The organism is Rhodococcus sp. B50, from assembly GCF_013602415.1.
Classification (GTDB): domain Bacteria; phylum Actinomycetota; class Actinomycetes; order Mycobacteriales; family Mycobacteriaceae; genus Rhodococcus.
In genome coordinates, this window is the sequence record NZ_WPAG02000002.1 from 402,990 (window position 1) to 460,367 (window position 57,378).

The 57,378-nt window shown below is 68.5% G+C and carries 55 protein-coding genes and 3 tRNA genes (2 of these 58 running past the window's edge); 41 read left to right on the forward strand and 17 right to left on the reverse strand.

The annotated features are described in order from the left end of the window. The 4 genes from gltX to GON09_RS02165 all read left to right on the forward strand — a co-directional run. A protein-coding gene (gene gltX / locus GON09_RS02150) for a glutamate--tRNA ligase (protein ID WP_213930400.1) crosses the window boundary here: on the forward strand, positions 1 to 956 show its 3' portion. It extends 517 nt beyond the left edge of the window; the window shows 956 of its 1,473 coding nt (coding positions 518-1,473); its start codon lies off the left edge, out of view; the stop codon is at positions 954 to 956. Between the two features lie 183 nt (positions 957 to 1,139). Continuing rightward, positions 1,140 to 1,211: transfer RNA gene (locus GON09_RS02155), tRNA-Gln, on the forward strand. Positions 1,212 to 1,297: 86 nt separating this feature from the next. After that, a tRNA-Glu gene (locus GON09_RS02160) sits at positions 1,298 to 1,370 on the forward strand. A gap of 84 nt (positions 1,371 to 1,454) precedes the next feature. Further along, a tRNA-Glu gene (locus GON09_RS02165) sits at positions 1,455 to 1,527 on the forward strand. A 53-nt stretch (positions 1,528 to 1,580) separates the two neighbouring features. Here GON09_RS02165 and GON09_RS02170 read toward each other — a convergent pair. Both GON09_RS02170 and GON09_RS02175 read right to left on the reverse strand, forming a co-directional pair. Beyond that, complete coding sequence (locus tag GON09_RS02170; protein ID WP_213930401.1) at positions 1,581 to 2,093, reverse strand: pyridoxamine 5'-phosphate oxidase family protein; 513 nt, start codon at positions 2,091 to 2,093, stop codon at positions 1,581 to 1,583. Between the two features lie 82 nt (positions 2,094 to 2,175). Further along, a complete protein-coding gene (locus tag GON09_RS02175; protein ID WP_213930402.1) occupies positions 2,176 to 2,877 on the reverse strand; it encodes an IclR family transcriptional regulator in 702 nt (233 codons plus the stop codon). A 115-nt stretch (positions 2,878 to 2,992) separates the two neighbouring features. Here GON09_RS02175 and leuC point away from each other — a divergent pair, with 115 nt between their 5' ends. The 3 genes from leuC (at position 2,993) to GON09_RS02190 (ending at position 5,944) form a co-directional block, all read left to right on the forward strand. Next, positions 2,993 to 4,420 carry a 3-isopropylmalate dehydratase large subunit gene (gene leuC / locus GON09_RS02180; protein ID WP_374195376.1) on the forward strand — a complete coding sequence of 476 codons (1,428 nt, stop codon included), beginning with the start codon at positions 2,993 to 2,995 and terminating at the stop codon, positions 4,418 to 4,420. Between the two features lie 28 nt (positions 4,421 to 4,448). Then, entirely contained in the window at positions 4,449 to 5,045 is a 597-nt protein-coding gene (gene leuD / locus GON09_RS02185; RefSeq protein ID WP_213930404.1) for a 3-isopropylmalate dehydratase small subunit, read from the forward strand. A 170-nt stretch (positions 5,046 to 5,215) separates the two neighbouring features. Continuing rightward, positions 5,216 to 5,944 (forward strand): HU family DNA-binding protein, encoded by a 729-nt coding sequence (locus GON09_RS02190; RefSeq protein ID WP_213930405.1) that lies wholly within the window; start codon positions 5,216 to 5,218, stop codon positions 5,942 to 5,944. Positions 5,945 to 6,039: 95 nt separating this feature from the next. Here the strand turns inward: GON09_RS02190 and GON09_RS02195 are convergent, their stop codons facing one another. The 3 genes from GON09_RS02195 to cofC are packed head-to-tail and all read right to left on the reverse strand — an operon-like array spanning position 6,040 to position 9,903. Further along, positions 6,040 to 6,996, reverse strand: coding sequence for an NUDIX hydrolase (locus tag GON09_RS02195; protein WP_213930406.1), 957 nt, complete (start codon positions 6,994 to 6,996; stop codon positions 6,040 to 6,042). Positions 6,997 to 7,009: 13 nt separating this feature from the next. Further along, a complete protein-coding gene (locus tag GON09_RS02200; protein ID WP_213930407.1) occupies positions 7,010 to 9,205 on the reverse strand; it encodes an RNA degradosome polyphosphate kinase in 2,196 nt (731 codons plus the stop codon). Beyond that, a complete protein-coding gene (gene cofC / locus GON09_RS02205) occupies positions 9,202 to 9,903 on the reverse strand; it encodes a 2-phospho-L-lactate guanylyltransferase (RefSeq protein WP_213930408.1) in 702 nt (233 codons plus the stop codon). Before cofC ends, GON09_RS02200 begins: the two co-directional genes overlap by 4 nt. 225 nt (positions 9,904 to 10,128) lie before the next feature. Here cofC and GON09_RS02210 point away from each other — a divergent pair, with 225 nt between their 5' ends. The 14 genes from GON09_RS02210 to holA all read left to right on the forward strand — a co-directional run bounded on the left by GON09_RS02210 (position 10,129) and on the right by holA (position 24,919). After that, positions 10,129 to 11,127 (forward strand): NAD(P)H-dependent glycerol-3-phosphate dehydrogenase, encoded by a 999-nt coding sequence (locus GON09_RS02210; RefSeq protein WP_213930409.1) that lies wholly within the window; start codon positions 10,129 to 10,131, stop codon positions 11,125 to 11,127. A gap of 5 nt (positions 11,128 to 11,132) precedes the next feature. Continuing rightward, the gene (locus tag GON09_RS02215) at positions 11,133 to 12,257 is read left to right on the forward strand and encodes a cystathionine gamma-lyase (protein WP_213930410.1); all 1,125 of its coding nucleotides are present in this window, start codon (positions 11,133 to 11,135) and stop codon (positions 12,255 to 12,257) included. A gap of 72 nt (positions 12,258 to 12,329) precedes the next feature. Next, positions 12,330 to 13,436 (forward strand): D-alanine--D-alanine ligase family protein, encoded by a 1,107-nt coding sequence (locus GON09_RS02220; RefSeq protein ID WP_213930411.1) that lies wholly within the window; start codon positions 12,330 to 12,332, stop codon positions 13,434 to 13,436. Positions 13,437 to 13,484: 48 nt separating this feature from the next. Then, complete coding sequence (locus GON09_RS02225) at positions 13,485 to 14,768, forward strand: glutamate-5-semialdehyde dehydrogenase (protein WP_213930412.1); 1,284 nt, start codon at positions 13,485 to 13,487, stop codon at positions 14,766 to 14,768. A 29-nt stretch (positions 14,769 to 14,797) separates the two neighbouring features. Next, on the forward strand, positions 14,798 to 15,694 hold the full coding sequence (locus GON09_RS02230) for an AAA family ATPase (protein WP_213930413.1): 897 nt from the start codon (positions 14,798 to 14,800) through the stop codon (positions 15,692 to 15,694). Position 15,695: 1 nt separating this feature from the next. Then, entirely contained in the window at positions 15,696 to 17,141 is a 1,446-nt protein-coding gene (locus GON09_RS02235; protein ID WP_213930414.1) for a vWA domain-containing protein, read from the forward strand. 19 nt (positions 17,142 to 17,160) lie between these two features. Further along, positions 17,161 to 17,874 (forward strand): nicotinate-nucleotide adenylyltransferase, encoded by a 714-nt coding sequence (gene nadD / locus GON09_RS02240; protein WP_307854284.1) that lies wholly within the window; start codon positions 17,161 to 17,163, stop codon positions 17,872 to 17,874. Next, positions 17,871 to 18,281 carry a ribosome silencing factor gene (rsfS, locus tag GON09_RS02245; RefSeq protein WP_213930415.1) on the forward strand — a complete coding sequence of 137 codons (411 nt, stop codon included), beginning with the start codon at positions 17,871 to 17,873 and terminating at the stop codon, positions 18,279 to 18,281. The genes nadD and rsfS overlap by 4 nt, the downstream gene beginning before the upstream one ends. An 89-nt stretch (positions 18,282 to 18,370) precedes the next feature. Continuing rightward, positions 18,371 to 18,949, forward strand: coding sequence for a histidine phosphatase family protein (locus GON09_RS02250; RefSeq protein ID WP_244865721.1), 579 nt, complete (start codon positions 18,371 to 18,373; stop codon positions 18,947 to 18,949). Further along, entirely contained in the window at positions 18,936 to 19,718 is a 783-nt protein-coding gene (gene octT, locus GON09_RS02255; RefSeq protein WP_213930417.1) for a diglucosylglycerate octanoyltransferase, read from the forward strand. Before GON09_RS02250 ends, octT begins: the two co-directional genes overlap by 14 nt. A 5-nt stretch (positions 19,719 to 19,723) precedes the next feature. Next, the gene (locus GON09_RS02260) at positions 19,724 to 20,572 is read left to right on the forward strand and encodes a DegV family protein (protein WP_213930418.1); all 849 of its coding nucleotides are present in this window, start codon (positions 19,724 to 19,726) and stop codon (positions 20,570 to 20,572) included. Between the two features lie 146 nt (positions 20,573 to 20,718). Beyond that, positions 20,719 to 21,597 (forward strand): ComEA family DNA-binding protein, encoded by an 879-nt coding sequence (locus GON09_RS02265; RefSeq protein WP_213930419.1) that lies wholly within the window; start codon positions 20,719 to 20,721, stop codon positions 21,595 to 21,597. Further along, positions 21,594 to 23,951, forward strand: a complete 2,358-nt coding sequence (locus GON09_RS02270; protein ID WP_213930420.1) for a DNA internalization-related competence protein ComEC/Rec2 — start codon at positions 21,594 to 21,596, stop codon at positions 23,949 to 23,951. The genes GON09_RS02265 and GON09_RS02270 overlap by 4 nt, the downstream gene beginning before the upstream one ends. After that, the gene (gene holA, locus GON09_RS02275; RefSeq protein ID WP_213930421.1) at positions 23,948 to 24,919 is read left to right on the forward strand and encodes a DNA polymerase III subunit delta; all 972 of its coding nucleotides are present in this window, start codon (positions 23,948 to 23,950) and stop codon (positions 24,917 to 24,919) included. Before GON09_RS02270 ends, holA begins: the two co-directional genes overlap by 4 nt. A gap of 129 nt (positions 24,920 to 25,048) precedes the next feature. Here holA and rpsT read toward each other — a convergent pair whose 3' ends face one another. Further along, entirely contained in the window at positions 25,049 to 25,309 is a 261-nt protein-coding gene (gene rpsT, locus GON09_RS02280; RefSeq protein WP_213930422.1) for a 30S ribosomal protein S20, read from the reverse strand. 409 nt (positions 25,310 to 25,718) lie between these two features. Here rpsT and GON09_RS02285 point away from each other — a divergent pair, with 409 nt between their 5' ends. Next, positions 25,719 to 26,540, forward strand: a complete 822-nt coding sequence (locus GON09_RS02285; protein WP_244865351.1) for an aquaporin — start codon at positions 25,719 to 25,721, stop codon at positions 26,538 to 26,540. A gap of 25 nt (positions 26,541 to 26,565) precedes the next feature. On the opposite strand, the gene GON09_RS02290 is transcribed toward GON09_RS02285, so the two are convergent. Beyond that, positions 26,566 to 27,192, reverse strand: a complete 627-nt coding sequence (locus GON09_RS02290; RefSeq protein ID WP_213930423.1) for a type II toxin-antitoxin system PemK/MazF family toxin — start codon at positions 27,190 to 27,192, stop codon at positions 26,566 to 26,568. 60 nt (positions 27,193 to 27,252) lie between these two features. Here GON09_RS02290 and lepA point away from each other — a divergent pair, with 60 nt between their 5' ends. The 3 genes from lepA to GON09_RS02305 all read left to right on the forward strand — a co-directional run bounded on the left by lepA (position 27,253) and on the right by GON09_RS02305 (position 31,164). Then, on the forward strand, positions 27,253 to 29,151 hold the full coding sequence (lepA, locus tag GON09_RS02295) for a translation elongation factor 4 (RefSeq protein ID WP_374195377.1): 1,899 nt from the start codon (positions 27,253 to 27,255) through the stop codon (positions 29,149 to 29,151). Positions 29,152 to 29,186: 35 nt separating this feature from the next. Beyond that, positions 29,187 to 30,119 carry an NAD(P)H-dependent flavin oxidoreductase gene (locus tag GON09_RS02300; protein ID WP_213930424.1) on the forward strand — a complete coding sequence of 311 codons (933 nt, stop codon included), beginning with the start codon at positions 29,187 to 29,189 and terminating at the stop codon, positions 30,117 to 30,119. A 67-nt stretch (positions 30,120 to 30,186) separates the two neighbouring features. Next, positions 30,187 to 31,164 carry an ABC transporter substrate-binding protein gene (locus GON09_RS02305; protein ID WP_213930425.1) on the forward strand — a complete coding sequence of 326 codons (978 nt, stop codon included), beginning with the start codon at positions 30,187 to 30,189 and terminating at the stop codon, positions 31,162 to 31,164. 7 nt (positions 31,165 to 31,171) lie between these two features. Here the strand turns inward: GON09_RS02305 and GON09_RS02310 are convergent, their stop codons facing one another. Then, positions 31,172 to 33,121, reverse strand: a complete 1,950-nt coding sequence (locus GON09_RS02310; RefSeq protein ID WP_213930426.1) for a glycoside hydrolase family 15 protein — start codon at positions 33,119 to 33,121, stop codon at positions 31,172 to 31,174. A 66-nt stretch (positions 33,122 to 33,187) separates the two neighbouring features. Here GON09_RS02310 and GON09_RS02315 point away from each other — a divergent pair, with 66 nt between their 5' ends. The 6 genes from GON09_RS02315 to GON09_RS02335 all read left to right on the forward strand — a co-directional run bounded on the left by GON09_RS02315 (position 33,188) and on the right by GON09_RS02335 (position 37,558). After that, positions 33,188 to 33,394 carry a hypothetical protein gene (locus tag GON09_RS02315; protein WP_213930427.1) on the forward strand — a complete coding sequence of 69 codons (207 nt, stop codon included), beginning with the start codon at positions 33,188 to 33,190 and terminating at the stop codon, positions 33,392 to 33,394. Between the two features lie 188 nt (positions 33,395 to 33,582). Continuing rightward, complete coding sequence (locus GON09_RS28955) at positions 33,583 to 33,660, forward strand: Ms4533A family Cys-rich leader peptide (RefSeq protein WP_374195379.1); 78 nt, start codon at positions 33,583 to 33,585, stop codon at positions 33,658 to 33,660. A gap of 156 nt (positions 33,661 to 33,816) precedes the next feature. Further along, positions 33,817 to 34,848 (forward strand): sulfate ABC transporter substrate-binding protein, encoded by a 1,032-nt coding sequence (locus GON09_RS02320; protein ID WP_213930428.1) that lies wholly within the window; start codon positions 33,817 to 33,819, stop codon positions 34,846 to 34,848. Positions 34,849 to 34,962: 114 nt separating this feature from the next. After that, positions 34,963 to 35,760: a sulfate ABC transporter permease subunit CysT gene (gene cysT, locus GON09_RS02325; protein WP_213934232.1), complete on the forward strand. Its 798-nt coding sequence runs from the start codon at positions 34,963 to 34,965 to the stop codon at positions 35,758 to 35,760. Then, positions 35,757 to 36,563, forward strand: coding sequence for a sulfate ABC transporter permease subunit CysW (gene cysW / locus GON09_RS02330; protein WP_213930429.1), 807 nt, complete (start codon positions 35,757 to 35,759; stop codon positions 36,561 to 36,563). The genes cysT and cysW overlap by 4 nt, the downstream gene beginning before the upstream one ends. After that, complete coding sequence (locus GON09_RS02335; RefSeq protein WP_213930430.1) at positions 36,560 to 37,558, forward strand: sulfate/molybdate ABC transporter ATP-binding protein; 999 nt, start codon at positions 36,560 to 36,562, stop codon at positions 37,556 to 37,558. Before cysW ends, GON09_RS02335 begins: the two co-directional genes overlap by 4 nt. A 19-nt stretch (positions 37,559 to 37,577) precedes the next feature. Here the strand turns inward: GON09_RS02335 and GON09_RS02340 are convergent, their stop codons facing one another. From GON09_RS02340 to GON09_RS02370, 7 genes are all read right to left on the reverse strand, one after another. Continuing rightward, a complete protein-coding gene (locus tag GON09_RS02340) occupies positions 37,578 to 38,456 on the reverse strand; it encodes a universal stress protein (RefSeq protein ID WP_213930431.1) in 879 nt (292 codons plus the stop codon). Positions 38,457 to 38,553: 97 nt separating this feature from the next. Continuing rightward, complete coding sequence (ppk2, locus tag GON09_RS02345) at positions 38,554 to 39,444, reverse strand: polyphosphate kinase 2 (protein WP_213930432.1); 891 nt, start codon at positions 39,442 to 39,444, stop codon at positions 38,554 to 38,556. A gap of 105 nt (positions 39,445 to 39,549) precedes the next feature. Then, on the reverse strand, positions 39,550 to 40,296 hold the full coding sequence (locus tag GON09_RS02350) for a sirohydrochlorin chelatase (RefSeq protein ID WP_213930433.1): 747 nt from the start codon (positions 40,294 to 40,296) through the stop codon (positions 39,550 to 39,552). Further along, complete coding sequence (locus GON09_RS02355) at positions 40,293 to 41,627, reverse strand: sulfate adenylyltransferase subunit 1 (protein WP_213930434.1); 1,335 nt, start codon at positions 41,625 to 41,627, stop codon at positions 40,293 to 40,295. The genes GON09_RS02350 and GON09_RS02355 overlap by 4 nt, the downstream gene beginning before the upstream one ends. Before the next feature lie 2 nt (positions 41,628 to 41,629). Then, entirely contained in the window at positions 41,630 to 42,574 is a 945-nt protein-coding gene (gene cysD, locus GON09_RS02360; RefSeq protein WP_213930435.1) for a sulfate adenylyltransferase subunit CysD, read from the reverse strand. Next, positions 42,571 to 43,296, reverse strand: coding sequence for a phosphoadenylyl-sulfate reductase (locus tag GON09_RS02365; RefSeq protein WP_213930436.1), 726 nt, complete (start codon positions 43,294 to 43,296; stop codon positions 42,571 to 42,573). Before GON09_RS02365 ends, cysD begins: the two co-directional genes overlap by 4 nt. A gap of 49 nt (positions 43,297 to 43,345) precedes the next feature. After that, positions 43,346 to 45,064, reverse strand: coding sequence for a nitrite/sulfite reductase (locus tag GON09_RS02370; protein WP_213930437.1), 1,719 nt, complete (start codon positions 45,062 to 45,064; stop codon positions 43,346 to 43,348). Positions 45,065 to 45,457: 393 nt separating this feature from the next. Here GON09_RS02370 and hemW point away from each other — a divergent pair, with 393 nt between their 5' ends. Further along, a complete protein-coding gene (gene hemW, locus GON09_RS02375) occupies positions 45,458 to 46,678 on the forward strand; it encodes a radical SAM family heme chaperone HemW (RefSeq protein WP_307854494.1) in 1,221 nt (406 codons plus the stop codon). Position 46,679: 1 nt separating this feature from the next. On the opposite strand, the gene GON09_RS02380 is transcribed toward hemW, so the two are convergent. Continuing rightward, positions 46,680 to 47,066 (reverse strand): type II toxin-antitoxin system VapB family antitoxin, encoded by a 387-nt coding sequence (locus tag GON09_RS02380; RefSeq protein ID WP_244865352.1) that lies wholly within the window; start codon positions 47,064 to 47,066, stop codon positions 46,680 to 46,682. A 158-nt stretch (positions 47,067 to 47,224) separates the two neighbouring features. Between GON09_RS02380 and hrcA the strand changes: the two genes are divergently transcribed. Genes hrcA through GON09_RS02400 form a run of 4 tightly spaced genes read left to right on the forward strand, consistent with a single transcriptional unit; the run spans position 47,225 to position 51,059 of the window. After that, positions 47,225 to 48,268, forward strand: a complete 1,044-nt coding sequence (gene hrcA, locus GON09_RS02385) for a heat-inducible transcriptional repressor HrcA (RefSeq protein ID WP_213930438.1) — start codon at positions 47,225 to 47,227, stop codon at positions 48,266 to 48,268. 47 nt (positions 48,269 to 48,315) lie between these two features. After that, positions 48,316 to 49,467 carry a molecular chaperone DnaJ gene (dnaJ, locus tag GON09_RS02390; RefSeq protein ID WP_213930439.1) on the forward strand — a complete coding sequence of 384 codons (1,152 nt, stop codon included), beginning with the start codon at positions 48,316 to 48,318 and terminating at the stop codon, positions 49,465 to 49,467. 9 nt (positions 49,468 to 49,476) lie between these two features. Further along, positions 49,477 to 50,235 (forward strand): 16S rRNA (uracil(1498)-N(3))-methyltransferase, encoded by a 759-nt coding sequence (locus tag GON09_RS02395; RefSeq protein ID WP_213930440.1) that lies wholly within the window; start codon positions 49,477 to 49,479, stop codon positions 50,233 to 50,235. A gap of 11 nt (positions 50,236 to 50,246) precedes the next feature. Further along, the gene (locus GON09_RS02400) at positions 50,247 to 51,059 is read left to right on the forward strand and encodes an alpha/beta hydrolase family protein (RefSeq protein WP_213930441.1); all 813 of its coding nucleotides are present in this window, start codon (positions 50,247 to 50,249) and stop codon (positions 51,057 to 51,059) included. Here the strand turns inward: GON09_RS02400 and GON09_RS02405 are convergent. After that, complete coding sequence (locus tag GON09_RS02405) at positions 51,003 to 52,616, reverse strand: MFS transporter (protein ID WP_213930442.1); 1,614 nt, start codon at positions 52,614 to 52,616, stop codon at positions 51,003 to 51,005. The two genes, GON09_RS02400 and GON09_RS02405, sit on opposite strands and share 57 nt — an antisense overlap. A 130-nt stretch (positions 52,617 to 52,746) precedes the next feature. Here GON09_RS02405 and GON09_RS02410 point away from each other — a divergent pair, with 130 nt between their 5' ends. The 5 genes from GON09_RS02410 to era form a co-directional block, all read left to right on the forward strand. Continuing rightward, positions 52,747 to 53,427 (forward strand): TetR/AcrR family transcriptional regulator, encoded by a 681-nt coding sequence (locus GON09_RS02410; protein WP_244865353.1) that lies wholly within the window; start codon positions 52,747 to 52,749, stop codon positions 53,425 to 53,427. Positions 53,428 to 53,529: 102 nt separating this feature from the next. Further along, positions 53,530 to 54,588 (forward strand): PhoH family protein, encoded by a 1,059-nt coding sequence (locus GON09_RS02415; protein ID WP_213930443.1) that lies wholly within the window; start codon positions 53,530 to 53,532, stop codon positions 54,586 to 54,588. Positions 54,589 to 54,637: 49 nt separating this feature from the next. Further along, positions 54,638 to 55,180: an rRNA maturation RNase YbeY gene (gene ybeY / locus GON09_RS02420; protein ID WP_213930444.1), complete on the forward strand. Its 543-nt coding sequence runs from the start codon at positions 54,638 to 54,640 to the stop codon at positions 55,178 to 55,180. A gap of 58 nt (positions 55,181 to 55,238) precedes the next feature. Beyond that, the gene (locus tag GON09_RS02425; protein ID WP_213930445.1) at positions 55,239 to 56,555 is read left to right on the forward strand and encodes a hemolysin family protein; all 1,317 of its coding nucleotides are present in this window, start codon (positions 55,239 to 55,241) and stop codon (positions 56,553 to 56,555) included. Then, positions 56,552 to 57,378 carry the 5' portion of a GTPase Era gene (era, locus tag GON09_RS02430; RefSeq protein WP_213930446.1) on the forward strand. The gene runs 91 nt beyond the window's last position, so the window shows 827 of its 918 coding nt (coding positions 1-827); the start codon lies at positions 56,552 to 56,554; its stop codon lies beyond the right edge, outside the window. The genes GON09_RS02425 and era overlap by 4 nt, the downstream gene beginning before the upstream one ends.

Here is a 57,378-nt window from a genome sequence, read left to right on the forward strand (position 1 = left end):
AGACGACGTTCAAGGCCGGTACGGTGCCCGACTTCGCGCTCACCCGCGGCAACGGCATCCCGCTCTACACGCTCGTCAATCCCGTCGACGACGCGCTGATGAAGATCACGCACGTCCTGCGCGGCGAGGACCTGCTGTCGTCGACGCCGCGTCAGCTCGCGCTCTACGCCGCGCTGCAGCGGATCGGCGTCACCGATTTCACACCCGAGTTCGGCCACCTGCCGTTCGTGATGGGACAGGGCAACAAGAAGCTCTCCAAGCGCGACCCGGAGTCCAATCTCTTCCTGCATCGCGATCGCGGGTTCATCCCCGAGGGACTGCTCAACTACCTCGCGCTGCTCGGCTGGGGGCTCGCCGACGACCGCGACGTGTTCTCCCTCGACGAGATGGTCGCGGCCTTCGAGATCTCCAAGGTCAACTCGAACCCGGCCCGGTTCGATCAGAAGAAGGCCGACGCGATCAACGCCGAGCACATCCGCCTGCTCGAGCCGGCGGAGTTCGCCTCGCGCCTGAAGACCTATCTCGTGGAGCACGGCCGGATCGGTCCCGACGTCGACGACGCGCTCTTCCGCACGGCCGCCGATCTCGTGCAGACCCGCATCGTCGTGCTCGGCGACGCGTGGGATCTGCTGAAGTTCCTGTTCGTGGACGAGGCCGATTTCACGCTCGACGAGGCATCCGCGGCGAAGAACCTCAAGGAGGATGCCGCGCCGGTGCTCGACGCCTCCGTCGCGGCCCTCGAGGGTCTGGCCGAATGGACCACGCCGGCGATCGAGGAGGCGCTGAAGAGCGCGTTGATCGAGGATCTGGAACTCAAGCCGAGGAAGGCCTTCGCGCCCGTGCGGGTCGCGGTGACCGGATCGCACGTCAGCCCGCCGCTCTACGAGTCGATGGAACTGCTCGGCCGTGAGCGCACCCTCGCACGGCTTCGTGCCGGCCGGGCACGCATCGCCTGACCCTTCGCGATCGGTCTCGGCCCGTCGTCGGCGCTGCGCCGGTGACGGGCCGAGCTCGTTCTATGGCCGATTTCAGGCCTCTGACCAGCCGATTTGTAGTTGGTGGCGGGGTTGGTGCTAATCTTCTTCTCGGTTCGGAACGGAGGCCGCAGCGCGAAAGCGCGGGCCGACGGAACAGACCATTGGGGTATGGTGTAATTGGCAACACAGCTGATTCTGGTTCAGCCATTCTAGGTTCGAGTCCTGGTACCCCAGCTGAGGCGCGGTGGTTTGCCCGCAGCGCCTCGGCCAGCTATGCTGGCTGAGCTTCCCTCGGGGAGCGAAGAGAAGAAGTTCCATAGGCCCCCGTCGTCTAGCGGCCTAGGACGCCGCCCTCTCACGGCGGTAGCGTGGGTTCGAATCCCATCGGGGGTACAACGGAATCCCATCGATCTGCGGGTCGGTGGGTGTTTCTTCTCTCCAGAGGTACCGATCCGTCGGTGCCGAGGAAAGTTCCAGGCCCCCGTCGTCTAGCGGCCTAGGACGCCGCCCTCTCACGGCGGTAGCGTGGGTTCGAATCCCATCGGGGGTACAACCACGAAGGCTCTCCGATCCTCGATCGGAGAGCCTTTCGCGTATCCGGGGTCAGTGTGCGGCGGACGGGAGGTGGGCCGCCGTCGTGCCGCCGATCTCCATGGCGGGCATCCCGAGCTTGCGGTGGTCCCACGAGCGCACCCGCACGGGCGCCACGCGCACGGCCACCCTCTTGTTCATCATCTGCTCCACCGCGGGACGCGCCTCGTCCGTGTACGGGGCGGTGTACCGTTCCCACACGTCGCGGCAGACGTCGAACAGCCGGTCGTGGTCGTCGAAGATCTCTGCCCGCCCCTCGATCGACACGCCGCGTAATTGGTCGTAGGTGTCGCCGGCCTCGACGAGGACGGTGACACGGTCGTCGCGGCGAAGGTTGACGACCTTCTGCGACTTCGACTTCGTCTCGAACCAGATCTCGCCGTCCAGCACCGCGTACCACATCGCGACGAGATGCGGGGTGCCCGTCGGTCCGAGGGTCGCCAGGTTCGCGACCCGGCTGCGGTGGAGGAACTCGTCGATCTCCGAGTCCGTCATCGTGATGTCTGCGCGGCGATTCGTTCCCATGCGAAGCACTGTGGCACAGGGTGGGGCCGTACGCCCGGGTTCCTCCCGCTCCCCTCCGTGAGCGCTCGCGCGCGTTCCGGCTTCAGAGGCGCTTCTGGAGCGCCTCCGCGGCGGCAAGGAGGTCGGCGGCCCACCGGGCTCCCGGTCGGCGGCCCATGCGGTCGATGGGACCCGATACGGAGATCGCCGCGATCACGGCGCCGGCGCTGTCGCGGACGGGTGCGGCGACCGAGGCCACACCGGGCTCGCGTTCGGCGGCGCTCTGGGCCCAGCCGCGACGGCGGACCTCGACGAGGACGCGTTCGCCGAACGCCGCCTCGGGGAGGATGGCGCGCTGGGTCGCCGTATCGGCCCACGCGAGCAGAACTTTCGCGCCGGAACCGGCCGTCATCGGAAGCCGCGCCCCGACGAGGACCGTGTCGCGCAGGCCGGTCGGGGGTTCGAGAGCGGCGACGCAGACCCGCTGGGTTCCTTCGCGGCGGTACAACTGCACGCTCTCGCCGGTGATCTCGCGCAGGCGGGGGAGCACGAGAGAAGCGGCCTCGACGAGGGTGTCGCCTGCGCCCGCGGACAATTCGGCCAGTCCGGGACCGGGACGCCACTGCCCGTCGCTGTCGCGCATGAGCAGGCGGTGGACCTCGAGGCCGACTGCGAGACGGTGCGCGGTGGCGCGGGGCAGGCCCGTCCGCGCGCACAACTCGTTGAGGTTGCACGGTTGTTCGGCCACCGCGTGGAGGACTGTCATCGCTTTGTCCAGCACTCCGATCCCGCTATGCTGTCTCATAGGTCGATACCTCCGTCTCGCATAATGGGAAGCATATCGCATGCCGAGAGCGGTGGGGACGACGCCATACGCGGCCGGACAGCCCCCGGGATTCGCGTTCGTCACGTACGACAAGGTGGAGAAGATGGCTGGAAAGACTCTGGCGGAGAAGGTGTGGGACCAGCACGTGGTCGTGCGCGGTGAAGGAGAGGGATCGGCGCGACAGCCGGACCTCATCTACATCGACCTGCACCTCGTACACGAGGTGACCAGCCCGCAGGCCTTCGACGGTCTGCGGCTGGCCGGACGCCCGCTCCGGCGACCCGATCTCACGATCGCCACCGAGGATCACAACGTCCCCACGGTGGACATCGACAAGCCGATCGCCGATCCGGTCTCGCGCACGCAGGTCGAGACCCTGCGCCGCAACTGCGAGGAGTTCGGTGTCCGACTGCATCCCATGGGCGATCTCGATCAGGGCATCGTTCACGTGGTGGGCCCGCAGCTCGGCCTCACCCAGCCCGGTATGACGGTGGTCTGCGGCGACAGTCATACCTCCACGCACGGCGCATTCGGTGCGCTGGCGATGGGTATCGGCACCAGTGAGGTCGAACACGTCATGGCCACACAGACATTGTCGTTGCGGCCGTTCAAGACGATGGCGATCAACGTCGACGGCACGCTGGCGCCCGGAGTGACGAGCAAGGACCTCATCCTCGCGATCATCGCGAAGATCGGCACCGGCGGCGGACAGGGTTACGTCCTCGAATACCGTGGCGAGGCGATCCGCTCGCTGTCGATGGAAGCGCGGATGACCATCTGCAACATGTCGATCGAGGCGGGTGCCCGCGCGGGCATGATCGCACCCGACGAGACCACCTACGAGTTCGTCAAGGGCCGTCCGCACGCACCGAAGGGCGCCGACTGGGACGCTGCCGTCGAGGCGTGGGAACAGCTGAAGACCGACGACGACGCGGTTTTCGACGCCGAGGTCCACATCGACGGCAGCGCTCTGACACCCTTCGTCACGTGGGGCACCAATCCGGGCCAGGGCGCGCCGCTCGGATCCACGGTTCCGGTACCCGAGGAGATCGCGGACGAAACCGAGCGGTCTGCCGCGGAGAAGGCATTGCGCTACATGGATCTCGAGCCGGGGATGCCGCTGCGCGATGTGAAGATCGACACCGTCTTCGTCGGGTCGTGCACCAACGGCCGCATCGAGGATCTGCGGGCGGTGGCGGATGTCCTGAAGGGCCGCAAGGTCGCCGACGGCGTCCGGATGCTCGTCGTGCCGGGCTCGATGCGGGTGCGGGCGCAGGCGGAGGACGAGGGACTCGGCGAGATCTTCACCGCCGCAGGCGCCGAGTGGCGCCAGGCCGGATGTTCGATGTGCCTGGGCATGAACCCCGACCAGCTGGCGCCGGGGGAGCGCTCCGCGTCGACCTCCAATCGCAATTTCGAAGGACGGCAGGGCAAGGGCGGGCGGACCCATCTCGTCTCGCCGGCCGTGGCCGCCGCAACCGCGGTGCGGGGAACGCTTTCCGCACCGGCGGATCTGGACTAGACCACAGGACCGACGAGGAGAATTTTCGATGGAAGCTTTCACCACTCACAAGGGCATCGGCGTCCCGCTGCGCCGGTCCAATGTCGACACGGATCAGATCATCCCGGCCGTCTACCTGAAGCGTGTCACCCGTACGGGATTCGAGGACGGCCTGTTCGCCGCATGGCGCAACGACCCGTCCTTCGTCCTCAACACCCCGCCCTTCGACCGCGGCAGTGTTCTCGTCGCCGGACCGGATTTCGGCACCGGCTCGTCGCGTGAGCATGCGGTGTGGGCGTTGTCGGATTACGGATTCCGGGTCGTCATCTCGTCCCGGTTCGCCGACATCTTCCGCGGCAACGCCGGCAAGGCCGGCCTGCTCGCCGCTCAGGTCTCGCAGGACGACGTGGAACTGCTGTGGAAGCTCATCGAACAGCAGCCCGGGCTCGAACTGGAGGTGGATCTCGAGAGCCGGACCGTGACCGCCGGAACCACCGTGGTGCCGTTCACCATTGACGACTACACCAGGTGGCGTCTGCTCGAGGGTCTCGACGACATCGGACTGACATTGCGGCAGGTAGACGCGATTTCCGAGTACGAAAAGTCAAGGCCGTCATGGAAACCGAGTACCCTTCCGGCGCCCTGAAAACACCCCCGAACACGCCTCTTCCGGGCCCGGTCCGACACTCCCGTCGGGCCGGGCCCGGAAGTTATTTGCATGAGAATCCGCGTGGCACATAGACTCTTGCCCGTTTGCGGGTCTACCGTGGACTGGAGTCGGTCTGACGGTGGACCGTATATGTGCGGAGGAAATCAATGAACAAGGCAGAACTGATCGACGTTCTGACCGAGAAACTCGGTTCGGACAGGCGCACCGCTACCGCGGCCGTCGAGCACATGGTGGACGCCATCGTTCGCGCTGTGCACGAGGGTAGGAGCGTCACCATCACCGGATTCGGTGTCTTCGAGAAGCGTCGCCGGGCCGCTCGTGTCGCCCGGAACCCGCGCACGGGTGAGACGGTCAAGGTCAAGCCGACCTCGGTGCCGGCATTCCGTCCCGGCCAGTCCTTCAAGAACATCATCGCGGGCACCCAGAAGCTTCCCGCTTCGGGTCCGGCCGTGAAGCGTGGTGCGGCTGCAGCAGCCAAGAAGACCGCGGCAGCCAAGAAGGCGGCCAAGAAGACTGCGGCGAAGAAGACCACGGCGACCAAGTCGACCGCGGCGAAGAAGACCACCGCGGCCAAGTCGACGCCGGCGAAGAAGACTACCGCCACCAAGTCGACCGCAGCCAAGTCGACGCCGGCGAAGAAGACCACCGCCACCAAGTCGACTGCAGCCAAGTCGACGCCGGCGAAGAAGACCACGGCGACGAAGTCGACCGCGGCGAAGAAGACCACCACGGCGGCGAAGAAGACCACCGCGGCCAAGTCGGCCCCGGCGAAGAAGACCACCGCCACCAAGTCGACCGCGGCGAAGAAGACCACCACGGCGGCGAAGAAGAGCCCGGCGAAGAAGACCACGGCTCGCAAGAGCGCCAAGAAGTAGAAGTCACCCTCGGTACGGCCCGCACAGGTGCGGGCCGCGCAGGTGCGGCGACGGCGGCCACCGGACATCCGGTGGCCGCCGTCGCGCGTTCCGGGTCAGATGCTCTCGTCGTCCACGGCGGGGCGGCCGGTGGGAAGGGGACTGTCGATGTGGTCTGCCGCGACCAGGCGGTCGCCGCGCAGAGACAACACCCACATACTCGCCTTCCGATTCCGTGCCGGAGGCAGCACGAGACCGTCGCGCTCCGCCCACCACTCCAGCAGTGGCGGGATCACCTTGCCCTGACTGCAGATCACAGGAGTGCCGGGACCGGACGCGATCTCCAGCGCCCGCTTGCGTCCGCGGTCCGGGTCGGAACGGTACTCCTCTTCGGACAGGGACGGTTCGAGCAAGACCTCGAGTTCGTGCCGGGAGGCGAACGGTTCGACTGTCGCGATGCACCGTGTGCGATCGGCCGATACCACCCGATCGCCGCCGAACGCCGTCAGTTGCGGCACGAGAGCGGCGGCCTGCGCCCGTCCGGATGCGTCGAGGGGACGGTAGCGGTCATCGCCCTTGTACTTCTTGCGACTTCCCGCCTTGGCGTGGCGGACGATCAGTGCGGTGGTGGTGTCGAGTGGCACGCGCCGGAATCGGCGCAGGACACTGCGGTCCATCGGGTAGGACAGCAGGTCGAATGCTCCTTCGGGGGTCACCCAACGCAATTCGTCCACCTCGTTGTTGGGCGTGAACTGCCCGTCGACGGTGCGGGCGGCCCAGTAGTCGACCCTCTTGAGCCTGCGGTGCCCCGGCACCGGGTAGACCACTTTTCCGAGACTGCGTCCGAGTGCGGCGCGGAACCCGGTCTCCTCTTCGATCTCCCGCACCGCGGCGACCACGGCGGTCTCACCCTCGTCGAGTTTGCCCTTCGGGAAGGACCAGTCGTCGTAGCGGGGGCGGTGTACGAGGGCGACCTCCGCGTCGTACGGAGCGTTCTCGGCGGCGCCCCGCCACAGGACCGCGCCCGCCGCGAAGATGTTGGCCTTCACGGGCTTGTCGCGTGATTCGGTCAACGTTTCCTCCACCTCAGGACGAGCGGCTACGCATGAGTTCGACCTGGTGGTCGCGGGCAGCTGTGCCCGGCTCGGGCGACGCCGTCCAGGTGCCGTCGCCCTCGAGAATCCAGCAGCGTGTCGCGGGATCCAACGCGGAATCGAAGATGCCGTCCAACTGCGTTGCCAGCCGGGTGTTCTTCACCTGCACCATCACTTCGACCCGCCGGTCGAGATTCCGGTGCATCATGTCGGCGCTGCCGATCCAGTACTCGTCGCTGCCGCGGAAATGGAACAGTCGCGAGTGTTCGAGGAAGCGGCCCAGAATCGATCGCACCGTGATGTTCTCGCTCAAGCCGGGCACTCCGGGCTTGAGCGCGCAGATCCCGCGCACGACCACCTCCACCCGGACCCCCGCGCGGGATGCGCGGTAGAGCGCGTCGATCACCTGCTCGTCGACGAGGGCGTTGGCTTTGAGTCGGATCCCGCTGGGACGACCGGCGTTGTGGTGCTCGATCTCACGCTCCACGCGCTGGACGATCCCCTTGCGGACCCCGTGCGGTGCGACGAGCAGATTGCGGTACTGGGCCTTTCGGGAGTATCCGGTGAGGGTGTTGAACAGGTCGGTGAGGTCGGCGCCGATCTCGGGGGAGGACGTGAGCAGGCCGACGTCCTCGTACAGGCGGGCGGTCTTCGGGTTGTAGTTGCCTGTGCCGATATGGCAGTAGCGCCGGATCGTCGACCCCTCGCGTCGCACGACCAGACAGGTCTTGCAGTGGGTCTTGAGACCGACGAGTCCGTATACGACGTGGACACCTGCCTGTTCGAGCTTGCGGGCCCACTTGATGTTGGCCTGCTCGTCGAAGCGGGCCTTGATCTCCACCAGCGCGACGACTTGTTTGCCGGCCTCGGCGGCAGCGATGAGGGCGTTGACGATGGGGGAGTCACCCGACGTCCGGTACAGCGTCTGCTTGATCGCGAGCACCTGGCTGTCGGCCGCCGCCTGCTCGATGAACCGCTGGACGCTCGTGGAGAACGAGTCGTACGGATGGTGGACGAGGATGTCGCCCTCGCGGAGAGTGGAGAACACGCTCTTCGGGGTCTCGCGCTCACCGAATGCGGGGTGGGTCGCCGGTACGAAGGGTGCATCCTTCAGGTCCGGACGGTCGACGGCGTGCACCTGCCAGAGCGACGACAGGTCGAGCAGACCGGGCAACTGGACGACGTCCACCCGGTCGACGTCGAGTTCGCGCAGCAGGAGTTCGAGCATGTGCTCGGTCATGTCGTCCGACACCTCGAGCCGCACGGGAGAACCGAAGCGCCGTCGGGCGAGTTCGCGTTCGAGGGCCTGGAGGAGATCCTCGTCACGGTCCTCCTCGACCTCGAAGTCGGCGTTGCGAGTGACTCGGAAGGCGTGGTGTTCGACGATCTCCATGCCGGGGAACAGGACGTCGAGGTGAGCGGCGATCAGCTCCTCGAGGGGAAGGAAAGCCGGCAGCCCGTGCGACGAACCCGCACGGTCGACCCGCACGAAGCGATCGACGTTGTCGGGCACCTTCACGCGCGCGAAGTGCTCTCCCGAGGACTGCGAATCCTTGACCGTGACAGCGAGGTTGAGGGACAGGCCGCTGATGTAGGGGAAGGGGTGGGCGGGATCGACCGCGAGCGGCGTCAACACGGGGAAGACCTGCTCGGCGAAATACTGTGTCAGACGGTCGCGTTCGTCCGGTGTCAGATCCGGCCATCGGATGATCGAGATTCCTTCGGCTGCCAGCGCGGGCATGACCGAATCGAGGAAGACCTGTGCCTGGCGCCCGGCGAGTTCGCGCGTGCTCGACGCGATGAGGGCGAGCTGAGCGCGCGGGGACAGTCCGTCCGCGGACCGGACCGACAGCCCCGTCTCGGCGCGACGTTTGAGACCGGCGACCCGCACCATGTAGAACTCGTCGAGATTCGACGCGAAGATCGCGAGGAACTTGGCGCGTTCGAGCAACGGCTGCGAGGTGTCCTCCGCGAGCGCGAGAACGCGAGCGTTGAAATCGAGCCAGCTCTGTTCCCGGTTGAGATAGCGGTCGACGGGAAGCGTGGTGTCGTGATCGGTCGTCGACTGCAGGGCCGTCGCCGCCGGAGGTGCGCTGGTGGCGGTGGCCACACGACCGGAAGGTCGTGCAACCCCGGGCGGGGCCGCGTTCTCGGAACTTGTGGGATCGGGGGAATCGCCGTTGGTCACCAGTTCATTGTGGCAGAGCTACGGCTCCCTGCAGCGCTGTCGCACCGGTGGCGAAGAGGGAACTCGAGTCCCTCCAGCGCGGCCGCGGTGGCCGGTCCGACGCCGAGCTGCACTGCGGCAGCAAGATCGTCCGGGGTGTCCACATCGAGTCGCAGGCCCGGAAGTGCGTCCGGCACCGGGTACGCGCCGGCGTCGACATGACGGCGGGCCGATCCCGGCCCGAACGCCAGCGGCGGCAGGGTTCCGCTCACACAGTGCAGCAACGCCGTCGTACCACCCGAGGTGTGATCGGCGACGACGGCCGTCCCCGTCCTGCGCGCCGTCTCGCGTGCGAGCGCGAACTCGTCGGGTCGCAAGGACGGCAGGTCGGCCTGCAATGCCACGAGTTCGGCATCGGGTGCGCCGTCGCGCACCCGGCGGGCCGCTGCGCGCAGAGCGGAATTGAGCGGATCGGGGGAGCCGGGCGCGACGGGGTCGGGGAGGACGTCCGCGCCGCATTCCCGCGCGACGGCCGCGACGCGGTCGTCGGCCGTGACGACGGTGACCGTCACGTCCCCGGCAGCCAGCGCCGCCGTCACGGTGTCCTGCAGCATCGCCAGAACCAGTGATTCCCGCGCCGCCGGGTCCAGGACATGCGCCAGCCGCGACTTCGCCAGGCCGAGGGCCTTGACGGGGACGAGCACGTGCGTCGCGGACATTGCCCGATTGTGCCATCAGCGGCGAATTCGGCGACCGCACGGTCGACCGACGTGGCCGGCGGCGTGTGCGGTCCGTCCGCCGACCCGGCGCGGCGTCGGCGGTGGCTGCGCGATACTGGGTGCGACCGTGGGTGGTGACCGCCCGGACCGAACCGGTCGCGACCGCCCGATCTCCGGGCCGATCGCGACCGCCCGTGCCGGGCATCGGACGAGAGTGAGGATCGCGTGACCACAGCAGCAGTTCTGGGCGCGGGTTCGTGGGGCACGGCGTACGCCAAGGTGTTGGCCGATGCCGGGACGGACGTGACGATCTGGGCGCGGCGCGAGGAGGTGGCGCGCGGCATCGCGGAACGGCACGAGAACTCCGACTATCTGCCCGGTGTGGAACTGCCGCACTCGCTGAAGGCCACCGCCGATCACCGGGTGGCGGTGGCGGGTGCCGACTTCGTCGTTCTCGCCGTTCCGAGCCAGACCCTGCGTACCAATCTCGAGGCGTGGAAGGCGGACATCGGATCCGACGTCACACTTCTGAGTCTCGCCAAGGGAATCGAGAGCGGCACCCTGATGCGCATGAGTCAGGTGATCGGTCAGGTCACGGGCGCCGAGCAGAATCGGATCGCCGTGCTGTCCGGCCCCAACCTCGCTCGTGAGATCGCCGAGGGGCAACCGGCCGCGACGGTAATCGCGTGCCCTGATTCGACCCGCGCCATGGAGATTCAGAAGTCGTGTGCGACAAGATATTTCCGTCCTTACACCAATTCGGACGTGATCGGCTGCGAGATCGGCGGCGCATGCAAGAACGTCATCGCTCTCGCCTGCGGCATGGCCGCCGGAGTCGGCCTCGGTGAGAACACCGTCGCGAGCATCATCACCCGCGGCCTCGCCGAGATCACCCGTCTCGGAACCGCCCTCGGAGCGAAGCCGGCGACGCTCGCCGGTCTCGCCGGCGTCGGCGATCTCGTCGCCACGTGCACCTCCCCGCTGTCGCGCAACCGTTCGTTCGGCGAACGTCTCGGCCACGGCGAGTCGCTCGAGAGCGCACAGGAGGCCACCCACGGTCAGGTGGCCGAAGGGGTCAAGTCGTGCACCTCGGTCCGCGCCCTCGCCGCGAGCTACGACGTGGAGATGCCGCTCACCGACGCCGTGCATCGCGTGTGCCACGAAGGCATGTCGGTACCGGATGCGATCGGGCAGCTGCTCGGACGCCGGATCAAGCCGGAATGAGACGCATGACGGGCGATTCGACACGCTGTGTGAAGGCGGTTGCACACGAGGGCGTTCCGGGCTCCCCACTGCAGCCGGGACCGGTCTTCGCTGCGCCGTACCTCCTCGGAGAGGACGAACGCGACGACGTCGACACCTATGCGCGGGCCTCGAATCCCGGCTGGCGCGCACTCGAATCGGCGCTCGCGACGCTCGAACACGCCTCGGCGGCGCGTGTCGTCGGCTCGGGCATGTCGGCGATCACAGTCGCATTGCGATCGCTGGTGGCCCCGGGCAGCACGGTTGTCGTCCCCTCCGACGGTTACTACCAGGTGCGGAAGTTCGCCACCGAATATCTCGCACCGCACGGCATGGAGGTGCACGAACTCTCCGTCGCCGAATTCGGGGACGGCTCGCTGCAGCGCGTGCTCGACGGTGCGGGAAGGGGAGCGGTCGTCCTTGCCGAGACACCGTCGAATCCCGGTCTCGACACGGTGGATCTGCGTGCGACTGCGGCGTCGTGCCGTCGCGCCGGTGCGTTGCTGCTCGTCGACAACACGACCGCAACCCCGCTCGGGCAGCGTCCGCTCGACCTCGGGGCCGACGTCGTGGTGGCCAGCGGCACGAAATCGCTCAGCGGGCACAGCGACCTGCTGTTCGGATACATCGCCGTCGCCGATCCCGAGCTGTTGCCCGCGATAGACCGGGAGCGCTTGCTGTCGGGAACCGTCCTGGGACCCTTCGAGACGTGGCTCGCGCACCGCAGCCTCGGCACCGCCGGGCTGCGCTTCGAACGGCAGTGCGCCAACGCGCTCGCCGTCGCCGGGATGTTGCTCGAGCACCCGGCCGTCACGGACGTCCGCTATCCCGGACTCACCACCGATCCGGCGCACGCCGTGGCGGCCGGGCAGATGAGCCGGTTCGGCCCCCTGCTCACCTTCCGATTGCCCGGCCGCGACGAGGTGCACCGCTTCGTCCGCGCTGCCACGCTGGTCGCGCCGGCCACCAGTTTCGGCGGCATCCACACCACCGCGGATCGTCGCGCACGCTGGGGCGATGCGGTGCCGGAAGGGTTCGTCCGGTTGTCGTGCGGAATCGAGGACACCGCCGATCTGCTCGCCGATCTCGACGCGGCGCTGAACGCACGCTGAGCGAGGGTGGATGCCCGGCGGGGCCGGGACTCGGCTGGGTCTCGACGACGCGCTACCGGTACGGTTCGACACGTGAGTACGCCCCGCACCCGGGTGGCCGTCGTCTTCGGTGGTCGCAGCAACGAACATTCCGTGTCCTGCATCTCGGCAGGCAGCATCCTGCGCCATCTCGACCCGGAGAAGTACGAGGTCGTGCCCATCGGCATCACCCCCCAGGGCGCCTGGGTCCTCGGTGACGCCGAGCCCGCTCGCCTCGCCGCGGCCGGTCGCGAGCTGCCCGTCGTCGCCGGCGACGGCTCCGCTGTCGTCCTCACCGCGGATCCCACCCGCGAGGGCGACATCGTCGCCCTCGACGAGGGTTCCTACGGCCGGGTGCTCGCGTCGGTCGACGTGGTGTTCCCGGTCCTGCACGGCGCCTACGGCGAGGACGGCACCATCCAGGGGCTCCTCGAACTTGCGGACATCCCGTACGTGGGTCCCGGTGTCCTCGCCAGCGCCGCCGGTATGGACAAGGAGTTCACCAAGAAGCTGCTCGCGGCCGAAGGGCTCCCCGTCGGCTTCCAGATCGTCATGCGCCCCGGCACCGCGACCCTCTCCGGGGAGCAGAAGGCCCGCCTGGGACTGCCCGTCTTCGTCAAGCCCGCACGGGGCGGGTCGTCGATCGGTATCAGCCGCGTGGCCGACTGGGCGGCCTTCGACGCCGCCGTCGAGAAGGCCCGAGAGCACGATCCGAAGGTCATCGTCGAGTCCGCGATCATCGGCCGCGAGGTCGAGTGCGGTGTCCTCGAATTTCCGGACGGCGACGTGCGGGCGAGTGTGGTCGCGGAGATCCGCATGCCCGACACCTCCGGCGACCACGAGGCGTTCTACGACTTCGACACGAAGTACCTGGACGACGTCTGCGAATTCGACGTGCCGGCGAAGCTCGACGAGGAGACCTCCGACCGGATCCGCGAGCTCGCGGTCCGGGCGTTCCGGGCCCTCGACTGCCACGGCCTGTCCCGCGTCGACTTCTTCGTCACCGAGGACGGACCCGTGATCAACGAGATCAACACGATGCCCGGCTTCACGTCGATCTCGATGTACCCGCGGATGTGGGAGGCCACCGGCGTCGAGTACTCCGAGCTGCTGTCGATCCTGGTGGAGACGGCGCTCGTGCGGGGGACCGGCCTGCGTTAGCGGCACACGGCCTGTCGGCCACTACGAAGACCCGACTAGGCTGGAGCCATGACTGCCGTGACCCCCGACTCAGCTGCGACCGACGCCGGCACGGACATCCGCGAGGCCGTCCACGAGGCCGCGCGTCGCGCCCGCGTGGCCTCGCGCCGTCTCGCGCTGCTCACCACCACCGAGAAGGACGCGGCACTGCACGCCGCGGCCGACGCTCTGCTGGCTGCCGCCGACACCGTCCTCGCCGCGAACGCGGAGGACATCGAGGCCGCTCGCGCCGGTGGCACCGAGGAGGCCATCCTCGACCGGCTGCGCCTGACCTCTGCCCGGATCGACGGGATCGCCGCCGGCCTGCGCCAGGTGGCCGGACTGCCCGACCCCATCGGTGGAGTGGTCCGCGGCTCGACCCTGCCCAACGGTCTCGAGCTGCGTCAGGTTCGTGTCCCGCTGGGCGTGGTGGGAATGGTGTACGAGGCGCGTCCCAACGTCACCGTCGACGCCTTCGGTCTGGCACTGAAGTCCGGCAACGCCGCCCTGCTGCGCGGTTCGTCGTCCGCGGCCCGGTCGAACGCTGCGCTCGTCGACGTGCTGCGCGCCTCGCTCGTGGAGCAGGGTATCCCCGCCGACGCCGTGCAGTTGCTGCCGAGCGCCGACCGCTCGTCGGTCACCCATCTCATCCAGGCCCGGGGCCTGGTCGACGTGGTGATCCCCCGTGGTGGTGCCGGCCTGATCGCGGCCGTGGTCCGCGATGCCACCGTCCCCACGATCGAGACCGGCACGGGCAACTGCCACGTCTACGTCCACTCCGCGGCCGACCTCGCGATGGCCGAGAAGATCGTGATCAACGCGAAGACGCGCCGGCCCAGCGTGTGCAACACCGCGGAGACGATCCTCGTCGACAAGTCCATCGCGGAGACGGCCGTCCCGAAGCTCCTGCAGGCCCTGCAGGAACACAGCGTGACGGTCCACGGCGACCTGCCCGGCCTCGTGCCCGCGACCGAACAGGACTGGTCGGACGAGTACCTCTCGCTCGACGTCGCGCTCGCAGTGGTCGACGACCTCGATGCCGCCGTCGACCACATCGACCGCTACGGCACCGGCCACACCGAAGCGATCGTCACCGCGGACCTCGCCGCCGCTCGGGAGTTCACGACGCGCGTGGACGCCGCAGCCGTTATGGTCAACGCTTCGACGGCGTTCACGGACGGCGAGCAGTTCGGATTCGGCGCGGAGATCGGTATCTCCACCCAGAAGCTGCACGCCCGCGGTCCGATGGGCCTGCCCGAACTGACGTCGACGAAGTGGGTGGTGTGGGGCGACGGCCACACCCGCCCCGCCTGATCGTTACCGGTCCGACGAAAGGAACCAGCGTGGATCGTGCGCTGCCCACCACCCCGCCGATCTTCGCGGACGTCCAGGACGTGATCGACCGTCTGGCCGGCACCGGATATCTCGCCGACAAATCCACAGCCACCGCGGTCTTCCTCGCCGACCGTCTCGGCAAGCCGTTGCTGATCGAGGGACCCGCGGGCGTCGGCAAGACCGAATTGGCCCGGGCCGTCGCTGAGACCTCCGAGGCGGAACTGGTGCGCCTGCAGTGCTACGAGGGGGTCGACGAATCCCGTGCGCTGTACGAGTGGAACCACGCCAAGCAGATTCTGCGCATCCAGTCGGCGGGGGCGACCGCCGCGGCGGGTGAGTCGTGGGACCGCACCAAGGAGGACGTCTTCTCCGAGGAGTTCCTGCTGTCGCGGCCGTTGCTCACCGCGATCCGCCGGGAGGATCCGACGGTGCTGCTCGTCGACGAGGTCGACAAGGCCGACGTCGAGATCGAAGGTCTGCTGCTCGAGGTACTCAGCGACTTCGCGGTCACGGTGCCCGAACTCGGCACGATCCGCGCCACCCGGAAGCCGTTCGTGGTGCTCACCTCGAACGCCACCCGCGAATTGTCGGAGGCGCTCAAGCGGCGGTGCCTGTTCCTGCACCTCGACTTCCCCGACGCCGATCTCGAACGCCGGATCCTCGCGAGCCGGGTGCCCGACCTGCCCGACGCCCTCGCCGAACAACTCGTGCGCACGGTCCGGGTGCTCCGAGGCATGCAGCTCAAGAAGGTGCCGTCGGTGGCGGAGACCATCGACTGGGGCCGCACCCTGCTCGCTCTCGGACTCGACACCCTCGACGACAACGCGGTGCGCAGCACGCTCGGTGTGATCCTCAAACACCAGTCCGATCAGGTCCGCGCGACCGCCGAGCTCCGGTTGAACTGACATGGCCGCAGCGCACCTTCCCGGATCCGCGGCGCCGCCGGCACCCCACGGACTGCCCGGGCACCTGGTCGGGTTCGTGGAGGCGCTGCGTCGCCGCGGCATCGCGGTCGGCCCGTCCGAGACCGTCGACGCCGGACGCGTGATGACGGTGCTCGACCTCCTCGACCGGGACGCCTTCCGCGAAGGTCTCGCCTGCACCCTGCTCCGCCGTGCGACCCACCGCCCGACCTTCGACGCCCTGTTCGACCTGTGGTTTCCGCCCGCGATCGGACGGCGCGAGGCCGCCGGCCCGCACGTGAGCATCCCGCGCACCCCGGCAGGGGAGGTCGACTTCGATGCGTTGCGCGACCTGCTCGCGGAACTGCTGTCCGACGAGTCACCGGAGGCGCTCGAGGCCACGGAGATGCTCGTCTCGGCCGTCGTGGAGGAACTCGGTCAGTACGCATCGTCGAACGGTCCGTCCTTCTCGGCCTACCAGGCGCTCCGGGACGTCTCGCCGGACACCCTGCTGACGAAGATCCTCGAGGGACTCCTCGGGAACAGCGCCCGTGAGGAACGCGACGACGCCGCCTACGAGAGCGAGGTCGCGCGTCGCACCGCGGCCCGGCGGATCGCCGATTTCCGGGCCATGGTCGAGCGCGAGACCCGCCGGCGCACCGCCGAACAGCTCGGCCGCGAACGCGTCGAGAAGTACGGGGTGCCCAAGCTCGCCGAGGAAGTCGACTTCCTGCGTGCCTCCGATGCGGAACTCGTGACCCTGCGCCGCAGCGTCATGCCGCTCGCGAGGCTGCTCGCGAGTCGCCTCGCGGCGCGCCGCCGCCGTGCCCGCGCCGGCGCCATCGACCTGCGCCGCACGTTGCGCAAGTCCATGTCCACCGGCGGTGTGCCCATCGACCTGGTGAACCGCAAGCCCCGTCCGGCGCGCCCGGAACTCGTCGTGCTGTGCGACGTCTCCGGTTCCGTCGCCGGATTCTCCCACTTCACGCTGCTGCTCGTGCACGCACTGCGCGAACAATTCTCCCGTGTACGCGTGTTCGCGTTCATCGACACCGCCGACGAGGTCACCCATTACTTCTCGGCCGGCACCGATCTGGGCGAGTCGATGTCGCGCATGCTGCGGGAAGCGAAGCTGATCACCTACGACGGTCACTCCGATTACGGCAACGCGCTGGGCAGCTTCGCCGAGAACCACGCCCACGCCGTCACCAGCCGCAGCTCGCTGCTGATCCTCGGCGACGGCCGCACCAACTACCGCAATCCGAACCTCGAGGCCCTCGAACATCTCGTGTCCGTCGCGCGCCACGCGCACTGGCTCAACCCCGAGCCGAAGGGACAATGGGGTTCCGGCGACTCGGCCGCCCGCGTCTACAGCGAGGTCGTCACGATGCACGAGTGCCGGTCGGCGCAGCAGCTCGCAACGGTGGTGGCGAGTCTGCTCCCCGTGTGAACCCGTAAGCTGGACAACCGTGCATCAGCCAACGGATCGGCCCTCGGCCCCCAGGCGCCGCCTGGGCGTCATGGGCGGGACGTTCGACCCGATCCATCACGGACACCTCGTGGCGGCCAGTGAGGTCGCCGCGAGCTTCGACCTGGACGAAGTGATCTTCGTGCCCACGGGGCAACCCTGGCAGAAGACCGGACGCGAGGTCAGTGCCGCCGAGGACCGCTACCTGATGACGGTGATCGCGACCGCATCCAACCCGCGGTTCTCCGTCAGCCGCGTCGACATCGATCGGCGCAAACCCACTTACACCGTCGACACGCTGCGAGATCTCAGCACGCAGTATCCCGACGCGGACCTGTACTTCATCACCGGTGCGGACGCCCTGGGATCGATCCTGTCCTGGCAGGACTGGCAAACCCTGTTCGACCTCGCACGTTTCGTCGGGGTGTCCCGACCCGGATACGACCTGCACGCCGAACACCTGGCACCGCATCTGGACGATCTTCCCGCCGAGGCGGTGAGTCTTGTGGAGATCCCGGCCCTGGCGATCTCCTCCACGGACTGCCGCAGGAGAGCCCGGGAGAATCGCCCGGTCTGGTATCTGGTGCCCGACGGAGTGGTGCAGTACATCAGCAAACGCCGGCTCTACCGCACGAATACGCACCGCGACGGAGATCCCGTCCCGGTGTTCGACGGAAACACCCCCGGCCCCATCGAGAGAAAGAGCACGCAGTGAGCGCAACGGCAGAAGCCACGGAGATGGCCCGAATCGCAGCCCTGGCCGCCGACGAGAAACTCGCCACCGATGTCGTGGTGCTCGACGTGTCCGAGCAGCTGGTGATCACCGACTGCTTCGTCATCGCGTCCGCGCCCAACGAGCGTCAGGTCAACGCGATCGTCGACAACGTCGAGGAGAAGCTGCGCCTGGCCGGACACAAGCCGGTCCGCCGCGAGGGCACCCGCGAAGGACGGTGGACGCTGCTCGACTACGTCGACGTCGTGGTGCACATCCAGCACGAGGACGAGCGCAATTTCTACGCCCTCGACCGTCTGTGGAAGGACTGCCCGACCATCGAGGTCGACGGTGTGGGCGGCCCCCGCTCCGCTCTCGACGCCGCTGTCGACTCCCCGGAGGACGTGTGAGTCGTCCGGGGGAGGGCACGCAGAGCCCTCGGGTGCGTCAGCTGGTCCTGCTGCGGCACGGTCAGACCGAGTACAACGCCACCCGCCGGATGCAGGGGCAGATCGACACCGACCTGTCCGAGCTCGGGCGCCGGCAGGCGCTCGCCGTCGCCGACGTGATCGCCCGCTTCGATCCGCTCGCCGTCGTCTCGTCGGATCTGCGCCGCGCCTACGACACGGCCACGGCGCTCGGCGACCGCATCGGATTGCCCGTCGAGATCGACATGCGACTGCGCGAGACGCATCTCGGCGAATGGCAGGGTCTGACCCACACCGAGGTCGATGCCGTCGCCCCGGGGGCGCGCAGCGCGTGGCGCGCGGACGCGACCTGGGCACCGCCGGGAGGCGAGAACCGGGTGGACGTGGCGCGGCGCAGCATCGCCGTCGTCGGTGAACTGCTCGACAAGTACGAGAACTGGAGCGACCGGCCCATCGTGCTGGTCGCGCACGGCGGTCTGATCGCCGCGCTCACCGCGGCGCTGCTCGATCTGCCGGTGGACCGCTGGCCCGTCTTCGGTGGTCTGGGGAACACCGGCTGGGCGCAGCTCAGCGGGTACGGAGAGGCGCCGTCCTGGCGCCTCGACGTGTGGAACGCATCGGCCACGGTGTCGCCCGATGACGTCCTCTGAGTCGACGCCGATCGAGGCCGACGCCGCCCCGCGACGTCCGGTCCTGTTGGTGATCGGCGATTCGTTGAGCTATTACGGCCCGAAGGGCGGCCTGCCCGCCGACCATCCGCAGATCTGGCCCAACCTGGTCGCGGCCGAACTCGGGTGGGACGTCGAACTCGTCGCCCGGATCGGGTGGACCACACGCGACGCGTGGTGGGCGATGACCCAGGATCCGCGCGTGTGGGCCGCGATTCCGCATGCCGGAGCCGTCGTCCTGGCCGTGGGCGGTATGGACACCCTGCCGTCGCCGCTGCCCACCGCCCTGCGGGAAGGCCTGCGCTACATCCGCCCACCGGCTCTGCGCCGGGCGGCACGCACCGCTTACGGGTGGGTGCAGCCGCGACTGTCGCCGCTCGGCCGCCCAGTGGCGCTCCCGCCGCGGGTCAGCGTCGAATATCTCGAAACGATCAGGGACGCACTTGCCTACATGCGTCCCGATCTGCCCGTCATCGGCACCCTGCCGTCGGTGCACCGCAGCGAACAGTACCGGTCGGTCCATGCCGGCCGGCTCCCCGCGGCGCGTGCGATCACCCGCTGGGCGGCCGAGAAGTCGGTTCCCCTCGTCGATCTCGCCGAGGCGGTGCGGGAGAACGTCTTCTCCGACGAGGCGAATCCCGACGGGATCCACTGGGGCTGGGAAGGACACCGGCGCGTCGCCGCCGCAGTCGGCGACGCCGTCCGGATCGTGCATCGGGATGCGGAAGTCCCGGTGGAGGGCCTACGGTAGGCGTCGTGTCCGTCGTCGTCGTCACAGATTCGTCGAGTTGTATCGACCCCGAACTGGTCGGGCGGTACGACATCCGCGTAGTGCCGCTGCATATCATCGCAGCCGGACGCGACCTCCGCGAGGGCGTCGACGAGTTGCCGGATGATCTGTCGAGCGTGACCACCTCCGGGCCGTCGCCCGCCGAACTCACCGATGCCTACACCGAAGCGCTCGAGGCCAGCGGCGGCGACGGTGTGGTCGCCGTGCATCTCTCGCGTGTGCTGTCCGGCACGTGGGACGCCGCCCGGCACGCCGCGGAATCGCTGGGCGACCGTATCCGGCTCGTCGATTCGCGGAACACCGCAATGGGATCCGGATTCGCCGTTCTCGAAGCGGTGCGTGCCGCCCGGGCCGGAGCCGATCTGGCGCGGGTGTACGACCGGGCGGGGGAGGTCGCGGCGTCCGCCCGGACCCTGCTCGTCGTCGACCGGCTCGACCATCTGCGCCGGGGCGGCCGGATCGGCACGGCCACAGCATTGTTGGGTACCGCGCTCGCAATGAAGCCGGTCCTGCACATCGCCGACGGCAAGCTCGTCCTACGGGAGAAGACCCGCACGATGACCAAGGCGATGGCGAAACTCGTCGACGGTGCGGTCACGGACATCGGCGACGAACCGCTCGTCGCGGTGCACCATCGCGACGCGCCGGACCGTGCGCGCACCCTCGCCGATCAGCTCGCACAGCGACTCCCGGACGGCACCGAGATCATCGTGTCCGAACTCGATGCGGTGCTCGGCGCGCACGTCGGACCGGGCGCGGTCGGTGTCGTCGTCGCGTCCGCAGCAACCGGGGCATCCGGCATCTCGGAGGACTGAACCTCTTTACACCACGCCCCTGACCGCATCGCTCCGGCAGGGACCGATCCGAATGTCCGTCCACAGGGGTGCGAGTCATCCACAGCCTCTGCCGGATCGGTGAGGACGCGGGACTCGGTCGACGTGGACCGCGTTAGCGTCGCGGCATGGCGAGCAGTGACCATTGTGACCTCGCGCGTACCCGTCTCGGCGCGATCACACGCTCCTCGACGGGCATGCCCGCGGAACCGCCCTGGACGAACGACGGGTCGGCGAACGACGATCATCCATGGGCGGACCCGGACGGTGACGACGAACCCGGTCGCTCCGACGCCGTCCGGGAGCGGTTCGCCGATCGGCTGAGCGCCGCGCGATGGGATACGGGGCGGCGGGGGACCGCTGCTCTCGCAGGGATCGGAGTGCTCGCTGCCGCTGTGGCCCTCGTCGTCGTATGGCGCGATCGGCCGGTCGCCGAACCGGTGCCACCCCTCCCACGGGTCGAAGTCGTGGAATCGGTGGCGCCCTCGGCTGCGATCCGACCGAGGGCGGCAGAAGCGGCGCAGCCGGGTACGGCAGATGTGACACAGCCGGGCACGGCCGAGATCGTCGTCAGTGTCGTGGGAGCGGTGGCACGCCCCGGACTCGTGCGGCTGCAACCCGGCACGCGCGTCGCGGACGCGCTCGAGGCTGCCGGCGGCGCTGCGGAAGGAGCCGATCTCGTGGCCCTGAATCTGGCCCGGAGGGTGGCAGACGGCGACCAGATCGTCGTGGGAATCGCACCACCCCAACCTGTTCCGCATTCGAGTGGAATAGTGAGCGCGCAGACGTCGAGTGCCGGTCCGCCGGAAGGAGGTGGGCTGCTGAACCTCAACGCCGCCGATGAGGCCGCTCTCGACGCGCTGCCCGGAGTCGGACCGGTGACGGCCGCGGCGATCGTGTCGTGGCGAGAATCGAACGGACCGTTCACGGACGTCGAACAACTCGGCGAGGTCGACGGGATCGGTCCTGCACGGCTGGCGAGGTTGCGTGAATTGGTGACCGCGTGACCACACGCAGCGATACCGCGACCCCGGCAGTTCTCGACGCGCGGCTGGTGCCGTGTGCGCTGGCCGCATGGGCGGTGACTCTGCTGGCCTTGTACACCGGCTGGCGGATCGTGACCGTCGTGGCGATCGTCGCCGTCGTCGGGTGCGCGGTGACGATCCGTCTCGCCGCGACCGGCCACCTCCGGCACGGAGGTACGTGGATCCTCCTCGCGGTACTGGCCGTCGTCGCGGGATTCGGACCGGCCGCCGGACTACGCATGTGGGCCGCCGACCGTCATCCGATCTCCTCCGCAGCGGAGACCGGGTCGTGGGCCACGGTCGTTCTCGTCCCGACCGACGATCCACGGCGGATTCGGGCGGCGGCGTTCGACGACACGCCCCGGGTGCGTATTCCGGCACGGCTCGAGCACGTGACGGTGGGTGGTCGGGCCATCGACACCGGGGGAGCGGTGGTGGTCTTCGCGCCGGTCGACTCGTGGGGCGATCTCCTACCCGGGCAACAGGTCACCGCACGTGTGCGAGCGGCGCCGGACACCGGGCCGGGCACCACGCTGGCGGTACTTCGCTCGGAGACCGCGCCGACGGCGATCGGCGCACCACCACTGTGGCAACGGTGGGCGGGCACGGTGCGAGAGCGCCTCGCGCAGGTGAGTTCCGCGGTGCTTCCCGCCGACCGGGCCGGACTGCTCCCCGGTCTCGTCGTGGGAGACACCGGGGCACTGACCGACGACGTCCGCGAAGACTTCCGGGTGGCCGGGCTGACGCATCTGACGGCCGTGTCCGGCGCCAACGTCAGTATCGTCCTCGGGGCGGTGCTGCTGCTCGTGCGCGCGGCGGGTCTCGGTCCGCGTTCCGGGACCGTCCTCGCCGCAACGGCTCTCGTCGCGTTCGTCGTCGTGGTGCGCCCGTCGGCGAGTGTGGTGCGTGCCGCGGCGATGGGATCGATCGGCCTGCTGGCGTTCGTGACCGGCCGTGAGCGACAGGCGCTTCCCGCCCTGTGCACGGCGGTCGGCGTGCTGCTCGTGCTGATGCCCGATCTCGCCGTCGATGTCGGGTTCGCGTTATCGGTGTCCGCGACGGCGGCGCTGATCGTCGCCGCGCCGCCCGTGGTGGTTCGACTGACGGATCGTGGGTGGCCGCGGCCCGTCGCGGAGGTCACGGCGATGTCGCTGGTCGCTTTCGCGGCGACCTCGCCTCTCGTCGCGGCGGTGAACGGGACGGTGAGCGTCGTGTCGGTCGTGGCCAACGTTCTCGTCGCCCCGGTGCTCGCGCCGCTGACGGTCCTCGGCGCGCTCGTGGCGGTGGCCGCCTGCATCTTCCCGTGGGCGGGTGAAGTACTCGCACGCGGCACGGGCCCGTTCCTGTGGTGGCTGATCGCGGTGGCCGACCGTGCGGCGTCGGTGCCGTCGGCCGAATTCGAGGTGCCCGACGGGCCGGTGGGCGCACTCACCGCGGCTGTGCTGGTCGTCACTGCATGGTCGGTGGTCCGTGACCGGCGGGCGCGGGCGGTGGCTCTCGTGGTCGCGGTGGCGGTCGCGGCGGTGTGGCTGCCCGTGCGTGTGCTGAGGCCCGGCTGGCCCGGGGCCGAATGGGTGCTCGTCGCATGCGATGTCGGCCAAGGCGATGCGCTGGTGCTGGCTACGGGGGACGGACCTGCCGTCGTCGTCGACACCGGGCCGGAGCCGGAGGCGATCGATCGGTGCCTGCGCCGGTTGCGGATTCGTGAGGTCGCGCTGATCGTGTTGTCGCATCTGCACGCCGACCACACGGGTGGGATCCGCGGCGTCCTCGACGGGAGGTCCGTGGGGGCGGTCGTGGTCGGGCCGGGCGCCGGGCGCGACGGCGCAGCGGAGGTCCTCCGCCCGGCCACCGAGATCGGTGTCGTCGTGCGGGAAGTGCGTGCCGGTGCGGTACTGCGCGCGGGCGACCTCGACATCCGGGTACTCGGCCCCGACACGCCGGGGGTCGGCCGTTCCGAGAACGACGACTCCCTCGTGTTGACGGTGGAGACCGTCGTCGGACGGGTCCTGCTACCGGGTGACGCCGAGGAGGCCGCGCTCGATGCGCTCGTGCGATCCGGCACCGACGTGCGAGCGGACGTGTTGAAGGTGCCGCATCACGGATCCCGCACCACACCCGAGCGTTTCCTCACCGCCGTGCGTCCGCGCATCGCCGTCGTCAGCGCCGGACGCGACAACCTCTTCGGGCACCCGCACCCCGAGATCGTCGCGACGCTGGCCGCGATGGGGACGCGCGTACTGCGCACCGACCTGCACGGCGACGTCGCCGTGGTCCGTGCCGGTTCCGGGGCGCTCGCGGTGGTGTCGGACGTGCGTGGCACGATCGAACCGTGAGCGACGCGTCCCTGCATCTGGTCCTCGGTGAGGAAGAACTGCTCGTCGACCGTGCTGTCGCGCAGATCGTGTCCGACGTTCGCACTCGCAGCGACACTCCGGGCGATCTGCCCGTCTCCCGGCTCCGCGCGGGCGACGCGGGTGTGCCGGAACTGGCAGAGCTGCTGAGCCCGTCGCTGTTCGCCGAGGAACGCATCGTGATCCTCGAATCCACCGCCGACGCCGGAAAGGATGCCGCGGCGCTCATCCTCGACGTCGCGGCCGATCCGCCCCCGGGCGTGACGCTGGTGATCCTTCACAGCGGCGGGGGCCGCACCAAGACGATGGTGCCCGCGCTCCGCAAGTACGGCGCCGAGGAGCACATGTGCGCCGCTCCCGCGAAAGCGGGGGAGAAGGCCGCTTGGGTGCGCACGTTCGTCCACAAGGAGTTTCAGGCCGCAGGCGTGCGGGTCTCCGGCGACGTCGAACAGCTCGTCATCGAAGCGGTGGGATCCGACCTCCGCGAACTCGCTGCCGCGTGCAGTCAGCTCGTGGCCGACACGGGCGGCAAGATCGACGCCGCGGCGGTGAGACGCTACTACTCCGGCAAGGCCGAGGTGTCAGGATTCGATGTGGCCGAGAAGGCCGTGGCCGGCGACACCGCCGGTGCGCTCGAAGCGCTGCGATGGGCGATGCACCGCGGCGTCGCCCACGTACTGCTCGCCGATGCCCTCGCCGACGCCGTCCACACCATCGCCCGCGTCGGCTCCGCCGGTCGGGGCGACCCGTTCTCCCTCGCCTCGTCGCTCGGCATGCCGCCGTGGAAGGTCAAGAAGGCCCAGGCCCAAGCGCGGACGTGGGCACCGGCGTCCATCGGCACGGCGCTCACGGTGGTGGCCGCGCTCAACGCCGACGTCAAGGGGGCGGCGGCCGACCCCGACTACGCCCTCGAACACGCCGTGCGCGTCATCGCGCAGCTGGCGGCCTGAGCCGGCCGCCGCTCTTCCCTGCCGAGCGACCGACGATCACTTACCTTTGGGACGCCACGAAGGCCGCCCCCGCGAGGGGACGGCCTTCGTGGAAGCAGAGCCTGCGTCTACTACCTCGGAGCGATGAACTCAGAGCTTGTTGGCAAGCTTCGCGAGAGCAGACTTCTTGTTGGCTGCCTGGTTGGCGTGGATGACACCCTTGCTGACAGCCTTGTCGAGCTGACGGCTGGTGGCGACGAGGAGCTCGTTGGCCTTGTTCTTGTCGCCGGCGGCCGCAGCCTCGCGGAACGAACGGATTGCCGTACGCAGTGACGACTTCACCGACTGATTCCGGAGTCGGTTGCGCTCGTTGGTGCGAATCCGCTTCACCTGGGACTTGATGTTGGCCACGCGTAAAATCCTGTCGTCTTGCTGGTAGCTGGTAGGAAAGCTCTGGGTGCATCTGAGCACCGATGGACAAGGCTACCAAGAACGGATCACAAAGCCCAAACCGGCGGTCGGATCACCCCCGTCAGCCGCCCTGATATTTCGTCCATGAACGAATGTGTTTCGTCCGAGGTCGGCTGCCCGGCATGGAGAACGATTTCGGCATCACCGACATGTCGTCGCTCGAGACATCTCCATGGACGGACACACCACTGCGCACGAAGTCGTTGTCGAGGTCACGCGCCTTGCGTAATCTGCGTCACAGCGCGAACGCGAGTTCGCCGTAGCGGTACATCGACAGCGGTACATCCACTCGAAGTGTTCTACCACCAGGTTCCGCCTGCGTGCGGGGCCGCGAACATCGAGGTGACCCATGGAACCCCCACGCGATCCCGAATCCCGGCTCGACGAAGATCTCGCGCGCGAGACGTCCCTGGAAATCCGTGATCCCGGTGAGTTCTCCGACCTGCGGAAGTACGTGGCGGAGGCCATCGGGACGTTTCTTCTGGTGTTCTCCGCGGTGGGTACCGCGGTGTTCGCCGGAAGCCGTGTCGGCCAGCTCGGCGTCGCACTGGCGTTCGGCCTGACCCTGCTGTTCCTCGTCTACACCATCGGCCCGATCTCGGGGTGCCACGTGAACCCGGCGGTGACGCTCGGGCAGCTCATCGTCGGGCACGTGACCCCGGTGCGTGCCGTGGGCTACTGGATCGCACAGGTCGTCGGCGGTCTGATCGCCGGTCTGACGCTCTACGCGGTGGCGTCGTCACTGCCGAGCTACGACCGTGCCGCCGACGGACTGGGAGCCAACGGTTGGGGTGCACACAGTCCCTCCGCCGTGCGCGGTCCGCTCGGCGGTGTACTCGAGAACGGCTACGGCATCGGCGCGATGATCGTCGTCGAGGTCCTGCTCACGGCGGTACTGGTGTTCGTGGTGCTCGGCGCGACCGATCAGGTCGCCGACGCACCGATCGCCGGCATCGCCATCGGGTTCACCCTCGCCGTGATCCACCTGATCTCGATCCCGATCGACAACACGTCGGTCAATCCCGCGCGCAGTCTGGCCGTCGCGTTCTACCAGGACGGCGCGCTCGGGCAGCTGTGGGCCTTCATCGTGTTCCCGCTCATCGGAGGCGCGCTCGGAGCCCTCGTCTACACCTTCCTGTTCGGACGGCGGTACGGGCTCAGGGCCTCCTGAGCCCCGCGCTCGGGAGCGGCCCGGTTCAGCTCCAGCCGAACTCGGTGCGGAGCCGGGCCGCGACCTGATCGAAGCGTGCGGGGGGAAGGACCGCGCCCTCGCGGCGGATGCCGTCCTCCGGGACGTCGAGCACGCGATCGAGTCGCACCCAGCTCGGGCGGTTCGCCGCGTCCCATGGTCCGGAGCCGATCCCGAGCCAATCGCGGTGACCGTCGCGGTCGGCGTTCGACGACAGCATCAGTCCGAGCAGCGTCGAGTCGTCGCGTCCCACCACGAGAACCGGACGGTCCTTGCCCTGCGTCGGGTCGTCCTCGTAGGCCACCCAGGTCCACACGATCTCGCCCGGATCGGCGCGGCCGTCCAGGTCGGGGGAGTATTCGAGGCGGCGCGCGCGCTGGGCGGTCGGCGTGGTGCGCGAGGCCACCGGTCGGCCGGGGGCCGGGCGCTTCGTGCCGGCGGAGGTCTTCGCGGCACCAGGCCTCGGTGCCGCCGTGGTACCGCTTCCGGAGGTGCCGGCCTGACCGGCCGAGCTCAGCGCGGCGCGTGCCTTGTCGAGCGCTCCGGACTGCTGCAACTGCTGGTAGATCTTCGGCCCCTGCTCGACGGCGAGACGCCCCAGTTGCCTGCCCAACTTCTTCCATGTACCGGCCACGGGAACCGAGCTTAACCGGACCGCACACGGGCGAAGTCCCGCCCGCCGCCCGACTTGGATATTCTGCAGGGTGACCGCGGTCTGCAGGCCGCTGCCAGTCCGAGTCAGGAGCACGACATCAGCACCTTCGCCGACACCACGTTCACGGACCCCGAAAAGATCCGGAACTTCTGCATCATCGCGCACATCGACCACGGAAAGTCGACGCTCGCCGACCGGATGCTGCAGCTCACCGGGGTGGTCGAGGAGAGGCAGATGCGCGCCCAATACCTCGACCGCATGGACATCGAGCGCGAGCGCGGCATCACGATCAAGGCGCAGAACGTGCGCCTGCCGTGGAAGCTCGACGGTGAAGACTATGTGATGCACCTGATCGACACGCCCGGTCACGTCGACTTCACCTACGAGGTCTCCCGTGCACTCGAGGCGTGCGAGGGGGCGGTCCTGCTCGTCGACGCCGCGCAGGGCATCGAGGCGCAGACCCTCGCCAACCTCTACCTCGCGCTCGACAAGGACCTGACGATCATCCCGGTCCTCAACAAGATCGATCTGCCCGCGGCCGACCCCGACCGGTACGCCGGTGAGATCGCGAACATCATCGGCTGCGAGCCGTCCGACGTGCTCCGGGTCTCGGGCAAGACCGGCGAGGGCGTCCCCGAACTCATCGACGCCGTGATCCGGCAGGTGCCGCCACCGGTCGGCAACCCCGACGCTCCCGCCCGCGCCATGATCTTCGACTCCGTCTACGACACCTACCGCGGCGTCGTGACGTACGTGCGTGTGGTGGACGGCAAGATCGTCCCCCGCGAGAAGATCAAGATGATGTCGACGGGCACGACCCACGAACTGCTCGAGGTCGGCATCGTCTCGCCCGAACCCAAGGCCACCGCAGGTCTCGGCGTCGGCGAGGTGGGCTACCTCATCACCGGCGTGAAGGACGTGCGCCAGTCGAAGGTCGGCGATACCGTCACCACCGCCCGCAACGGTGCGGAGGAGCCCCTCACCGGCTACCGCGAACCGCGCCCGATGGTCTACTCCGGCCTGTATCCGGTCGACGGCTCCGACTACCCGGTGCTGCGCGACGCGCTCGACAAGCTCCAGCTCAACGACGCCGCGCTCACCTACGAGCCCGAGACGTCCGTTGCCCTCGGCTTCGGTTTCCGCTGCGGCTTCCTCGGCCTGCTGCACATGGAGATCACCCGCGAACGCCTCGAGCGCGAGTTCGGCCTCGACCTGATCTCGACCGCCCCGAACGTGGTGTACCGCGTGGTGCTCGAGGGCGGGGAGGAAGTCGTCGTGACGAACCCGTCCGTGTGGCCCGAGGGCAAGGCACGCGAGATCTACGAGCCCATCGTCAAGTGCACCATCATCGCTCCCAGCGAGTTCATCGGCTCGATCATGGAACTGTGCCAGTCGCGGCGCGGCGAACTCGGAGGTATGGACTACCTCTCGGAGACCCGCGTCGAGCTGCGCTACACGCTGCCGATGGCCGAGATCATCTTCGACTTCTTCGACTCGCTCAAGTCGCGCACCCGCGGTTACGCCTCGATGGACTACGAGGAGGCCGGCGAGCAGGAAGCCGCCCTGGTCAAGGTCGACATCCTGCTCCAGGGCGAGGCCGTCGACGCGTTCAGCGCCATCGTCCACAAGGATGCGGCCGCCGCGTACGGCAACAAGATGACGACCAAGCTCAAGGAACTCATCCCGCGGCAGCAGTTCGAGGTTCCCGTCCAGGCGGCCATCGGTTCGAAGATCATCGCCCGCGAGAACATCCGGGCGATCCGTAAGGACGTTCTCGCCAAGTGCTACGGCGGCGACATCAGCCGTAAGCGCAAGCTGCTCGAGAAGCAGAAGGAAGGCAAGAAGCGGATGAAGACGATCGGCCGGGTCGACGTGCCGCAGGAAGCGTTCGTCGCCGCACTGTCGTCGGAGGCCTCGTCGGACAAGCCGAAGAAGTAGCCGTCCCTGCGGCGACGCCCATCGGAAGGATTCGCGTGCTCGACACCTGGCTCACCCGTGAACTCGGAATCTCCGTTCCCCTGCTGGGTGCGCCCATGGGTGGACGTGCCGGTGGGCGGCTTGCCGGCGAGGTGACCCGTGCCGGCGGTCTCGGCCTCATCGGTGCCGCTCGGTACAACACCGCGGAGTGGATCGCGGGGGAGGTCCGCACCGCCCGCGAGATCGGGGGCGGACCGGTCGGATTCGGCCTGATGACCTGGGCGCTCGCCGACGACGACAGCCTCCTCACCGCCGTGCTCGAGCACCGGCCGCAGCTGGTCACGCTCTCGTTCGGCGATCCCGCACCCTACGTCGAGCGGGTCCACGAGGCCGGGGCCGTGGTGCTCTCGCAGATCAACACGATCGACGATCTTCGGGTCGTCGAGGCTGCGGGTGTCGACGCGGTGATCGCCCAGGGTCACGAGGCCGGCGGGCACACCGGCAGGATCGGCACCCTGCCTCTGCTGCAGGAGGTGCTCGAGTCGACGTCGCTGCCGGTACTCGCCGCAGGTGGTATCGCTTCCGGTCGCGGTCTGGCGGCGGTGCTCGCGGCAGGTGGACAGGGTGCCCTGGTGGGTACGGCCCTGCTCGCGAGTCCCGAGACCGTCGGCCCCGACTACGCCCGGACCCGGCTCGTCGAGGCGGGCAGCGCCGACACCGTCTACACCGACGTCTTCGACAAGGCCCGCCACCAGCCGTGGCCGGCGCGGTGGGGTGGGCGTGCCTTGCGTAACGCGTTCACCGACGAATGGCACGGCCGGGGCGCCGACGAGGAGGCCATCGCCGCCGCGTACACGGGCGACGATCCCGATATCGGTGTGGTGTATGCGGGGGAGGCCGCCGGGCTGGTGCGGTCCGAGCGACCCGCGGGCGAGGTGATCCGGGAGATCGCCGAGCAGGCGGAGTCGCTGCTGTCCCGGTTCCGCTGAGAGCGGCCTCGGTACACGGACGTCCGCACTCGAGCTAAGGTGAGCCTCACCTGAATGGAGGTCGCCCATGCGCCGAGTCGTTCTCTCCGCGGTAGCGCTCGTATTGTTCGCCGTTCCCACCCTCGTCGCATGTTCCCCGGACACCGACGAACCGGCGACCGCCGGTGGCGACACCGTCACCGTCGAGCACTCCTACGGCACGACGACGATCGAGGGCGCCCCCGAGCGGATCGTCGCGACCTCCAGCCAATGGCTCGATGCCCTCGTCGAACTCGGAGTGCAGCCCATCGCGTACCACAGCGCCGGCTCGTACGGCGACGAGCGCGGCCTGTACCCCTGGCAGACCGAGGTCTCCCCGGATGCGGTGGCGCTGAGCTCGGCGGCGGAAACAGCGGTGCCCGTCGAGGAGGTCGCCGCCCTCGAACCCGACCTGATCCTCGGCGCCTGGCAGATCACCTCGCAGAACGATTACGACACGATCTCCGCGGTCGCTCCGACGATCGGACCTCTCGGCGAGACCGGGGTGGACCGCTGGGACGAACAGGTGCGGGTACTCGGTGAGGTCCTCGGACGTACCGACGAGGCGGAGCGGATCATCGCCGACCGCAACGCGGACATCGAGGAAGCCGCTCTGCCGGGCCTGGAGGGCCGGACCGCCGCGTTGTCGCAGTACGTGACGAACGAGCAGCAGGTCGTCGTGGTCGCCGATCCGGATGACGGTGCGGCGGCCCTGTTCTCGCAACTGGGCATGACGCTGCCGCCCGCGCTGGTCGCCGAGGGCGGAGCCGCCCAGGGGCGGGTCGTGCTCGGCCCCGAACGCGTCGACGCCCTGGTCGCCGATCTTCTGATCATCCTGCCGCGCGGTGGAACCGAACAGGACCTGATGGCCCTGCCCGGTTTCGACCGGCTGCCCGCCGTGACCGGTGGCGGTCTCGCCGTCGTCGACTTCCCCACGGTGGTCGCGTTCAACACGCCGTCGTCGCTGTCGATCGGCTATGCCCTCGACGTGATCCGTCCGCAGCTCGAGGCGGTCGCCGGCACCTGACGCCGGGTCACGGGCCGAGATGCGCCGGCCGGAAGTTACCGGCTCCGATCTCGCGTTCGGCGCGGATGACATGGACGACGGCGTTGATGAGCGCCAGGTGGGTGAAGGCCTGCGGGTAGTTCCCCAGATGCCGTCCCGTGTCGGTGTCGATCTCCTCGGCGTAGAGCTTCAACGGGCTCGCGAAGTCGAGCAGACGTTGGCACAGTGCGGCGGCCCGCTCCACCTCGCCGATCTCGACCAGCGCCGACACCAGCCAGAACGAGCAGATGGTGAACGATCCCTCTTTGCCCGCGAGCCCGTCGTCGGTCGTCTCGACCCGATAGCGCAGTACGAGCCCGTCCTCGGTGAGTTCGTCGGCGATCGCCAGCACCGTGGCCCGCACCCGCGGATCGTCCGCGGGAAGGAACCGCAGCAACGGGATCAGCAGTGCGGAGGCGTCGAGTGAGGGATGCCCGTAGCGCTGCGTGAACACCCCGCGTTCGTCGACGCCGTGTTCGAGGATGTCGGCCTTGATCTCGTCGGCGATGGCCGCCCACTTCCGGGCGTAGTCGGGACGGCCCTGGAGCTCGGCGAGTTTCGCGCCGCGGTCGAGTGCCACCCAGCACATCACCTTCGAGGACACGAAGTGCTGCGGTTCGCCCCGAACCTCCCAGATTCCCCGATCGGGCTTGCGCCAGTTGGCCGCCGCTTCTTCCACCTGCCGGCGCAGCGTGTGCAGCAACGTCTGGGGGAAATGCCCGCGGGACTTCACATGCAGATACACCGAGTCGAGCAGCGTGCCCCAGATGTCGTGCTGCTGTTGGTGGTAGGCGTCGTTGCCGATCCGCACCGGGGTGGCGCCGTCGTAGCCGCTCAGATGCTCGAGGGTCGACTCGGGCAGTTCGCGCTCGCCACCCACCCCGTACATCACCTGGAGTGGATATCGCACCCCGTCCGCGTCGCGCGAGACGTCGAGGATGAACGAGAAGAAATCGTCGGCCTCCCGGTCGAACCCGAGCGTGTACAGACCCCACAACGCGAAGGTCGAATCGCGCACCCACGCGTAGCGATAGTCCCAGTTACGCTCTCCACCAGGGGTTTCCGGTAACGAAGTGGTCGACGCGGCGAGCAGCGCCCCGGTCGGGCTGTAGGTCAGTCCCTTGAGTGTGAGGGCGCTGCGCTGCAGATAGGTGCGCCAGGGGTGATCCGGGAATCGGCCCGTCGTGATCCATTCCCGCCAGTAGTCCTGGGTGGCGACCATCTTGGCCATGGCCTCGTCGAAGGTGTGCGGCATCGGGCAGTCCGACCACGACAGCGCGACGAACGCTGTGTCGCCCTTGTGGAGTCGACGGCGCGCACGGACCTCGCGGTCCTCGATCCCGAGGCGCAGATCCGTCGTCATGCGCAGCGTCGGGTGCTCGTCCGGTGCGTTCCTGCACACCGCGGTGGCCTCTTCGTAGACCTTGCCCGTGTAGCTCCATTCGGTCCGGCCGCGGTGGTAGTCGAAGGCGGGTTCGCAGCTGACATACAGATCCACAGTCCCGTTCACGCAGCGCACCGTCCGCAGCAGCATGTGCTCGGCCTCCCAGTCGGAAGGGGTCCGGCGATGCGTCGTCGAGCGCTCCTCGATGTCGTACCAGGGGGCCATGACCAACGCGTCCCGCACGATCATCCATCCCGTGTCGGTCTGCCAGGTCGTCTCCAGGACCAGACCACCCGGCAGGTACCGGCGTGAGGCAGGGACCGTGCGGTCGTGCGGCGACAACCGGAAATGTCCCGCGCTGCGGTCCAGCAGCGATCCGAACACGCTGGGAGAGTCCGGTCGGGGCACACACATCCACTCCACGGTGCCGTCACGTGCGATCAGGCAGGTGCTCTCGCAGTCCGAGAGGAATGCGTAGTCGTCGATGGGTGGGAACGGACTCCGTCGGAAGGGTGCCCCCGACAGCGGTGATGAGGAGTGGTGATGGTGGTCCATCCCTCCATGATCACCGCGGGCCGGGCGGATCGCAGGGTGGTTGTCGAACCTACTAGGGTGTAGCCAATGGATCGGGTGGCATCGTGGTGGGACGGCTTCGAGCTCTGGCTCGCGGGCCTGTCCTTCGTCCCCCAGGTGGCTCTGGTATCGGCAGTGCTGGTGCCGGCCTGCTTCGGGGTCGCATGGTTGCTCGATCGGGCGATGGCCGGCGTCTTTCGGATGCTCGGCCGTGGAGAGACGGACTCGCCCGCCACAACGACGGAGGATTGCTGACATGCCGCGTTCGCGCGTGACCCTGGCGCTGATCGCGCTGCTGATCATCGTCGTCGTCGCATGGCTCCTCTCCATGTGAGTGCCCCTGCTCGCGGATCCGGTTCCGGTGCTCGATCCGCGATGTCCGAATCGTCGATTTCGGTCGACCTTCGACCTCTGCTAGTCTCTCCCGCGTGTCCGCGACCACAGTGCCCTGCATCCGCCATGAACTGGCGTTGATCGCTGTGGGTATGCCTTCGGTTGCCGACATCGACTGTTGTCGCTGACTCTTTTCTTCTCTGCGGTCCCCGTCTCCGGATCTCCCCGGTTCCTGCCGGCTTCCGCATCCTCGCGAATTTCGACCGGTCCGATCCCGGCAACCCCCTCTCGTCCGGGTCGGGTCGCATTCATCACCCTCGAAACAGCCCCTCAGGAGGCTCGTCATGAAACGTTCCAGGCTCGTCGTCGCAATGCTCGCGGCGGTCACCGCGCTCACCCTGACCGCCACCGCCTGCTCCGGAGGTTCGAGCGACACGGTCGGAGCGCAGAGCGGCGCCGACGGATCCGGCGGCACGGTCAACCTCTACGCCTACGCGGTGCCGAAGGTCGGCTTCGACTCGCTGATTCCTGCCTTCCAGGAGACCGAGGAAGGGGAGGGCGTCGTCTTCCAGCAGTCCTACGGCGCCTCCGGGGATCAGTCCCGCAAGGTGCGCGACGGTGCCGAGGCGGGCTTCGTGAACTTCTCCGTCGAGCCGGACATCACCCGGCTGGTCGACGCAGGACTGGTCGACGAGGGATGGAAGGACAATGCCTACAACGGAATTCCGTTCGGATCGGTCGTCACCATCGTGGTCCGTGAGGGCAACCCCAAGAACATCCGGGACTGGGACGACCTGCTGCGCCCGGACGTCGAGGTCGTCACCCCCAACCCGTTCAGCTCGGGTTCGGCGAAGTGGAATCTGCTCGCCCCGTACGCCGCGAAGAGCAACGGTGGCGCCGACCCGCAGGCCGGCATCGACTACGTCACCGCGTTGGTCACCGATCACGTGAAGGTGCAGCCGAAGTCCGGACGCGAGGCCACCGAGACCTTCCTTCAGGGCACCGGCGACGTGCTGCTGAGCTACGAGAACGAGGCATTGTTCATCGAGCGCAACGGCGACCCCGTCGAGCACGTCACCCCGCCCGTCACTTTCAAGATCGAGAACCCGGCAGCGGTGCTGAAGAATGCGAAGGACGCCGAGGTCGCGCAGGCTTTCAACGACTTCCTGTACACCACCGAGGCACAGCGATTGTGGGCCGAAGCAGGCTTCCGGCCCGTCGACCCGGCCGTCGCCGAAGAGTTCGCCGACGAGTTCCCGCAGCCGGAGAAGCTGTGGACCGTCGCCGATCTCGGCGGCTGGGAGACCGTCGACGAGGAGCTGTTCGCGGACGGCACCGGTACCATCGCCGTGATCTACGACAACGCCACGAAGTAGGGCACGAGCGTGACCCTCTCGGAACACACTGCCGGGACGGGAGATTCGTCTCCCGCCCCGGCGGGTTCGCGTCGCGGGCCGTCCGCCGCGGCCCCCACCCGATCGCGTCGCCGGATGTTCACCGGTGCCGTGGGACCACTCGGCATCGGTATCGCCACCCTGTGGTTGAGTCTGATCGTCCTGCTACCCCTCGCGGCCCTGGCCTTCCACTCCGTCTCGGACGGTCTCGGGACCTTCGTCGACGCCATCACCGCACCGGCCGCGCTGGCGACCCTGCGGATCACCGTCGTCGTCTCGCTCGTCGTCGCGGCCGTCAATGCGGTGATGGGCACGGTGATCGCCTGGGTTCTCGTCCGTGACGAGTTCCCGGGGAAGAAGTTCGTCAACGCCCTGATCGACCTTCCCTTCGCCCTGCCCACGATCGTTGCGAGCATCGTGCTGCTCTCGCTGTACGGACCGCAGAGCCCGATCGGCGTGCAACTCAACGCGACCGAGCCGGGACTGGTGGTCGCACTCGCGTTCGTCACGCTGCCCTTCGTGGTGCGCTCCGTGCAGCCGGTGCTCATCGAGGCCGACCGCGAGGTCGAGGAGGCCGCCGCCTCACTCGGGGCCGGCAACTTCACGATCTTCCGCACGGTCGTCCTGCCGGTGCTCGCGCCGGCAATCCTCGGCGGCACCGGGCTCGCCTTCGCCCGCGCCATCGGTGAGTACGGCTCGATCGTGCTCATCGGCGGCAACATCCCCAACAAGACGCAGGTCGCGTCGCAGTACATCCAGCAGCAGATCGAGATCGACCGGCCGGTCAACGCCGCCGCGGTCTCCGTCGCGCTGTTGGCGATCGCGTTCGTCGTGCTGTTCGTCCTACGCCTGGTCGCGAACCGGGGGTTGCGCCGAGAGGAGGACGACCGGTGAAACCGTCCCTCGCATCCCGACTGTCGCTGCGTTTCGTCGCACTCGCGTACCTGTTCGTTCTGCTGCTCGTCCCGATCGGGGTGATCCTCTACCGCACCTTCGAGAACGGCATCGTGGCGTTCGCCGAGTCGATCAGTACCCCCGCGGCGATCTCGGCCCTGAACCTGTCGTTGCTGATCGTCACGATCGTCGTGCCAGTGAACGTCGTGTTCGGCATCGTCGTAGCGCTGGCGCTCGTCCGCGGCAGATTCCCCGGGAGGGGACTGTTGCAGGCCGTCGTCGACCTGCCCTTCGCCGTCTCGCCGATCGTCGTGGGTGTCGCGCTGATCATGCTGTGGGGAGCCGGCGGCTGGTTCGGGGCCGTCGAGGACCTCGGATTCAAGGTCATCTTCGGGCTGCCGGGCATGGTCCTCGCGACGATCTTCGTGACCCTGCCGTTCGTCGTGCGCGAGGTCGAACCGGTGCTGCGCGAGATCGGGGAGGAGCAGGAGCAGGCCGCCGCCACCCTCGGCGCGAACACCTGGCAGACCTTCTGGCGCATCACGCTGCCGGCGATCCGCTGGGGCCTGACCTACGGCATCGTGCTCACCGTCGCGCGAGCGCTGGGCGAGTTCGGTGCGGTCATCATGGTCTCGTCCGGCTTCCCCGGCGTCTCCCAGACGCTGACGCTACTCGTCCACGCCCGGTACATCGACGACCACAACACCTTCGGCGCCTACAGCGCCGCGACCCTGCTCATGGCCATCGCGGTGATCGTGCTGCTGCTGATGACCCTGCTCGACCGGAAGAGGAGCACCGAATGATCACCGTCACCGGGGCGCGCAAGAACTACGGAGACTTCGCCGCACTCGACGACGTCGACATCGACATCCCGACCGGCTCGCTCACCGCGCTGCTCGGGCCGTCGGGTTCGGGAAAGTCGACCCTGCTGCGTTCGATCGCCGGCCTCGAGACCCTCGACGAGGGCACCGTCCACATCGCCGGCGAGGACGTCACCGACATCTCCCCGCAGAAGCGCGACATCGGCTTCGTCTTCCAGCACTACGCGGCGTTCAAACACATGACGGTGCGCGAGAACGTCGCCTTCGGACTGAAGATCCGCAAACGCCCGAAGGCCGAGATCACCAGGCGGGTCGACGAACTTCTCGAGATCGTCGGACTCGGCGGGTTCCAGCGGCGCTATCCCGCACAGCTGTCGGGTGGCCAGCGCCAGCGCATGGCGCTCGCCCGTGCTCTCGCGGTCGATCCCCAGGTGCTGCTGCTCGACGAGCCGTTCGGGGCCCTGGATGCGAAGGTCCGCGCCGACCTTCGCACCTGGCTGCGCCGCCTCCACGACGAGGTCCACGTCACCACCGTGCTGGTGACACACGACCAGGAGGAGGCGCTCGACGTCGCCGACCGCATCGCGGTGATGAATGCCGGGCGCATCGAGCAGATCGGAACGCCCGTGGAACTCTACGATCGCCCGGCGAACAGCTTCGTCATGTCGTTCCTCGGGACGGTGTCCAAGCTCAACGGTGTGCTGGTGCGCCCGCACGACATCCGGCTGGCTCGGCAGCCCGGCCTCCCCGAGTCCTCCGGTGGAGCGGTCGGTGTCACGCGGGCGATCGTGGAGCGGGTGGTCCGGCTGGGCTTCGAGGTCCGGATCGAACTGCGCAACGCCGCGACCGGCGAGCAGTTCACGACGCAGGTCACCCGTGGCGAAGCCCAGGACCTGCGACTGGTCGCCGGCGATATCGTCTACGCGCACGCTCCTGCCGCGTCGGAAGACGAACCGCTCGGCATCCTCGCGCCGTGAACGAGGTAGGTGAACGAGGTCAGTGGGCTTCGGCATCCGCTTCCGCACGGCGGCGGGCCCTGCAGATCATGACCGGACAGCAGCTGTGGTGGATCAGCCCCTGACTGCTCGAGCCCACGATCGAGGCGGCCAGGGGGCTTCGGCCGTGGCTTCCCACCACGATCAACTGGGCGGTCTTCGACTCCTCGAGCAGCACGATGTCGGGCTTGCCTCGCTCCACCCGGTAGGAGACGTCCACGTCGGGATACTGCTCGGTGTATCCGGCCGTGTTCGCGACCATCTCGTTCTTCCGGTAGTCGACGTAGGCCGACCAGTCCCTGAATCGTGAGCCTTCGCCGTAGGTCAGTGTCGACTGATCCGTCCAGGTGTGGAGCACGACGAGCGGCGCCTCGAGTGCCGCAGACGTTGCGAAGGCCTGCTCGACGGCGACCGCGCTGAGTTCGGTGCCGTCCACTCCGACGACGACCGGGCGTCCGTCGGGCGGTCGGAATCCGTCCCGGCTGCGCCACGTGACGACCGGGCATTCGGCGTGGTTGGCGACCGACACGACATCGGATCGCCGGACCATCGACTGCCACTCGGTGGTGGTGGTGTGGCCGAGGACGACCATCCGTGCGGATCGCGACAGGTCGGTGAGCACCTTGTCCGGCTTGCCCGACGGCGTGGACCGGCGGACCTCGATCCGGTCGACCGCGGCGCGCGCTGCCGCTTCCGCGGCGGTGAGGACCGCCTCCGACGGTTCGGTCTCGTCGTCGGAGGCGTGCGGATGCACGTGGACGAGTTCGACCGGTTCGCCGAGACGCCGGGCGACGCAGGCGGCCCAGCGAGCGGCATCGACCGCGCTGTCCGATCCGTCGATCCCGACGACGATGCCGTGAGCGGCGTTGGCTGTGCCCATGGTGCCTCCTCGCGTCACCGTCCAGTGTGGTACGGATCACAGTGTGTGCGCCAGCCCTGCAGGTTCCGGCACGTGCGGATCACCGCGTGCGGAGGCCCTAGTCGCCGACGGCATCCTTGCCGCGCTGGACGATCTTCGAGTCGGCCGGGAAGACGATCTGCCGGTCCTTGTCGTCGTACTCGAATTGGTTGAGGAAGAACCGCATCGCGTTGATGCGGGCACGCTTCTTGTCGTTCGACTTGATCGTCGTCCACGGGGCGTGGTCGGTGTCGGTGCGACGGAACATCTCTTCCTTCGCCTCGGTATACAGATCCCACTTGTCGAGCGACTCGAGGTCCATCTCCGACAGCTTCCAACGGCGGACGGGGTCGAGCTGGCGAATCGCGAACCGTGTGCGCTGTTCGTTCCGCGTGACCGAGAACCAGAACTTGGTCAACGAGATCCCGGCGTCGACGATGAGCTGCTCGAACATCGGGATCTGCGTGATGAAGCGTTCGTACTCCTCGTCGCTGCAGAAGCCCATGACTCGCTCGACGCCGGCGCGGTTGTACCAGGATCGGTCGAACATCACGAGCTCACCGGCAGTGGGGAAGTGCTGGATGTAGCGCTGCATGTACCACTGGCCCGCCTCACGGTCGGACGGTTTGTTGAGCGCGACGGTCCGGGCGTGCCGGGTATTGATGTACTCCTGGAACCGCTTGATCGTGCCGCCCTTACCGGCCGCGTCACGGCCCTCGAACACGATGATGTGCTTGCATCCGTTGTCCTTGGACCACGACTGGAACTTCAGCAGTTCGATCTGCAGAAGATACTTCTCGACCTCGTAGGTGGCCCGGTCCATCCGGGTGTCGTACGGATAGTTCTCCCGCCAGGTGTCGACGGCCCGGCCCTCGATGTCGATCAGATCGGGGTCCTCACCGTGATCGTCGCGTACCGAGAAGCCCTCCGTACGGAGCCGATCGATGTAGCGACGCAGTTCGTTCTGCACGCGGTGCCCTCCCGGATCCCGATGTCGAGTGACGCTCTGATTCACGTTTCTAGCGGAGGAACGTGAACGGCGCGTGGATTCCGTCCGGGAACGGTGTGATGCGCGTCAGGCCACGCGCGGCAGGTGCGCCCGGCGCACGGTGTCGGAATAGCGCGCGGCGATTACGCCGGCGACGGCGCTGTGATCCGTGAGGGTGGTTGCGATCCGTACGTTCGGTACCGACTCGGCGACGGAACACGCACGATCCCACAGCAATCCCGGAGCGAGGATCCACGGTGCCAGCACGAGGGTGCGTGCACCGCTCCGGGACAGAGAGCCGAGTGCCGAGCCCACCGACGGCTCGGCGGAGGTGGCGAAGCATGCCGAAGCCCTCGTCCACGCCGTTCCGGCCAGGATCCGCGGCACGACCGGTTCCGTCGCGCGGTTCGCATCGGGGCGTCGCGACCCCACCGCGCACACCGCGACGCCCACGGACGGATCGTCCACCGACACACCCGTCGCCGTGATCAGGTCGCGAGCCGCGTCGACGAGGAGACCGTCGTCGCCGAGAATGGGTGAGCACAGCACCTCGAGCCGCGGATGGCGCTGCCGGGCTTCGCGCAACAGCGCCGGCAGATCGACCCGCGCGTGGAAGGCGCTGCCGAGAAGCAGAGGCACCACCGCGACCTGCCGATGGCCGTCCGCGGCGAGTGCGTCGAGGACCTGTCCGACGGATGGGGTGTTCAGGTCCAGGAAGGCGAGCCGCACGTCCAGGCCGGGGTTCTCGGCCCGGACGGTATCGAGCGCGGCAGCCACGGCCCGCGACGATCGCGGGTCGCGACTGCCGTGCGCGACGGCGACGAGCGGCATCATGCCGGGACGCGGTCCCCGAGTTCGATGTCGGCGAGTCCGTCGCCCACGAGACCGGCAGCGAGGGTGTTGCCTCCGGCCGGATCGATGAGCAGGAAGCTGCCGCTGCGACGATTGACGCGGTAGTCGTCCGCGGCGATCGGCTCGGCCACACGCACCGTGATGCGCGCGATCTCGTTGAGTTCGATGCTCTCCGGGCTGGGGACGGAGGACAGGTCCTGCTCGTCGAACCGCTGGTCGATCGTCCCGATGATGGCCTGGGTGGTGCGGGTACCGTGCTTGAGCAGCAGCCGGGCGCCGGGGCGCAGCGGCTTCTCGGCGAGCCAGCACACGGTGGCCTCGAACTCGGACAGCGGCTCCGGTGCGGCCTCCGGGGTGGCGATGATGTCGCCGCGGGAGACGTCGACATCGTCGGCGAGCACCAGGGTCACCGACCGGCCGGCGTGCGCCACATCGAATGCGCCGTCGGCACTGTCGATGCGCTCGACGGTGGTGCGGACACCGGACGGCAGCACGACGACCTCGTCGCCGGGCCGTACGGAACCCGCCGCGATCTGACCCGCGTAGCCGCGGTAGTCGGGGAATTCCGCCGTACGGGGCCGGATCACGTACTGCACCGGGAAACGCAGACCGGTCTCGTGCCGGCCGTGCACATCCGCATCGACGGGAACGGACTCGAGATACTCGATGAGGGTCGGACCGTCGTAGTAGGGCGTGTTCTCGCTGCGCACCGCCACGTTGTCGCCGTGCAGCGCGGAGACCGGGATCTCCTGCACGTCCTCGGTCGCCCAGCCGAGCGAACTCGTCAGCTCGCCGAACTCCGCGGAGATCTGCGCGAACACCGCGGCCGGATCCTCGACGAGGTCGATCTTGTTGACCGCGAGGACCAGCTTCGGCACACCGAGCAGGGCCAGCACCGCGGCGTGCTTGCGGGTCTGCGAGACGACGCCCTTGCGCGCGTCGACCAGCAGGACGACGAGCTGCGCGGTGGAGGCACCCGAGACGGTGTTGCGGGTGTACTGGACGTGGCCCGGGGTGTCCGCCAGGACGAAGCTGCGCTTCGGCGTGGCGAAGTAGCGGTACGCCACATCGATGGTGATGCCCTGCTCACGCTCGGCGCGAAGGCCGTCGACGAGCAGCGACAGGTCGGGGGTGTCGAGGCCGCGGTCGACCGACGCACGGGTGACGGCGTCGATCTGGTCGGCGAGCACGGATTTGGTGTCGTACAGCAGCCGGCCCACCAGGGTGGACTTGCCGTCGTCGACCGAACCGGCGGTGGCGAGGCGCAGCAGCTGCGTGTCGCTCTGCACGCTCCGCTCGTGGAGGTCGCTCATGATCAGAAGTAGCCCTCTCGCTTGCGGTCTTCCATCGCCGCTTCGGAAACCCGGTCGTCGCCGCGCGTGGCGCCGCGCTCGGTCAGTCGTGATGCCGCGACCTCGGCGAGGATCTCCTCGTTCGTGGAGGCCTCGGACAGGATCGCGCCGGTGGTCGAACCGTCGCCGACGGTGCGGTAGCGCACCGAACGCACCTCGAGCTGTTCACCCTCGGCCGGTCCGCCCCAGACACCCGGGGTCATCCACATACCGTCACGGCGGTAGACGGGACGCTCGTGCGTGTAGTAGATGCTCGCCAGTTCGACGTTCTCACGGGCGATGTAGCGCCAGATGTCGAGCTCGGTGAAGTTGCTGAGCGGGAAGACGCGCACATGCTCACCGGGTGCGTGCCGCCCGTTGTACAGATTCCACAGCTCGGGGCGCTGACGCTTCGGATCCCACTGGCCGAAGGCGTTGCGCAGGGAGAAGATCCGCTCCTTGGCGCGCGAACGCTCCTCGTCGCGGCGGCCTCCGCCGAAGACGGCGTCGAACCGGTTCTCCGAGATCGCGTCGAGCAGCGGCACGGTCTGCAGCGGGTTGCGGATGCCGTCGGGACGCTCGGTGAGCCGGCCGTCGGCGAGATAGTCCTCGACGCTCGCGACGTGGAGCCGCAGGTTGTACTTCGAGACCACGTGGTCGCGGAACTCGAGGACCTCGGGCAGGTTGTGGCCGGTGTCGACGTGCAGCAGAGCGAACGGCAGCGGCGCGGGCCAGAATGCCTTGATCGCCAGATGCAGCAGGACGGTGGAGTCCTTGCCTCCGGAGAACAGGATGACGGGACGTTCGAACTCGCCGGCGACCTCGCGGAAGACGTGGATCGCCTCCGACTCGAGGGCATCGAGGGTGTCGAACCGGTTGCCGTCCAGCAACGTCCGGGCTTCGGTGGGATTCGTATCGGTGAGTGTCATGAGGCGTGCAACCCGCATTCGGTCTTGGCTCGGCCGGCCCAGCGCCCGCTGCGCGGATCGGCTCCGGGAAGTGGTTTGGTGGTGCACGGGGCGCACCCGATGGACGGGTAGCCCTCGTCGACGAGGGGATTGACGAGGATCCCGTGTTCGTCGATGTAGTTCTGCATGTCCTCGTCGGACCATGCCGCGATCGGATTGATCTTCACCAGTCCGAACGCGTCGTCGAAGGAGACGAGCGGAGCGTTCGCGCGTGTGGGGGCCTCGACGCGGCGGATGCCGGTCACCCATGCGCGGTAACCCTTCAGGCTCTCCGTCAGCGGCACCACCTTGCGCAGGCGGCAGCACTCGTTCGGATCGCGGGCGAACAGGTCCTTGCCGAGCAGGGCGTCCTGCTCGGCGACGGACTGCTGCGCCTGCGCGTTGACGATGTTCACGCCGTACACCTGCGCCACCGCGTCACGCGTGCCGAGCGTCTCGGCGAAGTGGTAGCCGGTGTCGAGAAACAGCACGTCCACACCGGGACGCTGCTGCGCGGCGAGATGGACCAGGACCCCGTCCTGCATGTTGGACGCGACGATGTAGCCGCTGCGCCCGCTGTCGGTGGGGACGCCGAACGTCTCGTCCGTCCACCGCAGGAGTTCCTGCGCCGACGCACCCTCGAGCTCTGCCGCCCCCTGCGCGGCAATACTCCGGAGCTCGTCGATGTTCGTGTCGATCGTCATCGCGTCCCTTCCCGATCAGTCTTCGTGTCGACCGCTGCAACAGTGCCGGTCATCGCAGGTCGGCCTCCTCGGCCCGGACGACCCACTCGCCGAAACGCTCGCCTTCGGTGCGTTCCTTGACGAAGTTGCGCACCACCCGCTCGATGTAGTCGCCGAGCTCGGCGCTGGTGACCTTGTGCTGGCGCAGTTTGCGCCCGAACTTCGCGTCGAAGCCCAGCGCACCGCCGAGGTGCACCTGGAATCCCTCGACCTGGTTGCCCTCACCGTCGTCGACGAGCTGGCCCTTGAAGCCGATGTCGGCGATCTGGGAGCGCGCGCACGAGTTGGGGCAGCCGTTGATGTTGATCGTGACCGGAACGTCGAGCTGCGCGTTGATGTCGGCGAGCCGCTCCTCGAGTTCGGGCACCAGGGCCTGCGAACGCTTGCGCGTCTCGACGAAGGACAGCTTGCAGAACTCGATTCCCGTGCAGGCCATGAGGTTCTTGCGCCACGGCGACGGCGAGGCCGGCAGGCCCAGCGCCTCGAGCTCGGTGACGAGCTGCTCGATCTTGTCGTCGGCGACGTCGAGCACGATGAGCTTCTGGTAGGGCGTGAACCGGATCCGGTCGGAGCCGGCACGCTCGGCGGCGTCGGCCACCGCGGACAGGATCGTGCCCGAGACACGGCCGGCGATCGGGGCGACACCCACGGCGTTGAGGCCGTTGCGCAGCTTCTGGACGCCGACGTGGTCGATCGGACGCTCGGGAGCGGCCGGGGCCGGACCGTCGATCAGCGGACGCTTCAGGTACTCGGTCTCGAGCACCTCGCGGAACTTCTCGATGCCCCAGTCCTTGATGAGGAACTTCAGGCGCGCCTTGGACCGCAGCCGGCGGTAGCCGTAGTCGCGGAAGATCGCAACGACGCCTTCCCACACGTCGGCGACCTCGTGCAACGGAACCCACGCGCCGACCCGCTGCGCGAGCATCGGGTTGGTGGACAGACCGCCGCCGACCCACAGGTCGAAACCGGGGCCGTGCTCGGGGTGCTCGACGCCGATGAAGGCGACGTCGTTGATCTCGTGCACGACGTCCTGCTGGCCGGAGATCGCGGTCTTGAACTTGCGCGGCAGGTTCGAGTATTCGGGGTTGCCGATGTAGCGGCGCACGATTTCGTCGATCGCCGGGGTGCCGTCGATGATCTCGTCGAGCGACTCACCGGCGAGCGGCGAACCGAGGACGACGCGGGGGCAGTCGCCGCACGCTTCGGTGGTCTTCAGACCGACCGATTCGAGGCGCCGCCAGATCTCCGGGACGTTCTCGACCTCGATCCAGTGGTACTGGACGTTCTCGCGGTCGGACAGGTCGGCGGTGTCGCGGCCGAACTCGGTGGAGATACCGGCGATCGTCCGCAGCTGGGCCACATTCAGGGCACCGGCGTCGCAGCGCACCCGCATCATGAAGTACTTCGCCTCGAGCAGGTCGATGTTCTCGTCACCGGTGTAGGTGCCGTCGTAACCCTGCTCCCGCTGGGTGTACAGACCCCACCAGCGGAACCGGCCGCGCAGGTCGCTCTTGTCGATTCCGTCGAAACCGGTGTGCGCGTAGATGTCCTCGATACGCCGACGGACGTTGAGCGGATTGTCGTCCTTCTTCGCCTGCTCGTTCGCGTTGAGCGGCTCCCGGTAACCGAGGGCCCACTGTCCCTCGGCGCGGCGCTTGGCAGGTCGCGCAGCGCGGCGTGCGGGCTTGGCCGACTCGTCGGCGGGAGTGACGTCGGTGGTCGACGACATACAGGGTCTCCTGATATTCGCTGGAACCGGATCGACGAGCGCAGGAGGGGGCTGAACCTCGTGCACGCATGCTTCGACCCGGCGGGATCTGGGATGTGCCGGGGAGTGCCGACTACGAACAGTCGGCGCAGAGACAAGCGGCGCAAGGCAGACAACAGGACGCGCAGACGCGCTTGAAGTCGACGTGGCGTCGCGCCACGAGTCGCACTCCGGGTCCTGTCATGCCGACCATTGTGCCATGTCACCGGGGCGATTCCGAATTGCGGCCGGTATTTCCACCCAATTTTCGGGAAATGTCGAGGTAGCGGGCTCGCGCGCGAAGGCACCCCGCGGGTCTCTGGAAGACTGGGGGTCGTGAACACCACGGAGATCGGTCGACGCACCGGCACGGAAATCGGTATCGCGGGTCGTCCGGCCGGTCTCGAACTTCCCGCTCCGGCGCTCGCCGGGGTGGGGACGCGACCGTTCGGCGTGTACGTGCACGTGCCCTTCTGCGCGACCCGCTGCGGCTACTGCGACTTCAACACCTACACGGCCGGTGAGCTCGGCAGCGCCGCCTCGCCGCAGTCCTGGCTCGAGGGCCTGCGCCGCGAACTCGATGCGGGCGCCCGGTTGCTCTCGGACGGCGGACGACGGGCCCCCGCCGCCGAGACGGTCTTCGTCGGTGGTGGTACCCCGTCGCTGCTCGGCGCGGACGGGCTCGCGCAGGTGCTCGATGCGGTCCGCGACTCGTTCGGGCTCGCACCCGGCGCCGAGGTGACCACCGAATCCAACCCCGAGTCGACCTCCACGCCGTTCTTCTCGGCCATCCGGGAGGCCGGATACACCCGCCTGTCGCTGGGCATGCAGTCCGCGGCACCGCACGTGCTGGCGGTTCTGGACCGCACCCACACACCGGGGCGGCCGGTCGCGGCGGCGAAGGAAGCGCGCGCGGCCGGGTTCGAGCACGTCAACCTCGATCTGATCTACGGCACACCGGGCGAGCGCGACGCCGACCTCGACGCCTCCCTCGACGCGGTGCTCGAGGCAGGCGTCGACCACGTCTCGGCGTACGCGCTCATCGTCGAGGACGGCACCGCGCTCGCTCGCCGTGTGCGTCGAGGCGAGCTGCCCGCCCCCGACGACGACGTACTCGCCGCGCGCTACGAGCGGATCGACGCGCGACTCGCCGAGGCGGGTATGACCTGGTACGAGGTGTCGAACTGGGCGAAGGCGGACGACCCGTCGGCCCGCTGCGCGCACAACCTCGGCTACTGGGACGGTGGCGACTGGTGGGGCGCCGGACCGGGGGCGCACAGCCACGTCGGCGGTGTGCGCTGGTGGAACGTCAAGCACCCCGCCCGCTACGCGTCGACCCTCGCCGACGGAGTCCTGCCCGTGGCGGGCAGCGAACACCTCACGGCCGAGGACCGGCACACCGAACTCGTGATGCTCACCGTCCGGCTGCGGACGGGTCTGCCGCTCTCGGAGCTCGACGACGGGGAACGAGACGCCGCGCGCACGGTCGTCGCCGACGGGCTGGCGGTGCTGTGCGACGAGCATCTCGTGCTGACCGACCGGGGGCGTCTGCTCGCCGACGCGGTCGTGCGCACCGTCCTGCTCGGAGCGGACTAGTTCAGGGCCGCTCGGGCAGTGGCAGATCGGGCAGCGACGGCTCGTCGAGCCTGCGCGCACGGTCGTCGGACGACGTATCGCCGGACGGGATGAGAGCGTCGTACTCGAACACCCGGACGTGCAGCACCGGCCGGTTCCGCAGCGCGGACTGCACCGCCCGGTGGAGTCCGTCCTCGAGATACAGCACGCCCTGCCACTGGACGGCGTGTGGGAACAGATCGCCGTAGAAGGTCGAATCCTCCGACAAAAGCCGGTCGAGTTCGAGAACCTTCGTGGTCGTGACGATCTCGTCGAGGCGCACCTGACGGGGCGGAATCCTCGACCAGTCGCGCAGAGACAGTCCGTGATCGGGATACGGCTTGCCGTCCCGGACGCCCTTGAAGATCATGCGAACACATTACGGGGGCCACACTGCCGGCGTCGCGCCCGGTGCCGGGGTGGCGTCGCGCACGTGCCCGGCACCTGCACGGTGCTCGCGCGATTAGACTGGCAGGGTACGGCCCCGAGAGGTGCGGTCCTGCAGGCGGCGGAAACGGAGGTGGCGGGTTGTCGAGTACCGAGGAGCGGAGATTCAAGGTCTTGCGCGCCATCGTGGCGGATTATGTGTCCACCAAGGAGCCGATCGGCTCCAAGACTCTCGTCGACCGGCACAATCTCGGTGTATCCAGCGCCACGGTCCGCAACGACATGGCTGTGCTCGAAGCCGAGGGATACATCACACAGACCCACACGAGTTCCGGGCGCGTACCCACCGACAAGGGATACCGCCAGTTCGTCGACAGGATCGCCGAGGTCAAGCCGCTCTCCTCGGCCGAGCGTCGCGCGATCCTGCAGTTCCTCGAATCCGGCGTCGACCTCGACGATGTGCTGCGACGCGCGGTGCGGCTGCTCGCACAACTCACCCGTCAGGTCGCGGTCGTGCAGTATCCGACGCTCTCGGCGTCGTCCGTGCGACACCTCGAGGTGGTCGGGCTGACACCGGCGCGGCTGCTGCTCGTGCTCATCACCGATTCGGGTCGCGTGGATCAGCGGATCGTCGAACTCGGCGACGTGATCGACGAGGACGGCCTGTCGCGGCTGCGTGAGCTGCTCGGCGGGGCACTGGCCGGCAAGCGGCTCGCTGCCGCGTCCGTCGCGGTCACCGAGCTCGCCGACAACGCACCGGAGGACCTGCGCGACGCGCTCATCCGGTGCACCACGGTGCTGGTGGAAACCCTCGTCGAGCACCCCGAGGAACGCCTCGTGCTCGGCGGCACCGCCAACCTCACCCGCAACGCCGCGGACTTCGACGGCCACGGGATGGTGCCGGGATCGTTGCGCACGGTCCTCGAAGCGCTGGAGGAACAGGTCGTGGTGCTGAAGCTGCTCGCGTCCAGCCAGGACGCCGGCCGGGTCACCGTCCGCATCGGTGAGGAGACCCAGTTCGAGGAGATGCGCACCACCTCCGTCGTGTCCACCGGTTACGGTGCCGCGGGTACGGTCTTCGGTGGTCTGGGAGTGCTCGGCCCCACCCGGATGGACTATCCGGGAACCATCGCATCGGTCGCCACCGTTGCGAGATATATCGGTGAGGTGCTCGGCGAACGCTGAGCACCGTCCATTTTCTGTGTAGAACGAAGTAAGGACGAGAACCAAACGTGGCACGGGACTACTACGGGACGCTCGGCGTGTCCAAGAACGCGACCGACCAGGAGATCAAACGGGCGTACCGCAAGTTGGCGCGCGAGCACCACCCCGACGTGAACCCAGACGAGTCGGCGCAGAAGCGTTTCCAGGAGATCTCGGCCGCCTACGAGGTGCTGTCGGATCCCGAGAAACGACGCATCGTCGACCTCGGCGGCGATCCGCTCGAACCCGGTGGCGGCGGCGCCGGTGGCTTCGGTGGCGCCGGTTTCGGTGGCGGACTCGGCGACGTCTTCGAGGCGTTCTTCGGTGGCGGAGCAGGCGGATCCCGCGGTCCTCGCGGCCGCGTCCAGCCCGGCGCCGACTCGCTGCTCCGCACCCGACTGACCCTCGAGGAATGCGCCCGCGGCGTCACCAAGACGGTCACCGTCGACACCGCGATCCTGTGCGACTCGTGCACCGGCTCCGGTACCCACGGCGACTCGAAGCCCGTGCGATGCGAGACCTGCGGCGGTGCCGGTGAGGTCCAGTCGGTACAGCGCTCCTTCCTCGGCCAGGTCATGACGTCCCGGCCCTGCCCGACCTGCCGGGGTGTCGGTGAGACCATCCCGGATCCCTGCCGCAAGTGCGGCGGCGACGGTCGCGTGCGCGCCCGCCGCGAGATCACCGTCAAGGTGCCTGCCGGTGTGGGCAACGGCATGCGCATCCGCCTCGCGGCCCAGGGCGAGGTCGGCCCCGGCGGCGGTCCCGCGGGCGATCTCTACGTCGAGGTGCTCGAACAGCAGCACGAGGTCTTCGTCCGCGACGGTGACGACCTGCACTGCACCATCCGGGTGCCCATGGTCGATGCGGCGCTCGGCACCAAGGTGACGGTCGACACGATCCTCGACGGCCCCACCGAGATCACCGTCGATCCCGGCACCCAGCCCGGTTCGGTCTCGGTGCTGCGCGGTCACGGCATGCCGAAGCTGCGGTCGGGCACGCGCGGCGACCTGCACGCCCATCTCGAGGTCGTGGTGCCCACCCGGATCGATCACAAGCAGACCAAGCTGCTCGAGGATCTGCGCCGGCACAGCGACCGCGAGCGTGTCGAGGTCGTGACGACCGGTTCGCAGAACTCCGGCGGCCTGTTCTCGCGTCTGCGCGACGCGTTCAGCGCCCGCTAGGTCCGTCGGGTGGCCGCGACACTGTTCTACCTCGACCCGTTGCCCGCCGAAGGGCGGACAGCGGTGCTCGACGGCAAGGAGGGCCGCCACGCCGCCACGGTGCGCCGCATCGCGGTCGGTGAACGGCTCGTGTTGTCCGACGGTGCGGGTGAGGTCGCCGACGTCGAAGTCACCGCGGTGGCGAAGGATCGGCTCGAAGCCGTCGTGCTCGGTCGTCGTGTCGTCGACCCGCCGCGTCCGAGCGTGACCGTCGTGCAGGCGTTGCCGAAGTCGGACCGGTCCGAACTCGCCGTCGAACTGGCCACCGAGGCCGGGGCCGACGAGTTCGTGCCGTGGCAGTCGGCGCGTTGTGTCGCTCGATGGGATGCCAAGGCGGACAAGGGTGTTGCAAAGTGGCAGGCGGTCGCGACCTCGGCGGCCAAGCAGTCGCGGCGCGCGCGTGTGCCCACGGTCGACGCGTTGCACCGCACCCCCGAGGTCGTCGCCCGCGTCCGGTCGGCCGTCGAGCGCGGCGACGTCGTCGCGGTGCTGCACGAATCCGCGACCACACCTTTCGCCGACCTGCCGGTGCGCGACGCCGATTCGCTGACTCTGATCGTCGGTCCCGAAGGCGGACTCGACGACGCGGAGGTCCACGCCCTCGTCGACGTGGGGGCGGTGGCAGTCGGCCTCGGCCCCACGGTGCTGCGTACCTCGACCGCGGCGGCAGTCGCACTCGGAGCGATCGGCGTGCTCACCGACCGGTGGCGCACCCGGCCCCTGCACTGAAGGAATTCCTCTTGGCTCGTACGAAAATCGCGTATGGCCCCCACTCGCAGCAGTTCGGGCACGTCTTCCTGCCCGACCCCGAGACGGTGACGGGGCCCGTTCCCGTCGTCATGGTCGTCCACGGGGGGTCGTGGCACGGTCGCTACCAGCTCACCCTGGGCACGGCGCTCGCCGTCGACCTCGCCCGTCGCGGTGTGGTGGCGTGGAACGTCGAGTACCGACGCCTCGAGGCCGGGGGCGCGTGGGACGAGATGTCCGCGGACGTGGTCGCGGCGTTCGAGACGATCTTCACCGAGGTCGTTCCGCACGCGCAGCGCGCCGGCATCGAGGTCGACGTCGACCGTGTCCGGCTCGTCGGTCACTCGGCGGGAGGTCAGCTGGCGGTGTGGCTCGCCGGTGAGAACACGTCGGTGCGGCCTGAATTCGTGGTCTCGCAGGCAGGAGCACTCGACCTCGTCACGGCCGGGGAGCGAGGTCGCCGTGTGCAGGCGTTCGAGGCGCTCTTCGGTGCGTCCTACGCGGATGCGCCGGAGCGCTACCGCTCGGCCTCACCCACGCACCGGGTGCCGATCGGTGTGCCGGTCGCGGTGCTGCACGGCACCACCGACGAGCAGGTTCCGGTGAGCGTCGCGCACCGCTACGCCGGGGCGGCCGCGACAGCGGGGGATCCGGTGTCGCTGGAACTGGTCGACGGAGACGACCACGTCGCCTTCCTGAACCGCACGACTCGCTCCTGGGAGCGATCTCTCGAACTGCTCACCGCTCCGTCAGTCGCCGACCTCGGCATCGCTGCGGGAGCGGGCGCGGAGTCCGCGGGGGAGTAGCGCCGTGACCGTCGCGGCGCCGAGGAGCAGGACGATGCCGGCGACGAGACTCGCGGACGAGATCGCCTGCGCGAACGCCGCGGACGACGCGTCGAGCAGAGGCTGGGCGTACGACGCCGCGAACGGATTGGCCGCGAGTTCCTCCGCGACAATCGCCGCGCCGCCCACCGAGTCGCCGGACGCCTCGATGGCCATCGCCGCCTGATCGGCCATCGGGCCCGTCAGATCCGCCAACGGCAATCCGTCGAGGAAACCGGAGATCTCGCGGTGATAGGTGGTCGCGAGGATCGAGCCGAGCACGGCGATGCCCAGCGAGCCGCCGAATTCCACTGCGGTGTCGTTCAATCCGCCCGCCGCTCCGAGATCCGAGTCGGGGAAGCCGCCCATGATGAGGTCGGTGGACGGTGGTGTGGCCAGGCCGATGCCCAGTCCCAGCAGCAGCAACGAGATCAGGAAGGGCGTGAAACCGGAGCCGGTGTCCGTGACGGTGAGGGCGAGGATGCCTGCCGCGGCGGCGATCATGCCCGCGCCGACGAGGATCCGCGCGCCCAGGCGAGGGGCGAGCCGGCCGCTCAGCGCCGCACCCAGCGAGACCGTCACCGCAAGCGGGAGCAGACGCAGACCCGTCTCGAGTGGGCCGTAGCCCAGCACGAACTGGAACTGCTGGGCGACGAAGTAGATGGCTCCGAACGCGACGAGGAAGAGCAACAGCACCGCGACGCACGCCCCGCCGACGGTCCGGTCCGCGACGCGGTGCAGATCCAGCAGCGGCCGGGGATGGCGCAGTTCCCATACGACGAAGAGAACCGCGGCGACCACCGAACCGACCGTGGTCGCGATCACCTCGGTGCCCCAACCGAAGTGGAAGCCTTCGATGATCGCGTAGACGATCCCACCGAGGGCGAGGACCGACAGTGCGCCGCCGATCCAATCGGTGCGGGTGAGATCGTCCGCCTTCGATGCGGGTACGAGGATCACGGCCGCGATCGCGGCGAACGCCGCGATCGGCACGTTGATGAGGAAGGTCGACCCCCACGAGTTCGATTCGAGGAGCCATCCGGCGAGCAGGGGGCCGAGGGCGATGGCAAGGCCCGAGGTGGCCGCCCAGGCCGCGATCGCCCGGGCACGCTCGCGCACGGGGAACATCGCGACGAGCAACGACAGGGTCGCGGGCATGATGACGGCGGCGCCCACACCCATGACGATGCGCGCGACGATCACGTCGGCCGCGCTGTCGGCGAGCGATCCGTACACCGCGCCGACGGCGAACGCCGCGAGGCCCGCCAGCAGCGCGCGTCGTCGCCCGTACCGGTCGCCGAGCACGCCGAACAGCAGCATCAGCGCGGCGTAGGGGACGGTGTAGCCGTCGATGATCCACTGCATGTCGGCGCTGGTGAGCTGCAGGTCGCGCAGCATTCCGGGCGCGGCGACGATGAGTGAGGTGTTCGCCATCACGACGATGAGCAGGCTCAGGCACAGCACCGCGAGTCCTGCCCAGCGCAGCCGGTAAGGTTCCTTCGCTGCGCTCCCTCCTGATCGAATGACAGCAGTGGTCATCAGGCTCTCCTCGGGGTGCTGGATGGGCTGGGGCCGAGCCCCGTTCTGCACGGTGCTGTGCAAGTTACGCAGCTGCACACCTGTGTGCAACTAGAATGAAAGACAGATCACATTCGGCAGGAAAAGGACGATGAACGTGGAGAACTCGGTCACCCGACCGCGAACCCGATTCACTGCGAACCGCATGCGCATACTCGACGCGGCGGTGACCTGTTTCGCCACCGACTTCGACGCGAGCATGGACGATGTCGCGAAGGCCGCGGGCGTGGTCCGCCGCACGGTGTACGCGCACTTCCCCAATCGGGAAGCGCTCGTCGAGGGGATCGTCGAGGACGCCTCGACCGCGCTCGCCGAGGCCCTCGACCATCCCGAGCCGGAGGACCCCGCGGTCGCGCTCGCGGTGGAGGCCCTGCGGACCTGGCCGATCGGCGACCGCTACCGCGTGCTGCTCTCGTTCGCGCGCAAGGAGGTGGGAGAGCAACGCATCGCCGAGTTGGTCGCGCCGGTGCGCTCACGTGTCCTGGGGCACGTCGAACGTGGCCTCGCGCAGGGGCAGTTCTCCGGCTACCTTCCGGCGCCGGTGCTGGTCGGGATGATGGAAGGACTGACGATGGCCACGCTCGAGCAGGCCAATCTCGGTCTGGTCGACGACTCCGGCGACACCATCGTTCTGGGCAACCTCGTGCTGGCCGGGGTCTCGCCCGACCGGGCGCCGGGCGTCCTCGCAGAGGCGCGGCGATGGCTCATGGCCGCGGCGCGCCAGAGGCTCACGGAGGCCACCTCGGGCGACGGCGGTACCGAACCCCGGTGAAACGCACTGTTGCGGGAGGGTACGCCGCGCCCGGCGCTAGACTGGCACGAACACGACGACCGTCGTGCAGGAGCCGAACCGAAAGCAGGACGTACCGTCCACGTGAGTGAACCAGACCGACCCCACGAGCCCGCCGAACTCGAACCGACCACAGTCAAATCGAGCCTGGACCTCCCGTCGGAGGCCACAGCGCCGCTGCTCGGAGCCGCGGACGAGAATTTGATCGCCCTCGAGGCCCTCCTGGTGGCGGATATCCACGTACGGGGCAACACCGTCACGCTGACCGGCGCACCCGCCGACGTCGCTCTCGCCGAACGCGCGCTCGCCGAACTCGTCACCCTCGTCCGACGCGGTCAGCCGCTCGCCCCCGACGCCGTGCGTCGCACCGTGGGCATGCTCACCCAGGGGCTCTCCGAGTCGCCGGCCGACGTCCTCAGCCTCGACATCCTGTCGCGGCGCGGGAAGACGATCCGGCCCAAGACCCTGAATCAGAAGCGGTACGTCGACGCCATCGATGCCCACACCATCGTCTTCGGTATCGGTCCCGCCGGCACGGGTAAGACCTATCTCGCCATGGCGAAGGCGGTGCAGGCGCTGCAGACCAAGCAGGTCAACCGCATCATCCTCACCCGACCCGCCGTCGAGGCCGGGGAACGACTCGGATTCCTGCCGGGCACCCTGTACGAGAAGATCGACCCCTATCTGCGTCCGCTGCACGACGCGCTGCACGACATGATGGACCCCGAGGCCATCCCGAAGCTCATGCAGGCCGGGGTGATCGAGGTCGCACCCCTGGCATTCATGCGGGGCCGGACGCTCAACGACGCTTTCATCATCCTCGACGAGGCGCAGAACACCACGGCCGAGCAGATGAAGATGTTCCTCACGCGCCTGGGCTTCGGATCCAAGATCGTCGTGACCGGCGACATCACCCAGATCGACCTGCCCGGTGGTGCCCGTTCGGGTCTCGCCGCCGCCACCGAGATCCTCGACGGGATCGACGACATCCACATCGCGCGACTCGACAGCAGCGACGTCGTGCGGCACCGGCTCGTCTCCGACATCGTCGACGCCTACAGCCGCTTCGAGGCCGGCCGCGACGGTGACGCGATCTCCGGCAACCGCGCCCAGCGTCGCGCGCAGCGGGTGCAGCGTCGATGAACACCCTTGCAGATCAACCGAATATCGTCGTGCAGAAGGAACTCCAGTCATGAGCATCGAGATCTCGAACGAATCGGGCATGGACGTCTCGGAGGAGGAACTCCTCGACGTCGCTCGCTTCGTGATCGCCCGGATGGATGTGCATCCGGCGGCGGAGTTGTCGATGGTGCTTGTGGACCTCGACACCATGGCCGATCTGCACGTGCGATGGATGGACCTGCCCGGCCCCACCGACGTGATGTCGTTCCCCATGGACGAACTCGAACCCGGCGGACGTCCCGACGCCCCCGAGCCGGGCCCGTCGATGCTCGGCGACATCGTGCTGTGTCCGCAGTTCGCGGCAGACCAGGCGGCCGAGGCCGGTCATCCGGTGGCGCACGAACTCGCGCTGCTCACCGTGCACGGCATGCTCCACCTCCTCGGCTACGACCACGCCGAACCGGAGGAGGAGAAGGAGATGTTCGGTCTACAGAACCAGCTCCTCGCCGAGTGGTACGAGGAGATCCGCCGCGCCGAGCAGGAGGCACGTCTCGCCGCCCGCGACCGCAAGCTGCTGGGCAAGGCCGGTTTCGTCGACACCCCCGAATCATGAGCGGCGACAGTACGAACCGACCTGATCGGACGACGCCGACGGGGGGAGTGACGGCCGCGTGAGTACCGTACCCCTCGTCGTCCTGGCAGTCGTCCTGGTGGTACTCGGCGGTCTGTTCGCCGCCGTCGATTCCGCCCTGAACACCGTATCCGCTGCGCGCGCCGAGGAACTCGCGAAGGAGCGTCGCCCCAGTGCACGGCGGCTGCTCGGCCTGCTCGACGATCGGCCCCGCTACGTCAATCTGACGGTGCTGCTGCGGATCCTCTGCGAGATCACCGCCACCGTGGTGCTCGTCGGTGCGCTGCTCGCTGTTCTCGACCGGACGTGGGCGCTCGTGGTGGGCGCCGCGGTGATGGTGATCGTCGACTACGTCGTGATCGGCGTCGGCCCTCGCACTCTCGGACGCCAGCACGCCTACCCGATCGCGCTCGCGGCCACCGGTCCGTTGCGGATCCTCGGTGTCCTGCTCGGTCCGATCAGCCGGATCCTCATCGCCGTGGGTAACGCCGTCACACCCGGCCGCGGTTTCCGGAACGGTCCGTTCGCCAACGAGATCGAGCTGCGCGAACTGGTCGATCTCGCGCAGGAGAGCGGGGTCGTGGCCGACGAGGAACGCCGGATGATCCAGTCGGTGTTCGATTTCGGCGACACCACGGCCCGCGAGATCATGGTTCCGCGTCCCGAGATGGTGTGGATCGAGGAGACCAAGACGGCCGGTCAGGCCACCTCGCTCGCGGTCCGCAGCGGGCACTCCCGGATCCCGGTGATCGGCGAGAACGTCGACGACATCCGCGGTGTCGTCTACCTCAAGGACCTCGTCAAGCAGACCTACTATCACCGCGACGGTGGGCGCAGCGTCTCGGTGGCCGACGTCATGCGACCGGCGGTGTTCGTGCCGGATTCGAAACGCCTCGACGATCTGCTTGCCGACATGCAGCGCGACCGCAACCACATGGCGGTGCTCGTCGACGAATACGGCGGCATCGCAGGCCTGGTGACGATCGAGGACGTCATCGAGGAGATCGTCGGTGAGATCGCCGACGAGTACGACACCGGGGAGATCCCCGACGTCGAGGATCTCGGCGACGACACCTACCGGGTCTCGGCGCGACTGCCCGTCGAGGATCTCGGCGAACTGTTCGACATCGACATCGAGGACGACGAGGTCGACACGGTCGGCGGACTCCTCGGCTACGAGCTCGGCCGAGTTCCTCTGCCGGGCGCGGAGGTACGAACCCACGGCCTGCTGCTCCGCGGTGAGGGCGGACCGGACGTCCGCGGCCGCGTGCGCGTGAGCACCGTCCACGTGGAACGGGTGACACCCGACGAAGAACACAGCGATACCGATACGGCCACGACCGAGGAGCATGCATGACCGACACCGACTTCCGTTCCGGCTTCATCTGTTTCGTCGGCCGGCCCAACACCGGGAAGTCGACGCTCACGAATGCGCTCGTCGGCAGCAAGATCGCGATCACCTCGTCGCGTCCGCAGACCACCCGCCACACCATCCGCGGTATCGTCCACCGCGACAACGCCCAGCTCATCCTGGTCGATACCCCGGGACTGCACCGTCCGCGCACCCTGCTCGGACAGCGGCTGAACGATCTGGTGCAGGACACCTACTCCGAGGTCGACGCGATCGGCATGTGTTTCCCCGCCGACGAGAAGATCGGCCCCGGCGACCGCTGGATCCTCGACCAGGTGCGGCACATGGCGCCGAAGACCCCGGTCGTCGGCATCGTGACGAAGATCGACAAGGTGGGCAAACAGCAGGTCGCGGCGCAGTTGCTCGCCGTGTCGAAGTTGCTCGGCGAGGACTGCGAGGTGGTGCCCGTCTCGGCCACCTCGGGTGAGCAGGTCGAGGTCCTCATCGACGTCCTCGTCTCGCACATGGAACCCGGTCCGGCCTTCTATCCCGATGGCGAGCTCACCGACGAGCCGGAGGAAACCCTGATGGCCGAGCTCATCCGCGAGGCCGCGCTCGAAGGTCTCGGCGACGAGCTGCCGCACTCGCTCGCGGTCGTCATCGAGGAGATCACGGAACGTGAGGGCCGCACCGAGAAGCAGGGCGAGATGCTCGACGTGCACGCCCTGCTCTACGTCGAGCGGCCGAGTCAGAAGGGCATCGTCATCGGCAAGGGGGGCGCGCGGCTACGCGAGGTGGGCACCGCCGCGCGCAGCCAGATCGAGAAGCT

Coding starts and splice junctions, on each gene's coding strand:
- GON09_RS02170 (WP_213930401.1), bottom strand. CDS start 2,093: ATGGGAACGAATCGCCGCGCAGACATCACGATGACGGACTCGGAGATC.
- GON09_RS02175 (WP_213930402.1), bottom strand. CDS start 2,877: ATGAGACAGCATAGCGGGATCGGAGTGCTGGACAAAGCGATGACAGTC.
- leuD (WP_213930404.1), top strand. CDS start 4,449: ATGGAAGCTTTCACCACTCACAAGGGCATCGGCGTCCCGCTGCGCCGG.
- GON09_RS02190 (WP_213930405.1), top strand. CDS start 5,216: ATGAACAAGGCAGAACTGATCGACGTTCTGACCGAGAAACTCGGTTCG.
- cofC (WP_213930408.1), bottom strand. CDS start 9,903: ATGTCCGCGACGCACGTGCTCGTCCCCGTCAAGGCCCTCGGCCTGGCG.
- GON09_RS02215 (WP_213930410.1), top strand. CDS start 11,133: ATGACGGGCGATTCGACACGCTGTGTGAAGGCGGTTGCACACGAGGGC.
- GON09_RS02225 (WP_213930412.1), top strand. CDS start 13,485: ATGACTGCCGTGACCCCCGACTCAGCTGCGACCGACGCCGGCACGGAC.
- GON09_RS02235 (WP_213930414.1), top strand. CDS start 15,696: ATGGCCGCAGCGCACCTTCCCGGATCCGCGGCGCCGCCGGCACCCCAC.
- GON09_RS02250 (WP_244865721.1), top strand. CDS start 18,371: ATGCAGGGGCAGATCGACACCGACCTGTCCGAGCTCGGGCGCCGGCAG.
- octT (WP_213930417.1), top strand. CDS start 18,936: ATGACGTCCTCTGAGTCGACGCCGATCGAGGCCGACGCCGCCCCGCGA.
- GON09_RS02265 (WP_213930419.1), top strand. CDS start 20,719: ATGGCGAGCAGTGACCATTGTGACCTCGCGCGTACCCGTCTCGGCGCG.
- GON09_RS02285 (WP_244865351.1), top strand. CDS start 25,719: ATGGAACCCCCACGCGATCCCGAATCCCGGCTCGACGAAGATCTCGCG.
- GON09_RS02305 (WP_213930425.1), top strand. CDS start 30,187: ATGCGCCGAGTCGTTCTCTCCGCGGTAGCGCTCGTATTGTTCGCCGTT.
- GON09_RS02310 (WP_213930426.1), bottom strand. CDS start 33,121: ATGGACCACCATCACCACTCCTCATCACCGCTGTCGGGGGCACCCTTC.
- GON09_RS02315 (WP_213930427.1), top strand. CDS start 33,188: ATGGATCGGGTGGCATCGTGGTGGGACGGCTTCGAGCTCTGGCTCGCG.
- GON09_RS02320 (WP_213930428.1), top strand. CDS start 33,817: ATGAAACGTTCCAGGCTCGTCGTCGCAATGCTCGCGGCGGTCACCGCG.
- cysT (WP_213934232.1), top strand. CDS start 34,963: ATGTTCACCGGTGCCGTGGGACCACTCGGCATCGGTATCGCCACCCTG.
- GON09_RS02335 (WP_213930430.1), top strand. CDS start 36,560: ATGATCACCGTCACCGGGGCGCGCAAGAACTACGGAGACTTCGCCGCA.
- GON09_RS02340 (WP_213930431.1), bottom strand. CDS start 38,456: ATGGGCACAGCCAACGCCGCTCACGGCATCGTCGTCGGGATCGACGGA.
- GON09_RS02350 (WP_213930433.1), bottom strand. CDS start 40,296: ATGATGCCGCTCGTCGCCGTCGCGCACGGCAGTCGCGACCCGCGATCG.
- GON09_RS02355 (WP_213930434.1), bottom strand. CDS start 41,627: ATGAGCGACCTCCACGAGCGGAGCGTGCAGAGCGACACGCAGCTGCTG.
- cysD (WP_213930435.1), bottom strand. CDS start 42,574: ATGACACTCACCGATACGAATCCCACCGAAGCCCGGACGTTGCTGGAC.
- GON09_RS02365 (WP_213930436.1), bottom strand. CDS start 43,296: ATGACGATCGACACGAACATCGACGAGCTCCGGAGTATTGCCGCGCAG.
- GON09_RS02370 (WP_213930437.1), bottom strand. CDS start 45,064: ATGTCGTCGACCACCGACGTCACTCCCGCCGACGAGTCGGCCAAGCCC.
- GON09_RS02380 (WP_244865352.1), bottom strand. CDS start 47,066: ATGATCTTCAAGGGCGTCCGGGACGGCAAGCCGTATCCCGATCACGGA.
- GON09_RS02405 (WP_213930442.1), bottom strand. CDS start 52,616: ATGACCACTGCTGTCATTCGATCAGGAGGGAGCGCAGCGAAGGAACCT.
- GON09_RS02410 (WP_244865353.1), top strand. CDS start 52,747: ATGAACGTGGAGAACTCGGTCACCCGACCGCGAACCCGATTCACTGCG.
- ybeY (WP_213930444.1), top strand. CDS start 54,638: ATGAGCATCGAGATCTCGAACGAATCGGGCATGGACGTCTCGGAGGAG.